This window comes from Streptomyces sp. enrichment culture, from assembly GCF_964272895.1.
In the GTDB taxonomy this organism is placed as follows: Bacteria; Actinomycetota; Actinomycetes; order Streptomycetales; family Streptomycetaceae; genus Streptomyces.
Map to the genome: position 1 here is coordinate 3,684,497 of NZ_OZ186832.1, position 56,177 is coordinate 3,740,673.

51 protein-coding genes and 1 tRNA gene (2 of these 52 running past the window's edge) are annotated in these 56,177 nt (G+C 71.3%); 31 read left to right on the forward strand and 21 right to left on the reverse strand.

The genetic code is table 11. The features are described 5' to 3' along the window. Positions 1–200, reverse strand: the 5' end (the start) of a protein-coding gene (locus ACSU6M_RS16680) for a S1C family serine protease (protein ID WP_437070504.1). 1,333 nt of this gene lie to the left of the window's left edge; only the first 200 of its 1,533 coding nucleotides appear in the window; it begins with the start codon at positions 198–200; its stop codon lies off the left edge, out of view. Positions 201–419: 219 nt separating this feature from the next. Between ACSU6M_RS16680 and ACSU6M_RS16685 the strand changes: the two genes are divergently transcribed. The 3 genes from ACSU6M_RS16685 (at position 420) to ACSU6M_RS16695 (ending at position 3,121) form a co-directional block, all read left to right on the forward strand. Continuing rightward, the gene (locus ACSU6M_RS16685) at positions 420–1,229 is read left to right on the forward strand and encodes a glycerophosphodiester phosphodiesterase (protein WP_437070505.1); all 810 of its coding nucleotides are present in this window, start codon (positions 420–422) and stop codon (positions 1,227–1,229) included. Positions 1,230–1,293: 64 nt separating this feature from the next. Beyond that, positions 1,294–1,932, forward strand: a complete 639-nt coding sequence (locus ACSU6M_RS16690; RefSeq protein WP_437070506.1) for an ATP-binding protein — start codon at positions 1,294–1,296, stop codon at positions 1,930–1,932. 223 nt (positions 1,933–2,155) lie between these two features. Then, complete coding sequence (locus ACSU6M_RS16695) at positions 2,156–3,121, forward strand: DUF5926 family protein (RefSeq protein WP_437070507.1); 966 nt, start codon at positions 2,156–2,158, stop codon at positions 3,119–3,121. A 285-nt stretch (positions 3,122–3,406) separates the two neighbouring features. On the opposite strand, the gene ACSU6M_RS16700 is transcribed toward ACSU6M_RS16695, so the two are convergent. Further along, positions 3,407–3,961, reverse strand: a complete 555-nt coding sequence (locus tag ACSU6M_RS16700) for a hypothetical protein (protein ID WP_437070508.1) — start codon at positions 3,959–3,961, stop codon at positions 3,407–3,409. 56 nt (positions 3,962–4,017) lie between these two features. Further along, complete coding sequence (locus tag ACSU6M_RS16705) at positions 4,018–4,683, reverse strand: bifunctional DNA primase/polymerase (RefSeq protein WP_437070509.1); 666 nt, start codon at positions 4,681–4,683, stop codon at positions 4,018–4,020. Positions 4,684–5,245: 562 nt separating this feature from the next. Between ACSU6M_RS16705 and ACSU6M_RS16710 the strand changes: the two genes are divergently transcribed. Together ACSU6M_RS16710 and ACSU6M_RS16715 are read left to right on the forward strand one after the other, a co-directional pair. Then, positions 5,246–6,760, forward strand: coding sequence for a PP2C family protein-serine/threonine phosphatase (locus ACSU6M_RS16710; protein WP_437070510.1), 1,515 nt, complete (start codon positions 5,246–5,248; stop codon positions 6,758–6,760). A gap of 102 nt (positions 6,761–6,862) precedes the next feature. Continuing rightward, the gene (locus ACSU6M_RS16715; protein ID WP_437070511.1) at positions 6,863–8,329 is read left to right on the forward strand and encodes an aminopeptidase P family protein; all 1,467 of its coding nucleotides are present in this window, start codon (positions 6,863–6,865) and stop codon (positions 8,327–8,329) included. 346 nt (positions 8,330–8,675) lie between these two features. Here the strand turns inward: ACSU6M_RS16715 and ACSU6M_RS16720 are convergent, their stop codons facing one another. Beyond that, entirely contained in the window at positions 8,676–9,128 is a 453-nt protein-coding gene (locus ACSU6M_RS16720) for an ATP-binding protein (protein WP_437070512.1), read from the reverse strand. A 241-nt stretch (positions 9,129–9,369) separates the two neighbouring features. Between ACSU6M_RS16720 and ACSU6M_RS16725 the strand changes: the two genes are divergently transcribed. From ACSU6M_RS16725 to ACSU6M_RS16765, 9 genes are all read left to right on the forward strand, one after another. Continuing rightward, complete coding sequence (locus tag ACSU6M_RS16725; protein WP_437070513.1) at positions 9,370–10,176, forward strand: hypothetical protein; 807 nt, start codon at positions 9,370–9,372, stop codon at positions 10,174–10,176. A gap of 194 nt (positions 10,177–10,370) precedes the next feature. Beyond that, complete coding sequence (locus tag ACSU6M_RS16730; protein ID WP_437070514.1) at positions 10,371–11,123, forward strand: YcnI family copper-binding membrane protein; 753 nt, start codon at positions 10,371–10,373, stop codon at positions 11,121–11,123. A gap of 77 nt (positions 11,124–11,200) precedes the next feature. After that, positions 11,201–11,854, forward strand: coding sequence for an SCO family protein (locus ACSU6M_RS16735; protein WP_437070515.1), 654 nt, complete (start codon positions 11,201–11,203; stop codon positions 11,852–11,854). Then, on the forward strand, positions 11,851–12,294 hold the full coding sequence (locus ACSU6M_RS16740; RefSeq protein WP_437070516.1) for a copper chaperone PCu(A)C: 444 nt from the start codon (positions 11,851–11,853) through the stop codon (positions 12,292–12,294). The genes ACSU6M_RS16735 and ACSU6M_RS16740 overlap by 4 nt, the downstream gene beginning before the upstream one ends. A gap of 13 nt (positions 12,295–12,307) precedes the next feature. Further along, the gene (locus tag ACSU6M_RS16745) at positions 12,308–14,263 is read left to right on the forward strand and encodes a copper resistance CopC/CopD family protein (RefSeq protein ID WP_437070517.1); all 1,956 of its coding nucleotides are present in this window, start codon (positions 12,308–12,310) and stop codon (positions 14,261–14,263) included. A gap of 7 nt (positions 14,264–14,270) precedes the next feature. Beyond that, on the forward strand, positions 14,271–15,581 hold the full coding sequence (efeB, locus tag ACSU6M_RS16750; RefSeq protein WP_437070518.1) for an iron uptake transporter deferrochelatase/peroxidase subunit: 1,311 nt from the start codon (positions 14,271–14,273) through the stop codon (positions 15,579–15,581). 128 nt (positions 15,582–15,709) lie between these two features. Beyond that, positions 15,710–16,642, forward strand: coding sequence for a prephenate dehydratase (gene pheA / locus ACSU6M_RS16755; RefSeq protein WP_437070519.1), 933 nt, complete (start codon positions 15,710–15,712; stop codon positions 16,640–16,642). Between the two features lie 527 nt (positions 16,643–17,169). Next, positions 17,170–18,447, forward strand: coding sequence for a serine--tRNA ligase (gene serS, locus ACSU6M_RS16760; protein ID WP_437070520.1), 1,278 nt, complete (start codon positions 17,170–17,172; stop codon positions 18,445–18,447). Beyond that, positions 18,444–19,247, forward strand: coding sequence for an HAD family hydrolase (locus ACSU6M_RS16765; protein ID WP_437070521.1), 804 nt, complete (start codon positions 18,444–18,446; stop codon positions 19,245–19,247). The genes serS and ACSU6M_RS16765 overlap by 4 nt, the downstream gene beginning before the upstream one ends. A gap of 38 nt (positions 19,248–19,285) precedes the next feature. Here the strand turns inward: ACSU6M_RS16765 and ACSU6M_RS16770 are convergent. The 5 genes from ACSU6M_RS16770 to ACSU6M_RS16790 form a co-directional block, all read right to left on the reverse strand. Continuing rightward, positions 19,286–19,370: transfer RNA gene (locus ACSU6M_RS16770), tRNA-Ser, on the reverse strand. Between the two features lie 131 nt (positions 19,371–19,501). Next, a complete protein-coding gene (locus ACSU6M_RS16775) occupies positions 19,502–20,221 on the reverse strand; it encodes an ABC transporter permease subunit (protein WP_437070522.1) in 720 nt (239 codons plus the stop codon). Positions 20,222–20,231: 10 nt separating this feature from the next. After that, the gene (locus ACSU6M_RS16780; RefSeq protein ID WP_437070523.1) at positions 20,232–21,143 is read right to left on the reverse strand and encodes an ABC transporter ATP-binding protein; all 912 of its coding nucleotides are present in this window, start codon (positions 21,141–21,143) and stop codon (positions 20,232–20,234) included. After that, positions 21,140–22,045, reverse strand: a complete 906-nt coding sequence (locus tag ACSU6M_RS16785) for an ABC transporter permease (protein WP_437070524.1) — start codon at positions 22,043–22,045, stop codon at positions 21,140–21,142. Before ACSU6M_RS16785 ends, ACSU6M_RS16780 begins: the two co-directional genes overlap by 4 nt. Then, positions 22,035–22,997 carry an ABC transporter ATP-binding protein gene (locus ACSU6M_RS16790; protein ID WP_437075182.1) on the reverse strand — a complete coding sequence of 321 codons (963 nt, stop codon included), beginning with the start codon at positions 22,995–22,997 and terminating at the stop codon, positions 22,035–22,037. The genes ACSU6M_RS16785 and ACSU6M_RS16790 overlap by 11 nt, the downstream gene beginning before the upstream one ends. Before the next feature lie 225 nt (positions 22,998–23,222). On the opposite strand from ACSU6M_RS16790, the gene ACSU6M_RS16795 reads away from it, so the two are divergent. From ACSU6M_RS16795 to ACSU6M_RS16815, 5 genes are all read left to right on the forward strand, one after another. Beyond that, a complete protein-coding gene (locus ACSU6M_RS16795) occupies positions 23,223–24,065 on the forward strand; it encodes a M24 family metallopeptidase (protein WP_437070525.1) in 843 nt (280 codons plus the stop codon). 14 nt (positions 24,066–24,079) lie between these two features. Next, a complete protein-coding gene (locus tag ACSU6M_RS16800) occupies positions 24,080–25,831 on the forward strand; it encodes an SDR family oxidoreductase (RefSeq protein WP_437075184.1) in 1,752 nt (583 codons plus the stop codon). A 197-nt stretch (positions 25,832–26,028) separates the two neighbouring features. Next, a complete protein-coding gene (locus ACSU6M_RS16805) occupies positions 26,029–26,577 on the forward strand; it encodes an RNA 2'-phosphotransferase (protein WP_437070526.1) in 549 nt (182 codons plus the stop codon). 312 nt (positions 26,578–26,889) lie between these two features. Then, positions 26,890–27,792, forward strand: coding sequence for an LLM class flavin-dependent oxidoreductase (locus ACSU6M_RS16810; RefSeq protein WP_437070527.1), 903 nt, complete (start codon positions 26,890–26,892; stop codon positions 27,790–27,792). A gap of 70 nt (positions 27,793–27,862) precedes the next feature. Next, positions 27,863–28,768 carry an HAD family hydrolase gene (locus ACSU6M_RS16815; RefSeq protein WP_437070528.1) on the forward strand — a complete coding sequence of 302 codons (906 nt, stop codon included), beginning with the start codon at positions 27,863–27,865 and terminating at the stop codon, positions 28,766–28,768. Positions 28,769–28,822: 54 nt separating this feature from the next. On the opposite strand, the gene ACSU6M_RS16820 is transcribed toward ACSU6M_RS16815, so the two are convergent. The 4 genes from ACSU6M_RS16820 to ACSU6M_RS16835 all read right to left on the reverse strand — a co-directional run bounded on the left by ACSU6M_RS16820 (position 28,823) and on the right by ACSU6M_RS16835 (position 36,237). After that, on the reverse strand, positions 28,823–29,878 hold the full coding sequence (locus tag ACSU6M_RS16820; protein WP_437070529.1) for a peptidoglycan DD-metalloendopeptidase family protein: 1,056 nt from the start codon (positions 29,876–29,878) through the stop codon (positions 28,823–28,825). A 188-nt stretch (positions 29,879–30,066) separates the two neighbouring features. Continuing rightward, positions 30,067–33,642 carry a thiol reductant ABC exporter subunit CydD gene (gene cydD, locus ACSU6M_RS16825; protein ID WP_437070530.1) on the reverse strand — a complete coding sequence of 1,192 codons (3,576 nt, stop codon included), beginning with the start codon at positions 33,640–33,642 and terminating at the stop codon, positions 30,067–30,069. Between the two features lie 61 nt (positions 33,643–33,703). Beyond that, positions 33,704–34,711, reverse strand: coding sequence for a cytochrome d ubiquinol oxidase subunit II (gene cydB / locus ACSU6M_RS16830; RefSeq protein ID WP_437070531.1), 1,008 nt, complete (start codon positions 34,709–34,711; stop codon positions 33,704–33,706). Between the two features lie 20 nt (positions 34,712–34,731). After that, positions 34,732–36,237 (reverse strand): cytochrome ubiquinol oxidase subunit I, encoded by a 1,506-nt coding sequence (locus ACSU6M_RS16835; RefSeq protein WP_437070532.1) that lies wholly within the window; start codon positions 36,235–36,237, stop codon positions 34,732–34,734. Positions 36,238–36,445: 208 nt separating this feature from the next. Here ACSU6M_RS16835 and ACSU6M_RS16840 point away from each other — a divergent pair, with 208 nt between their 5' ends. Next, positions 36,446–36,841 carry a cyclophilin-like fold protein gene (locus tag ACSU6M_RS16840; RefSeq protein ID WP_437070533.1) on the forward strand — a complete coding sequence of 132 codons (396 nt, stop codon included), beginning with the start codon at positions 36,446–36,448 and terminating at the stop codon, positions 36,839–36,841. A 194-nt stretch (positions 36,842–37,035) separates the two neighbouring features. On the opposite strand, the gene hisC is transcribed toward ACSU6M_RS16840, so the two are convergent. Continuing rightward, positions 37,036–38,115, reverse strand: coding sequence for a histidinol-phosphate transaminase (gene hisC, locus ACSU6M_RS16845; protein WP_437070534.1), 1,080 nt, complete (start codon positions 38,113–38,115; stop codon positions 37,036–37,038). A gap of 463 nt (positions 38,116–38,578) precedes the next feature. On the opposite strand from hisC, the gene ACSU6M_RS16850 reads away from it, so the two are divergent. The 3 genes from ACSU6M_RS16850 (at position 38,579) to ACSU6M_RS16860 (ending at position 42,225) form a co-directional block, all read left to right on the forward strand. Continuing rightward, positions 38,579–39,691, forward strand: coding sequence for a LacI family DNA-binding transcriptional regulator (locus ACSU6M_RS16850; RefSeq protein WP_437070535.1), 1,113 nt, complete (start codon positions 38,579–38,581; stop codon positions 39,689–39,691). A 367-nt stretch (positions 39,692–40,058) separates the two neighbouring features. Then, a complete protein-coding gene (locus ACSU6M_RS16855; protein ID WP_437070536.1) occupies positions 40,059–41,165 on the forward strand; it encodes a metallophosphoesterase in 1,107 nt (368 codons plus the stop codon). A gap of 193 nt (positions 41,166–41,358) precedes the next feature. After that, on the forward strand, positions 41,359–42,225 hold the full coding sequence (locus ACSU6M_RS16860; protein WP_437070537.1) for a hypothetical protein: 867 nt from the start codon (positions 41,359–41,361) through the stop codon (positions 42,223–42,225). 111 nt (positions 42,226–42,336) lie between these two features. On the opposite strand, the gene thiC is transcribed toward ACSU6M_RS16860, so the two are convergent. Beyond that, entirely contained in the window at positions 42,337–44,136 is a 1,800-nt protein-coding gene (gene thiC, locus ACSU6M_RS16865) for a phosphomethylpyrimidine synthase ThiC (RefSeq protein WP_437070538.1), read from the reverse strand. 454 nt (positions 44,137–44,590) lie between these two features. Between thiC and ACSU6M_RS16870 the strand changes: the two genes are divergently transcribed. After that, positions 44,591–46,246 (forward strand): YibE/F family protein, encoded by a 1,656-nt coding sequence (locus tag ACSU6M_RS16870; RefSeq protein WP_437070539.1) that lies wholly within the window; start codon positions 44,591–44,593, stop codon positions 46,244–46,246. A 258-nt stretch (positions 46,247–46,504) separates the two neighbouring features. Here the strand turns inward: ACSU6M_RS16870 and ACSU6M_RS16875 are convergent, their stop codons facing one another. The 4 genes from ACSU6M_RS16875 to ACSU6M_RS16890 form a co-directional block, all read right to left on the reverse strand. Beyond that, positions 46,505–46,942 (reverse strand): SsgA family sporulation/cell division regulator, encoded by a 438-nt coding sequence (locus tag ACSU6M_RS16875; protein ID WP_437070540.1) that lies wholly within the window; start codon positions 46,940–46,942, stop codon positions 46,505–46,507. Between the two features lie 98 nt (positions 46,943–47,040). Continuing rightward, positions 47,041–47,901: an IclR family transcriptional regulator gene (locus ACSU6M_RS16880; protein WP_437070541.1), complete on the reverse strand. Its 861-nt coding sequence runs from the start codon at positions 47,899–47,901 to the stop codon at positions 47,041–47,043. A gap of 203 nt (positions 47,902–48,104) precedes the next feature. Beyond that, positions 48,105–48,317, reverse strand: coding sequence for a DUF5326 family protein (locus tag ACSU6M_RS16885; RefSeq protein WP_437070542.1), 213 nt, complete (start codon positions 48,315–48,317; stop codon positions 48,105–48,107). 157 nt (positions 48,318–48,474) lie between these two features. After that, positions 48,475–48,792: a cupin domain-containing protein gene (locus tag ACSU6M_RS16890; protein ID WP_437075186.1), complete on the reverse strand. Its 318-nt coding sequence runs from the start codon at positions 48,790–48,792 to the stop codon at positions 48,475–48,477. A gap of 58 nt (positions 48,793–48,850) precedes the next feature. On the opposite strand from ACSU6M_RS16890, the gene ACSU6M_RS16895 reads away from it, so the two are divergent. The 5 genes from ACSU6M_RS16895 (at position 48,851) to ACSU6M_RS16915 (ending at position 52,849) form a co-directional block, all read left to right on the forward strand. After that, positions 48,851–49,228 carry a phage holin family protein gene (locus ACSU6M_RS16895; protein ID WP_437070543.1) on the forward strand — a complete coding sequence of 126 codons (378 nt, stop codon included), beginning with the start codon at positions 48,851–48,853 and terminating at the stop codon, positions 49,226–49,228. Between the two features lie 6 nt (positions 49,229–49,234). Further along, positions 49,235–49,726 carry a low molecular weight protein-tyrosine-phosphatase gene (locus ACSU6M_RS16900; protein WP_437070544.1) on the forward strand — a complete coding sequence of 164 codons (492 nt, stop codon included), beginning with the start codon at positions 49,235–49,237 and terminating at the stop codon, positions 49,724–49,726. 146 nt (positions 49,727–49,872) lie between these two features. Beyond that, positions 49,873–51,012 (forward strand): cystathionine gamma-lyase, encoded by a 1,140-nt coding sequence (locus ACSU6M_RS16905; protein ID WP_437075188.1) that lies wholly within the window; start codon positions 49,873–49,875, stop codon positions 51,010–51,012. Between the two features lie 290 nt (positions 51,013–51,302). After that, positions 51,303–52,208, forward strand: a complete 906-nt coding sequence (locus tag ACSU6M_RS16910; RefSeq protein ID WP_437070545.1) for a LysR family transcriptional regulator — start codon at positions 51,303–51,305, stop codon at positions 52,206–52,208. Positions 52,209–52,366: 158 nt separating this feature from the next. After that, positions 52,367–52,849 carry an NUDIX domain-containing protein gene (locus ACSU6M_RS16915; protein WP_437070546.1) on the forward strand — a complete coding sequence of 161 codons (483 nt, stop codon included), beginning with the start codon at positions 52,367–52,369 and terminating at the stop codon, positions 52,847–52,849. A gap of 3 nt (positions 52,850–52,852) precedes the next feature. Here ACSU6M_RS16915 and ACSU6M_RS16920 read toward each other — a convergent pair whose 3' ends face one another. Further along, positions 52,853–53,485, reverse strand: coding sequence for an HAD family hydrolase (locus tag ACSU6M_RS16920; RefSeq protein ID WP_437070547.1), 633 nt, complete (start codon positions 53,483–53,485; stop codon positions 52,853–52,855). Between the two features lie 229 nt (positions 53,486–53,714). On the opposite strand from ACSU6M_RS16920, the gene ACSU6M_RS16925 reads away from it, so the two are divergent. Beyond that, complete coding sequence (locus tag ACSU6M_RS16925) at positions 53,715–54,581, forward strand: GNAT family N-acetyltransferase (protein WP_437070548.1); 867 nt, start codon at positions 53,715–53,717, stop codon at positions 54,579–54,581. Between the two features lie 156 nt (positions 54,582–54,737). Here ACSU6M_RS16925 and ACSU6M_RS16930 read toward each other — a convergent pair whose 3' ends face one another. Further along, positions 54,738–55,946: an MFS transporter gene (locus tag ACSU6M_RS16930; protein ID WP_437070549.1), complete on the reverse strand. Its 1,209-nt coding sequence runs from the start codon at positions 55,944–55,946 to the stop codon at positions 54,738–54,740. A 138-nt stretch (positions 55,947–56,084) separates the two neighbouring features. Here ACSU6M_RS16930 and ACSU6M_RS16935 point away from each other — a divergent pair, with 138 nt between their 5' ends. Then, positions 56,085–56,177 carry the 5' end (the start) of a MarR family winged helix-turn-helix transcriptional regulator gene (locus tag ACSU6M_RS16935; RefSeq protein ID WP_437070550.1) on the forward strand. It continues 366 nt past the right edge of the window, so only the first 93 of its 459 coding nucleotides appear in the window; the start codon lies at positions 56,085–56,087; its stop codon lies beyond the right edge, outside the window.

Below are 56,177 nucleotides of genomic sequence, written 5' to 3' on the forward strand. Positions count from 1 at the left end.
CCCGCGGCCGCGGGTGCCGAGGGGGCGGAAGGTGCCGCGGGCGCTTCGGGCGCCGGACCGCCCGCAGGTGACGCGGCCGCGGGCGCTGCCTGCGCCGCGCTCTCCGGCGTCGTCTGCGGGGAGGACGCGGGAGTGGCCACCGGCACGGGAGGTGCGGACGGGGCCGGGGGAACCTCGGTGCCCTCGTTCTCGGTGCTCACAGCTTCTCTCCTCGATCCACGGCTGTCTTCGCTGCGCAGTGCGTTGTTGTTGTATGCGCTCAGCTTTTCCCACGGGCCGTCAGAGCACCATAAGCCGTGCCTGTGCGTCCGAGGCCATCCTTTATATAGGACCTTCTTCGCCAAACGGATACATCACGGAAGTGGTCCGCGGACCACTCGGACGTCACACGTACCCCCGGACGGTGGCACCATGACGCGGTGACCCACGCACGACAGCATCACGTTCAGGTCGTCGCCCACCGCGGGGCCTCCGAGGACGCTCCGGAGCACACCCTGGCCGCGTACAGGAAGGCCATCGAGGACGGCGCGGACGCCCTTGAGTGCGATGTGCGGCTGACCGCGGACGGGCACCTCGTGTGCGTGCACGACCGCCGCGTCAACCGTACGTCCAACGGCCGCGGCGCCGTGTCCGCCCTGGAGCTCGCCGATCTCGCGGCCCTCGACTTCGGCTCCTGGAAGCGGGGCCAGGAGGAGCCCGACTGGGAGACCCGCCCCGAGGATCCCGAGGACACCTCCGTGCTCACCCTGGAACGGCTGCTCGAACTGGTCGCCGACGCCGGACGGCGGGTGGAGCTGGCCATCGAGACCAAGCACCCCACGCGCTGGGCGGGCCAGGTCGAGGAGCGGCTGCTGCACCTGCTGAAGCGGTTCGGACTGGACGCCCCCGCCTCGCCCGAGGAGTCCCAGGTGCGGGTGATGAGCTTCTCGGCACGCTCGCTGCACCGGGTGCGGGCCGCGGCGCCCACCCTGCCGACGGTCTACCTCATGCAGTTCGTCTCGCCGCGGCTGCGCGACGGCCGGCTGCCCGCGGGAGTGCGCATCGCGGGCCCGTCGATCCGGATCGTGCGCAGCCACCCGTCGTACGTGGAGCGGCTCAAGCGGGCCGGACACCAGGTGCACGTGTGGACCGTGAACGAGCCCGAGGACGTCGGACTCTGCCTGGACCTGGGCGTCGACGCCATCATCACCAACCGCCCGCGCGCGGTGGTCGACCTCCTCGGCCGGTGACCGAGCGCCCCCGGTGATCACGGGGTGTGCACCGGCGCATTCGCTGTGTGTCCGGTCGGGACGAATGCGTCACCGGAACGGGATTGGCCGGTTTCCGGTACAGGCCAATGGGGCATCCACACCGTGGCGTGGGGCGAAGGAGGTCTCGGGGGTGGCGTTGGTGGTGGCACAGGAGGTGCCCACGTCGTCGAGCATGGCCGTACCCCATGGCCCTGCGGGCGTGGGGGAAGCGAGACACCGCATGCGCGATCAGCTGCGCAGAGGTGGCGTGACCGAATCGGTCATCGACGATGCCGTACTGATCCTTTCCGAACTGCTGAGCAACGCGTGCAAGCACGGCCGGCCCCTGGGCGACGCCCTGGCCGGCGACGGCGACGTCCGGGCCGCATGGCGCGTGGACCCGGACGGCCGGCTCATGGTGGAGGTCACGGACGGCGGCGGCCCGACCCGCCCGGCCCCGTCCACCCCCTCGGTCACCGCGCACGGCGGCCGGGGGCTGAACATCATCACCGCGCTCGCCGACGACTGGGGCGTACGCGACGACATCCACGGCGAGGTCACCGTCTGGGTCGTGGTCCACGACGCGGTTCATGATCGCGGTGCCGCGCACCGCCGCGACGATTTCGCTACGCGCGTCACAGCGCCCGCCGTCCCGGCCCTGGTGGACCTGGACTTCGCGGACGCCTTCGACGAGTTGGACTAGAGGGGGCGGGACAGGCGGCTGCGCCGTGCGGTCGCTCCAGTCCTCGGTCACCCCAGTCCTCGGGCGCCCCAGCCCTCGGGCGCGCCCCAGCCCTCGCGCGAGCCGCCCCACGGGTCACGGAGGTTTCCACAACCCTCCCGCCGTCCACAGGATCCCGTCGCTCATGGCTCGAACGGCTAGGCTCCCGCCCGTACCAGACGAGCCGTAACCGGGAGACCCCACGATGGCCAAGAAGCGACCCCAGACGAAGGCCAAGCAGCCCCAGCTCACCGAGGGAGAGATCCCGGTCGTCGGTGCCCGCGAGCCGTGCCCCTGCGGCAGCGGCCGCCGCTACAAGGCATGTCACGGCCGCGCCGCCGCGCACGCCGTGACCGAGCTGGTGCACCGCCCGTTCGAGGGCCTGTCCGGTGAGTGCGACTGGGTCGCGCTGCGCGAGCTGGTGCCGGCCGCCACGGCGGAGCTGACCCTCAAGGACGGCCTGCCCGAGGGCGTCCCGTCGGTCACCCTGGCCACCGTGCTGCCCATGGCCTGGCCCGCGCTGCGCCGCGAGGACGGCTCGGTGCTCATCGGCCTGCAGAACGACACCGCGTCCGGCGACATCAGCCGCGACCTCGCCGACACCCTCCAGCGCGCGCTGGAGGCGAAGCCGGGCACGCCCGTCGAGGGCCGCCGCGCACCCGCCGGCGGTCCGCGCCTGCAGGACCTGCTCGACCCCGAGGCCCCGTTCGAGCCGGTCGTGCACAGCGGCTTCGAGTTCTGGGTCCCGGACGCCGAGAACGCCACCCCGGACGTGGCCGCCTCCCTGGAACGGGCCAACGCCGCCGCCATCCCGACCGTGAAGCTCGTGGGCGTGGACGCGGCGTACTGGTGCGAGACGCCCGAGAAGAACCATCTGCGGTGGGTCATGCCGCATCCCGAGGAGCGGCTTCTGGACGCGCTCGCGCGGCTGCACGCCGCCGGGCGCTCCAGCCTGGGCGAGGGCACCCGTCTGGTGGGCTCCTTCCGTGCTCACGGGCTCACGGTCCCGGTCTGGGACCTGCCGAGCGGGGTCGGCGCCGAGGATGTGGAGAAGCCGGCCGCCGAGTTCGGCGAGCGCCTCGCCGCGGCCCTCGCGACGGACGCGCCGCTCACCCCGGACGAGCGCCGGGCCCGCGGCGGCCTGACCAACCGACAGGTCACGCTCAGCTGACGCCCGGCGGACACCCTCGGGGTGGCTGACCGACCGGTCAGCCACCCCGCCCTTCGGACACCGGTGACACCGATCACAACTCCCGCTCGACACAGGCTCGATAGGTGTCCGAATAGCCAAGGGAAAAGCGAGATCGAATTTGCGAACAGCCGATCTCTTGTTACCGTTCCAGTAGCCCGGTTGCTGGTGCATCCCCCGTCGCCAGCAACCGGGTCTTCGCGTCTCTGGCCGCGCGGACGGATCGCGGTCGCGCGCCAACTCCCCGTGATCGCATCGGAGTTGACCCTAGGCGTTGCTCCCCGACCGCAGCAGCAGCGGACCGCCGGGCCGTGCGCCCGCGAATTCCGCGACGGCGGTGTAAAGCCCCGCCTCTCCCCGGCCGCGCTCGCGCGGCGTCTCGCAGGAGGCGGGCTCGTCGCCCGCGTTCACCGCACAGCGCATCTGCACGGTCCGCCCGCCGGGACCCAGAAGACTCAGCCACGCCTGGAGCGGCTCCCCGGTGCCGTTGCGGTAGTAGGTGCGCGCCCAGGTGTCCTCGCCCTGGGTCAGCACACAGGTCTGCGCCTCCACGCCTTCGGGAGAGGCGAGTTCGGGACCGCAGCGGGTGGCGGTGGCCGTGCCGAGGCCCAGCAGCGGCGGGGCGGGGGTGGCCGCGGGCGAGGGCGTCACCGAGGGGGCCTTGGCGTCGGCCGCAGGTGCGGAGGAGGCGGGCCGGCCGGGCGCGGGCAGTCGTACGGTCGTGCGCTCCTCGTCTCCCGCGGGGCCCGCGGACGCCACGGCCAGCGGGAGTGCGATGGCGCACGCCGCGACGCCCGCGAGGGCGAGGAGACGAAGGTTCATGAGGGGGACGATAACGAGCGGAAACGGGCGTCCCGTTCCGCCCGCGCCCGACACCCCTACAACTCGGGCGCGCTCACACCCGTACGAGTGAGGGCGTCGACGACCGCGTCCACCACGGCCTCCACGTCGGGGACCCAGGGGGAGGCCGAGCCGGGCAGCGGTGCGCGCTCCCAGCGCAGGGCGCCCTGGCCGGTGACGGACGGGGGCAGGGTGATGTAGCCGCCCTCGCCGTGGAAGCGCAGCGAGCCGGGGACGAAGTCCTTGGCGTACAGCAGTTCGCCCAACTGCTCCATGCTGTAGGGCCGGACGAGGATCGCCCAGCGGGCGGGCGAGGCGACGACCGGGCCGAGGCGCAGGCCGGCGCGGTCGAGGGCGTCGAGGGCGCGGGCGGCGGCCGGGGCGGGGAGGCTGACCGCGCAGGGGGCGGTGCCGCCGGTCGCGAGCACGATCGGGGCGGTCGGCCGGTTGGTCCACCACCAGCGGACCATGCGCTCGTCGCTGGTGGCCGCGAGCAGGCCGGGGTCGAAGGGGTGGGCTCCGGGCACCGTGCAGTCGGGGTCGGGGCAGGAGCAGCGGGACCGCGCCTGCGGATCGGCCGCCGCTCCGGGGAGCACGGGCCACTGCCACTGGGTCGCGAAGGTCAGGGCCGCGCCGATCAGCTCAGGCATCCTGTCGTCACGCCGGGACAGGAGCCTGCGTCGCCTTCCGAGGATCTCGCGCATGAGCGCTCGTTCCTTTCCGTTGCACGCCTGGCAACACCGTGGGCCACATCACACCATGTGTCGATCTCTGCACTGTGCGTACCTACCGGCGCATCACACCCCTGCGGGAAGCGCGGGGACCATCCTGCCGATCGAGCGTCGGGCTCCGGCCGTGTCGGCGACCGGGGCAACCAGCCGCCCGCTTCGGCCGGGCCGGCCGTTTCGTCCGTACTCGTCGTGCTTGCCGTACGTGTCGATCAAAAGCACGGGCGTGGCGGGGGGTGGCGAAGTCTGGCGTTTGCCGTTGCGCGTATTTCTCTCCGCCTCCGCCACGGGAGGATGGGGCACGGTCGTCGGTGGTTAAGACGCCCGGGTCCGTCACCAGGTTCCGGGCAGCCCCCGACCGCCCCTGGCCTTCACCGAGTACGTACCCAACACGACCGCTGTGACGCTCCGTCGAGCAAGCCCAGTCGACCGCAATAGGGCGTTGCCCGAGGCTGTTTTAAGCCAACTTTGCCTTTCCGTAAGAGGAACGTCCACCCATCCCGGAAACCTCATGGACACCAGGAATCCCAGCAGGACAATGCTGGACATCCCCTCACGAGTGCGTGTACATGTGGAGACACTGCTAGCGGCGCAGAATGACATGGGGGTTTGCGATGCTTTTGAGCAAAACGAACCGGTCGGAAAGCCGGACGCCATGAACGCCCCGCACCCTCCGAAAGTGGCCGGAATCGATTCAACGGTCCCCGCGCCCGCACACACTGTCGCGCCCGCGTCCGCCGCATCCGACGTCCCCCGCGTCACCACCGGCCCCGGCGCCCTCCTCCAGGACCGCCTCGCAGGCTGGGTCTCCGATCTCACCACCCTCCACGAACTCACCGAACGCCTGGTCCGCACCGCCACCCTCGCCGACGCCCTCCAGGAACTGCTGCGCGCCGGAGCCGCCCTGGTCGGCGCCCGCCGCGGCCTGATCGTGCTGGAACCCGGCGACGGCCTGGGCCCCCGCACCACCGTCGGCCTCGGCCTCGCACAGGCCGATCTCGGCCACATCGAGACCGTGCCGCGCGCCTCCCTGCCGTACGGCGAACTCCTCGACACCCCGGCCGGGCTGCCCGGCGGCGTGGCCGAGATCGTGCGCTCCGACCTGCTCGCCGAGGACGGACTCGACCCCCGCCACCGCGAGGTCGCCCGCCGCCTCGGCTTCGCCGCCAGCTACGCCCTGCCCCTGTCCACCGAGACCGCCGGCCGCCTGGGCGCCGCCGTCTGGCTGTACGACGAGCCGGCCGAACCGGTCGAACGCCAGCGTCACCTCGTGGGTCTGTACGCCCGCTCCGCCACCGAGCACCTCGCGCGGCTGCTGGAGGTCGAGCGCACCCGCGCGAGCATGGCCACCATGGCGGAGGAACTGCTGCCCTCCCGGCTGCCCCGCGTCGCCGGGGTCCAGCTCGCCGCCCGGCACCGCACCGGCCCCCGAGGCGGCGGCGACTGGTACGACGCGCTGCCGCTGCCCGACGCCGCGCTGGGCCTGGCCGTCGGCTCGGTCACCGGCTCCGGGCCGAGCGCGGTCGCCGCGATGGGCCGGCTGCGCGCCTCCCTGCGGGCGTACGCGGTGATGGAGGGCGAGGACCCGGTCGCCGTGCTGTCCGACCTGGAGCTGCTGCTGCGGCTGACCGAGCCCGCCCGCTCCGCGACCGCCCTGTTCGCCTACTGCGAGCCCGCCGCCCACAAGCTCACCCTGGCCGGCGCCGGGCACTGCCCGCCGCTGCTGGTCGGCGAGCGCCGCACCGAGTTCGTGGAGACGTCCGTCTCGGCGCCGCTCGGGATGCTCGCCTGCTGGGAGGCGCCCAGCGTGGAGATCCACGCCGAACCGGGAGAGACGGTTCTGCTCTACACGGACGGGCTGCTGCACCGCACCGGCGACCCCGTCGACCGCGCCTTCGCCCGGCTGCACGCGGCCGCCTCGGCGGTGCCGCGGGCACTGCGCCGCGACCCCGAGGCGCTCGCCGATCATGTGCTGCGCACCGTGCTGCCGGACGGGCTGGACACCGCCGACAGCGAGGAGGACGTGGTACTGATGGCGGCCCGCTTCGAGTGACCGCGCGTGAGCGCTTTCGGTAACAGGTCTTTCCGCCCTGGGCCCCCTTCCGTACGACCGTACGATGGAGGGGGTCCAGTGCCGTATCCAAGGAGGAAGACCGTGGCCGAAGAGCTCCCGGAGACCCTGGAGAACTCTGAAGAAGAGCCGATCAAGCAGCGGAAGAACGGCCTCTACCCGGGGGTGTCCGACGAGCTCGCCGAGAACATGAAGAGCGGCTGGGCGGACACCGAGCTGCACGACCTGGAGCCGATCCCGCAGGCCGCCGAGACCACCGCGCGCCGCGCCGCGCTCTCGGCCCGCTTCCCCGGTGAGCGCCTGGTGATCCCCGCGGGCAACCTGAAGACCCGCTCGAACGACACGGAGTACCCCTTCCGGGCCTCCGTGGAGTACGCGTACCTCACCGGCAACCAGACCGAGGACGGCGTGCTCGTCATGGAGCCCGTCTCCGGCGGCCACGAGGCCACGATCTACCTCCTGCCCCGCTCCGACCGGGAGAACGGCGAGTTCTGGCTGTCCGGCCAGGGCGAGCTGTGGGTCGGCCGCCGGCACTCGCTGACCGAGGCGGAGAAGCTGTACGGCATCCCCGCCTCCGATGTGCGCGAGCTGGCCGACAAGCTGCGCGAGGCCACCGGCCCGGTGCGGGTCGTCCGCGGCTACGACGCCGGGATCGAGGCCGCGCTGACCGACAAGGTCACCGCCGAGCGCGACGAGGAGCTGCGGGTCTTCCTCTCCGAGGCCCGTCTGGTCAAGGACGCGTTCGAGATCGGCGAGCTGCAGAAGGCCGTCGACTCGACCGTGCGCGGCTTCGAGGACGTCGTGAAGGTCCTCGACAAGGCCCAGGCCACCTCCGAGCGGTACATCGAGGGCACGTTCTTCCTCCGCGCCCGCGTGGAGGGCAACGACGTCGGCTACGGCACGATCGCCGCGGCCGGCCCGCACGCCTGCACGCTGCACTGGGTGCGCAACGACGGGCCCGTGCGCTCCGGTGACCTGCTGCTGCTGGACGCGGGCGTCGAGACGCACACGTACTACACCGCCGACGTCACGCGGACGCTGCCGGTCAACGGCCGGTTCACCGACATCCAGAAGAAGATCTACGACGCGGTGTACGAGGCCCAGGAGGCCGGGATCGCGGCGGTGCGGCCGGGCGCGAAGTACCGGGACTTCCACGACGCCGCCCAGCGGGTGCTGGCCGAGCGGCTCGTCGAGTGGGGGCTCGTCGAGGGGCCGGTCGAGCGGGTGCTGGAGCTGGGGCTGCAGCGGCGGTGGACGCTGCACGGCACCGGGCACATGCTCGGCATGGACGTCCACGACTGCGCGGCGGCGCGGGTCGAGTCGTACGTCGACGGGACGCTGGAGCCGGGCATGTGCCTGACCGTGGAGCCCGGACTGTACTTCCAGGCCGACGACCTGACCGTGCCCGAGGAGTACCGCGGGATCGGTGTGCGGATCGAGGACGACATCCTGGTGACCGAGGACGGGAACCGGAACCTGTCGGCCGCGCTGCCTCGCCGGTCGGACGAGGTCGAGGCGTGGATGGCGGGCCTGACGGGGTCGCAGGGCTGATCTGCCGGGGGCGGATGTCTGCGGCCGGTCACGCTCACGCGGGCCGGCCGCGGATGCCGCCGCGGGTGTGACGCCCGGCGGCTGCGTCGGTGGGGGCCCGCGTCCGGAAGGCGGGCGGCCCGCCAGACCGGCCAGGAGCCGGCCCGGATGCGGCCCGGAATCGCTGAAGCTCGGTCGAGCCCGGCCCGGAGTCGCTGAAGCTCGGTCGAGCCCGGCCCGGAGTCGCTGAAGCTCGGTCGAGACCGGCTCGGAGTCCGCTGAGGCGAGGTCGAGGCCGGCTCGGGGGTCGCTCGGGGTGGGCTCGGAGTGCGCTCACGGCGGCGGTGAGGCCGTCGGTGGGGGTCCGTCAGGACGCCGTCACCAGAGGCGCGTTGTCACGCCACTTCAGCATCTTGTCGAAGCTCACCACCGCCCCGCCCCGCCCCGGCGCGCTGCCGATGTGGACGTGGTCGGCGAGTTCCTCGATGAGGCACAGGCCCCGGCCGTGCTCGGCGTCCGGGCGGGCGGCGGGCCGCGCCGCGTGGCCGCGGCCGAAGCCCGGGCCCGAGTCGGCGACCTCGATCCGGCACTTCTCGCCGTCGAGGTAGGCCGTGACCCGGTACGCCTCCGAGGAGCCGCCCTCGGCGCCGTCGCCGCCGTGCTCCACGGCGTTGGCGCATGCCTCCGTGAGGGCGACGGACAGGTCGTAGGAGATGTCGGGGTCGACACCCGCGGTCTCCATGGTGCCGAGCAGCAGACGCCGGGCGAGCGGGACGCTCGCGGCCTCGCGCCGCAAATGGAGTGACCACCAGATGCTCATGCTCCAGCCTCCTGGCCGCGGCTCGACATACCGATACCTATTGCCACGAGTGCCCGAACGTAAGCGTTCATTCAGCGTGATGCCGCCCATATGGGGGATGCGCCGAGAGGGCTATTCGGTGTATGTGGGGCGGGAGAGTGCCGGACGGACCAGTCCGGACCGAAGGTGATCTTCGGCTCGTAGGGAATGTTGCGGACCTGCCGTGTGGCGACCGTGCGGCCAGTGCGATGATGAGCCCGCCATGTCTGCCCCCCACGCGCACACGACGCGCACCGGAGTACGGCTCCGGATCCTGCGGGCCGCGGTGTTCGCCGCGGCCTGCGTCGTGCTGTCCGGGGCCGGGCACGTCCTCGCCTCCTGCGCGGCGGTGCCGCTGTGGGCGCTCGGCGCGGGCTTCCTGGCGCTGCTGGCGATCGCGGTGCCGCTCGCCGGGCGGGAGCGCTCGCTGGCGGGCATCGCGGCGCTGCTGGCGGTCGGGCAGACGGTGCTGCACACCCTGTTCGGGCTGGGGCAGCACGGCACGGCGAGCGTGACCCAGGCCACGGGCGACGCGGTACTGGTCGAGCGCGCCGCACGGCTGCTGTGCGGAACCACCGCGGCGGCGCTCAGCCCCACCCAGGCGCACCGGATCCTCACCGACGCGCGGCTGCTGCCGTCGGGCGCCCCGGCGCACACCGCCCACGACCCGGCGGACGCGCTGTCCACCACGGCCGGCTCCTCCGCCTCCCTGCTGCCCTCGCTGCCGATGCTGCTCGGTCACGTCCTCGCGGCGCTGGCCGTCGGCTGGCTGATGCGCCGCGGCGATCTGGCGCTGCTGCGGCTGATCCGGCTGTCGGCGCACGGGGTGGCCGAAGGGGCGCTCGTCCGCTCCCTGCGCGGGGCGCTCGCGCTGGTGCGCGCCCTGTGCGCCGGGCTTCCGGACGCCCCCGGAACGGGACCGCGTGCCCCGCGCCCCGTTCTGCTCGCGCCCCCCGAACTGCGGACCACCGCACTCCAGCACACGGTGATCCGGCGCGGCCCGCCCGCCGCGCTCGCCCTGGCCGCCTGACGCGACCGCACCGCCCCGAGGATCCTCCGCGATCCGGTGGGAGGGGCCGGCCGCCGTCCCGCGGCCCCGCGCGCGCGTGCGCCCGTGCCGCCGCTGTGACGTTTTCTCTCGTGACCGGCGGTCACCTGCGCGCGTCCGTATCCCTCTTCATCACCGGACCACCGGATCTCACTCGAAGTGGAGTGCTTGCTGTCATGAAGGCTTCCCGTATCGCCGCCCTCGGTGCCGTCGCCGGCTGTGCCGTGCTCACGCTGGCCTCGCCCGCGCTCGCGCACGTGTCCGTCCAGCCGGAGGGCACCGCCGCCAAGGGCGGTTACGCGGTCGTCGGCTTCAAGGTGCCCAACGAGCGCGACAACGCCTCGACCACCAAGCTCGAGGTGAACTTCCCCGCCGAGCACCCGCTGTCCTCGGTCATGCCGCAGCCGGTCACCGGCTGGAAGATCGACATCACCAAGTCCAAGCTGGCCAAGCCGCTGGAGGTGCACGGCCGGCAGATCACCGAGGCCGTCACCAAGGTGACCTGGACGGCCACGGGCAAGGGCATCGAGCCCGGCTACTTCCAGAAGTTCCCCGTCAACATCGGCGCCCTGCCCGAGGACGCGGACGAACTGGTCTTCAAGGCGATCCAGACGTACTCCAACAAGGAGGTCGTGCGCTGGATCGAGGTGCCGCAGGGCGAGGAGGAGCCGGAGAACCCGGCGCCGGTGCTCGCGCTGTCCGCCGCCGAGGAGGACCACCACGGCTCGGGCGGCGCCGGCAAGCCGTCGGACGAGCCCTCCTCCGACGCCGGCCAGGCCGCCGCCGAGAAGAGCACCTCGGCCGCCGCCGAGGAGGCGTCCGACGACAGCACCGACACCACCGCCCGCGTCCTCGGCGTCGTGGGCATCGTCGTCGGCGCGGCCGGTGTCGCCTACGGTGTGCTGGCCGGACGCCGGCGCTCCGCCTGACGCAACCACCTCGGTGGGCGCCGGGACCCCGTCCGTCCCGGCGCTCGCCGGAGCACTCACCTCTGGGATACCTCTCCATGCGCACTAAGAAGCTCGCCGTCGCCGCGCTGCTCGCCTCCGCCTCCCTGACCCTGTCCGCGTGCGGCGGCGGTGACGACGACAGCGCCTCGCCCGTCTCCGTGGTCTCCGAGGAGTCCGGCTCGGCCAAGGCCGCCACCGTCCTCGACAAGCCCTTCGAGAAGCCGGACCTGGTCCTGACCGACACCACCGGCAAGCCGTACGACCTCCGCAAGGAGACCGCGGGCAAGCCGACGCTGATCTACTTCGGCTACACCAACTGCCCCGACGTCTGCCCGCTGACGATGAACAACATCGCCGTCGCCAAGAAGTCGCTGTCCAAGGCGCAGCAGGACCGGCTGCGGGTGGTCTTCGTCACCACCGACCCCGAGCGCGACACCCCCGCCGCCCTCGGCAAGTGGCTCAAGGGCATCGACCCCCAGGTCATCGGCCTGAGCGGCGACTTCCCCACCATCCAGGCCGGCGCCCGCACCCTCGGCATCGCCATCGACGCGCCGAAGAAGGAGAAGGGCAAGGTCGTCTCCATGCACGGCACCCAGGTCATCGCCTTCTCCCCGAAGACCGACGCCGGGTACGTGCTCTACGGCGAGGACGCCACCGTCGACGACTACACCAAGGACCTCCCCAAGCTGATCGAGGGGGAGAAGCCGTGAGGCACCTCGCCCTCGTGCTGACCGGCGCGCTGGCCCTCGCCCTGACCGGCTGCGGCGGTGAGGAGTCCGATCCGGCCGACCTGTCCGTCAGCGGCGCCTATATGCCCCAGCCCGTCTCGGACATGGCGGCGGGCTTTCTGACCATCGCCAACAAGGGCGACCGGGACGCCGAGCTGACCGGGGTCACCAGCGATCTCGGCGAGGTCACCGTCCACGAGACCGTCGGGCAGTCCATGCGGGAGGTCTCCTCCCTCGACGTGCCGGCCCACGGCACGCTCGTGCTGGAGAGCGGCGGCAGCCATCTGATGTTCGACAAGCTCCGGCGAAAGCCGAGGGAGGGTCAGACGGTCTCCCTCACCCTGCGCTTCACCGGCCACGACCCGATCGAGGTCGAGCTGCCGGTCAAACCGGCGACCTACCGCCCCACGTCCGGGAATTGAGGGAGGGACCACCTTGACGCAGTCCATCGCCCCCCGCCTGCGCACCCTGGCGCTGCTGCTCCTGGCCGTGACCGGCATGCTCCTCGCCGGGGCCGCGCCGGCCTCCGCGCACGCCGCGCTCACCGGAAGCGACCCCCGGCAGGGGGCGGTGGTCGCCAAGGCCCCGCAGCAGGTCTCGCTCACCTTCTCCGAGGCCGTCTCGCTGTCCGACGACTCGCTGCGCGTGTTCGACCCACGGGGCGAGCGCGCCGACACCGGCAAGCCGGCCGGCAGCGGCGGCACGACCTACTCCGTCAAGCTGCACTCGGGGCTGCCCGACGGCACGTACACGGTGACCTACCAGGTCGTCTCCGCCGACAGCCACCCCGTCTCCGGTGCCTTCACCTTCTCCATCGGCGCGCCCTCGGCGACCACCGTCTCCGTCGCCGACCAGGCCGCGGGCGACGGGGTGGTGGGCCGGCTCTACGGGTTCGCGCGGTTCCTGTCCTACGCCGGGTTCATCGTGCTGGTCGGCGGCTCCGCCTTCGTCCTCCTGTGCTGGCAGCGCGGCGCCGGGGTGCGGCTCGTGCAGCGCACGGTCGTCTCCGGCTGGGTCACGCTGACCGCGGCCACGCTCAGCCTGATGCTGCTGCGCGGCTCGTACACGACCTCGTCCGACCTCGCCGACGTCTTCGACCTGGAGCTGCTCGGGCAGGTGCTGGAGACCAAGACCGGCGCCTCCCTGGCCTCACGGCTGCTGCTGCTCGCGGCGGCGGCGCTGTTCATCGCCGTGCTCTTCGGCGCGTACGACAAGCGGGAGGGCCAGGAGAAGCGGGATCTGGTCTTCGGGCTGGCGATCGGCGGCGGGGTCGTGGCCGCCGGGCTCGCCGCGAGCTGGGCGATGGCCGAGCACGCCTCCACCGGCATCCAGACCGGTATCGCCATGCCGGTCGACATCGTCCACATGCTGGCCGTGGCCCTGTGGCTCGGCGGTCTGGGCACCTTGCTTCTCGCGCTGTTCCGGGCGCCGGTGGAGACCCCGGTGGACACGGCCGCCGTACGCCGCTTCTCGCGTCTCGCCCTCGGCAGCGTGATCACGCTGGCCGCGACCGGGCTCTACCAGTCCTGGCGTCAGGTCGGCTCCTGGTCCGCGCTGACCGGGACCCGGTACGGGCAGCTGCTCCTGATCAAGATCGGGCTCGTCGCCGTGCTGGTCGGCGTCGCCTGGATCTCGCGCCGCTGGACCTCGCGGCTGGGGGAGACGCCGGTGGCCGCGCAGACGCGGGAGACGGTGTCCGTGGGGGCCGTCGCGGCCGAGGGCGACGAGGGCGTTTCCGGTGCCGGGGCCGCGGACGGGGGCAAGGACACGCCCCGTGGCGAGGCTGCCGGGGAGGGCTCCGCAGACGATGTCGATCCCGGTCGGGCCGCGCAGCTCGCCCGGCAGCGGGCCGCCGCGGAGGCCGCTCGGCGCAAGCAGGCGCGGGACGCCGATCCGCAGCGCTTTCGGTTGCGCCGCTCCGTGCTCGCCGAGGCGTCCATCGCCGTCGTGGTGCTGGTCGTGGCCACCATGCTGACGTCCACCGAGCCGGGCCGTACCGAGGAGGAGGCCGAGGCCGCGACGGCTGCGGCCGCGGTGGCCCCGGCGTCCGGCACGCTCACCCTGGACATGCCGTTCGACACCGGTGGCCAGGACGGCAAGGGCCTCGTCCGGGTGGAGCTGGACCCCGCGCGGGTCGGCGGCAACGAGATGCACCTCTACGTCGAGCGGCCCAACGGCCGCGCCTTCGACGTCCCCGAGCTGAAGGTGTCCTTCACCCTCGAGTCCAAGGACGTCGGGCCGCTGCCCGTCGTCCCGGACCGCATCACCACCGGACACTGGGCGGCGAGCGGAGTGCAGCTCCCCATGGCCGGCGACTGGAAGATCGCCGTGACCGTGCGCACCTCCGACATCGACCAGGTGACCGTCGACAAGAACGCGAAGATCGGCTGAACCACCCATGGCTGACCAGTCCCTCCCCGACGCCCGTACCTCCGTCGAGGACCCCGCCGCCCCCACCGCCCCCGCCCCGTTGGCCGCCCCGGCCGGCGGGGGCGTCTCCCGGCGCGCCCTGCTCGCCGGCGCCGGAGCCACCGGTGTCGCGCTCGGCGCGGCGGGCGGCGGCGCCGTCGGCTACGCGGCCGCCCCGGAAGCGACCACCCCGCTCACCTCGGTCGGCAGCGGGCGGGCGATGTTTCACGGGAAACATCAGCCCGGCATCACCGACCCGCTCCAGTCCCGCGGCCACCTCGTCGCCTTCGACCTGGCTCCCGGCGCCGGGCGCAAGGAGGCCGCCGCGCTGCTGCGCCGCTGGTCGGACACGGCACGGCGGCTGATGGCGGGCGAGCCCTCGGCCCACGGCGACACGGACATCGCCCGTGACGCGGGGCCCTCCTCCCTGACGGTCACCTTCGGCTTCGGGCACAGCTTCTTCGGCCGTACGGGGCTGGTGAAGCAGCGGCCGGTGTCCCTGGACCCGCTGCCGGACTTCTCCTCCGACCAGCTGGACAAGGCGCGCAGCAACGGCGATCTGTGGGTGCAGATCGGCGCGAACGACGCGCTGGTCGCCTTCCACGCCCTGCGCGCGATCCAGAAGGACGCCGGTTCCGCGGCGCGGGTGCGCTGGCAGATGAACGGGTTCAACCGGTCGCCGGGTGCCACCGCGCACCCGATGACGGCCCGCAATCTGATGGGCCAGATGGACGGCACCCGCAATCCGAAGCCGTCCGAGCCGGACTTCGACCAGCGGATCTTCGTGCCCGCCTCGGGGGCGAAGGACCCGGAGTGGATGGCGAACGGCTCCTACGCCGTCGTGCGCCGGATCCGGATGCTGCTGGACGACTGGGAGAAGCTGTCGCTCAGGGCGCAGGAGAACGTCATCGGGCGCCGCAAGGCGGACGGGGCGCCGCTGTCGGGGGGTTCGGAGACGACGGAGATGGACCTGGAGAAGGTCGACGCCGAGGGGAACCTGGTCGTGCCGATCGACGCGCACGCGCGGATCAGCCGGCCCGACCAGAACGGGGGCGCGGCGATGCTGCGGCGGCCCTTCTCCTTCCACGACGGCATCGACGCGGACGGGGTGCCGGACGCGGGGCTGCTGTTCATCTGCTGGCAGGCCGATCCGCTGCGCGGCTTCGTGCCGGTGCAGCGCAAGCTGGACCGCGGGGACGCGCTGTCGCGGTTCGTCCGGCACGAGGCGAGCGGGTTGTTCGCGGTGCCGGGCGGGGCGGCGGAGGGGGAGTATGTGGGTCAGCGGCTGCTGGAGGGCTGAGGCGGCGTGTCGCGGGGTGCCGGCAGCATCGGCTCGGCTTCGTGGGCTTTCGCGGTTCAAACCACCCGCACGGGTGGTTGTGGTGAGACGGGCCCGCCGGGCGGGGCTGCGGCCATTAGGGTGAGGACATGCCAGCGAGCTATGCGTATCTCGGCCCCGAGGGCACCTTCACCGAAGTCGCCCTGCGCACGCTCCCGGAGGCGGCGACCCGGGAGCTGGTGCCGTATGTGTCCGTGCAGTCCGCGCTGGACGCGGTGCGCACCGGGGAGGCCGAGGCCGCGTTCGTGCCGATCGAGAACTCCGTCGAGGGCGGCATCACCACCACCCTGGACGAGCTGGTCGCGGGCGCCCCGCTGATGATCTACCGCGAGGTGCTGCTGTCGATCACCTTCGCGCTGCTGGTGCGGCCCGGCACCCAGCTGTCGGAGATCAAGACGGTCTCCGCGCACCCGGCCGCCCAGCCGCAGGTGCGCAACTGGCTGAAGAAGAACCTCCCGGACGCCCACTGGGAGTCCGCCGCCTCCAACGCGGACGCCGCCCGCCTGGTGCAGGAGGGGCGCTACGACGCCGCCTTCGCCGGTGAGTTCGCCGCCGCCCGGTACGGACTGGAGGCCCTGGAGACCGGGATCCATGACGCGGAGAACGCGCAGACGCGGTTCGTGCTGGTGGGGCGGCCCGCCCGGCCCGCCGCGCCGACCGGCGCCGACAAGACGTCCGTGGTGCTGTGGCAGCGCGACGACCACCCCGGTGGGCTGCGCGATCTGCTCGGCGAGTTCGCCGCGCGCGGCATCAACCTGATGCTGCTCCAGTCCCGGCCGACGGGCGCCGGCATCGGCAACTACTGCTTCTGCATCGACGCCGAGGGCCATATCTCCGACCGCCGGGTGGCCGAGGCCCTGATGGGGCTGAAGCGGATCTGCCTGGATGTGCGGTTCCTCGGCTCCTACCCGCGCGCGGACGTGACCGCCGCGGACGTCAGCGCCCCGCGCCAGGGCACGTCGGACAAGGACTTCGTCGAGGCGGCGGACTGGGTGGCGCGCTGCCAGGACGGCCGTTTCTAGTCGGATTTTCGTTATCCACAGAAGTTATCCACAGGCCCACTTCTCGACCTGTGCACAAGTCGACATCGAAGGGGCACGCAGTCGACAAATCGCCCCGGATGGATCAAGTGCGGCCACCGGGGCGTAAGTCACCCTTCGTCCACTCGTTTCCTTTGATCAATCCTTTGGGGCGACGCATTTCCACTCGAAGGTGGGCGTGAAGAAGGTTTGTCCAGGGAATCGCAGGAGGAGTCGACGCTTAGCGGAGTGATCAATTCCGATGTCCACAGATCTTCCGCACAGCCTGTGGATAACTTTCTCGCGGCTGTGGATCCCTGTGGACAAGAGGCGGCCGACGACCCCCAAGTGCCGCTCCCCGCAAGGGAATCCGGTCAACCGGGCACCCCGCGCATGCCCCGCCCCAGGGAGTGAGACACTTTTTATTGACAGCCTCCGACACAGAAGACAATTCCCCCATAACGGTAGGTAAGCCGCGCTTCGGAATAGTGAGTCGTGAGCCGTCACCCGTCACCGGTAGCCTTGAGCACGTGATTGACCTTCGCCTGCTCCGTGAGGACCCCGACCGTGTGCGCGCGTCCCAGCGCGCCCGTGGAGAGGACGTCGCGCTCGTCGACGCTCTCCTGTCTGCCGACGAGCGGCGCAGGTCGTCCGGCGTCCGCTTCGACGAGCTCCGTTCCGAGCAGAAGGCGCTCGGCAAGCTGATCCCCAAGGCCACGCCCGAGGAGCGCGCCGAGCTGCTGCAGAAGGCCGAGCAGCTCAAGGCCGATGTGAAGGCCGCCGAGGCCGCGCAGAACGAGGCCGACGAGGAGACCAAGCGCCTCGCACTGGCCCTCGGCAACCTCGTCCACCCCGACGTCCCGGTCGGCGGCGAGGAGGACTTCGTCGTCCTGGAGACGCACGGAACCATCCGCGACTTCGCCGCCGAGGGCTTCGAGCCCAAGGACCACCTGGAGCTCGGCGAGGCCCTCGGCGCCATCGACGTCGAGCGCGGCGCCAAGGTGTCCGGCTCGCGCTTCTACTACCTGACCGGCGTCGGCGCCCTGCTGGAGCTGGCCCTGGTCAACGCGGCGATCGCCCAGGCCACCGAGGCCGGGTTCATCCCGATGCTGACCCCCGCGCTGGTCCGCCCGCGCGCCATGGAGGGCACCGGCTTCCTCGGCCAGGCCGCGGAGAACGTGTACCACCTGGAGAAGGACGACTACTACCTGGTCGGCACCTCCGAGGTCCCGCTCGCCGCGTACCACATGGACGAGATCCTGGACGCCGACCAGCTGCCGCTGCGCTACGCCGGGTTCTCGCCGTGCTTCCGCCGCGAGGCCGGTACCTACGGCAAGGACACCCGCGGCATCTTCCGCGTGCACCAGTTCGACAAGGTCGAGATGTTCTCCTACGTGGCCCCCGAGGACGCGGAGAACGAGCACAAGCGGCTCCTGGAGTGGGAGAAGCAGTGGCTGACCGGCCTCGAACTGCCCTTCCAGGTGATCGACGTGGCCTCGGCCGACCTGGGCGCGTCCGCCTCGCGCAAGTACGACTGCGAGGCGTGGATCCCGACGCAGGGCAAGTACCGCGAGCTGACCTCGGCCTCCAACTGCGACACCTTCCAGGCCCGCCGCCTGTCCGTGCGCATGCGGGACGGCAAGCAGGTCAAGCCGCTGGCCACGCTCAACGGCACCCTGTGCGCCGTACCGCGCACGATCGTGGCGCTCCTGGAGAACCACCAGCAGGCCGACGGCTCGGTGCGGGTGCCCGAGATGCTGCGGCCCTACCTCGGTGGCCGTGAGGTGCTGGAGCCGGTGGCCAAGTGACCACCGGGTTCCCCTACCGGCTGATCGCCACCGATCTCGACGGAACGCTCCTGCGCTCCGACGAGTCGGTCTCCGAGCGCACCCGTGAGGCGCTCGCCGCGGCCACCGCGGCGGGCGCCGCCCACATCGTGGTGACGGGACGTTCCGTGCCGTGGACCCGGCACATCCTCGACGACCTGGGCTACCAGGGCCTCGCGGTGTGCGGGCAGGGCGCGCAGGTCTATGACGCCGGGGAGAACCGGCTGCTGACGTCCGTGACACTGGACCGGCAGCTGGCCGGGGTCGCCCTCGCCAAGATCGAGGCGGAGGTGGGTCCGCTGTATCTGGCGGCCAGCCGTGACGGTCTGGACGGCGATGTGCTGGTGGGGCCGGGATACGCGCTCACCGGGGAGCTTCCGGCCACGCCGTTCACGGACGCGGCGGACATCTGGTCGGCGCCGCTGAACAAGATCTACCTCCAGCATCCTTCGCTGTCCGACGACGAGCTGGCGGAAGCCTCCCGGCAGGCGGCGGGTGGGTTCGTGTCCGTGGCCATGGCCGGCGCGGGCATCGTGGAGCTGCTGCCGCTGGGGTTGTCGAAGGCGACGGGGCTCTCTCTGGCGGCTCGGCGTCTGGATGTCAAGGCCGCGGAGACGATCGCCTTCGGCGACATGCCGAACGACGTGCCGATGTTCGGGTGGGCGGCTCGGGGTGTGGCCATGGCCAACGCCCATGACGAGCTCAAGGCCGTGGCGGACGAGGTGACGGCCTCCAACGAGGAGGACGGCATCGCCGTCGTCCTGGAGCGTCTGCTGGGCTGAGGTGGTCGTACGACGACCCGCCCCTGGCTTCACATCTGCGGAGGATGCACGGATCGAACGTGCGCGGGGTCTCCCCCGACCGCGGCTTAGCAAGCCGGTGCCTTACCACTCGGCCAATCCTCCGAAAGGGGCGGCCTCACGCGACGTGGGATGCGCGTGCTCGAAGCGGCCGCCCCGGGCGCCCTGTCCCCCACTGTGCCGTTTCGGCGAGGGGGACACCACTGAATAAAACGTACGTACGACGGGTGGGGCGGCTACTCCTCGCCCGCCAGCGTCAGCGAGCGCAGCTTCTGGCCGGCGTACCAGGTGGCGAGGACGGTCACCCCGGTCAGCAGGACGGTCGCCGTGGTCAGGGAGACGTCGGAGGTGACCAGTTCTCCGTCGGCGACCTTCTGGGCGACGGCGAGGGACCACTGCTGGACGCTGAGGGTGCGCGCGCCCGGCACCAGGGAGCCGAACAGGGCCTCCCAGACGAGGGCGTAGACGAGCCCGAAGACCACCGCGTGCCGCGAGACCGTGCCGAGGAGCAGGAAGAGGGCGGCGTAGGCGATGGAGGAGACCAGCGCGGCGATGGTGTAGGCGACGGCGATCTGCTGGCCGTTGCCGTTGAGGATCAGCCCGGCGACGAAGGTCGGCAGGGCGGAGAACACCATGGTCACCGCGATCGCCACGATCAGCTTGGTGAAGATGATCGTCGGTCGTTTCACCGGCTTGGACAGCAGATAGACCACCGAGCCGTCGTCGATCTCGGGGCCGATCGCCCCGGTGCCGGCGATGACGCCGATGATCGGCACCATCGTGGCGAGCGCCAGCCCGCCGAGCAGGTCGGACGCGGTCTGGTCGTCGGCCCCGGCGAGGCCGCGCACCACCAGGGAGATCGCGATGAGCAGCAGGGGCAGCGCGCCCAGGATGAGGGCCCGGCGGCGGCCGAGCAGGGCCCGGTAGGTGAGCCGGGCGACTGTGGGGTCGTACATCTTCGGCCTCCTACGCCGCGACCAGATACGAGAACACGGATTCGAGGGACTCGTCGGACGGCGAGACCGTCAGCAGCCGGATGCCGTGGTCGCGGGCGACCTTCGGCAGCAGGGCCGTGAAGCGGGCGAAGTCGACGGCCTGGATGCGCAGGGCGCCCTCGGCGTGGTCGACCTCGATGCCGGAGGTGGACGGGTCGGCGATCAGCGCGGCCGCGAGGGCGCGGTCGTCGCTGGAGCGCACCAGGTAGCGGTGGGGGCGGTCGGTCATCAGGCGGCGGATCTTGCGGAAGTCGCCGCTGGCCGCGTGCCGTCCGGCGACCACGACCTCGATGTGCCAGGCGAGCTGTTCGACCTCTTCGAGGATGTGGGAGGAGAACAGCACGGTGCGGCCCTCGTCGCCCATGCGGCGCAGCAGGTCCATCAGCTGCATGCGCTGGCGCGGGTCCATGCCGTTGAAGGGCTCGTCGAGCAGGAGCAGCGAGGGGTCGTGGACCAGCGCGGACGCCATCTTCACGCGCTGGCGCATGCCCTTGGAGTACGTCTGGATCTTGCGGTCCTGGGCGTACTCCATCTCGACCGTGGCCAGCGCCTTCTGGGCGGCTTTGGCGCCCAGGCCGTGCAGTTCGGCGTTGGCGAGCACGAACTCGCGGCCGGTGAGGAAGTCGTACATCGCCTCGCGTTCGGGGACGATGCCGATGTGCCGGTAGATGTCCTCGTTGCGCCAGACCGGCTGCCCGTCGAGGGTGACCGTGCCGGTGGAGGGGGCGAGGAAGCCGACCATCATGTTGATGAGGGTGGACTTTCCGGCGCCGTTGGGGCCGAGCAGGCCGGTGACGCCGGGGCCGATGGTCATGGTGATGTCGTTGACGGCGACCACGTTGCCGAACCAGCGGGAGACGTGGTCGATCTGGAGCGTGGTCACAGGCCCACCTTCTTGTAGCGGCGCAGCAGGAGGCCGTAGCTGGCGGCGATCAGGCCCAGGGCGAACAGGACGAACACGACGCCCTCGGCGCTGGAGGGTCCGGCGCCTCCGGGGAAGGAGGACGGGGCGCCCAGGAAGGCCGCTCCCACGCCGTCGATGAGGCTGACCGGCGAGAACAGGCCGATCCAGGCGATCGCGTCGCTGCTGTCCTGGAGCTCGGCGATGCCCTGGAGGGCGGAGACCGCGCCGTAGGAGATGGTGAACACCGCGATGACGGCGGCGATGCCGAAGCCGCGACGCGGGGTGACGGAGGCGATCACCAGGCTGATCCCGGCGAAGAGCAGTGAGAGCAGTGCCACGGACACGAGTCCCTGCGCGAATCCTTCGGTCTGGTCGGCGAAGTCGAGTTCGGCGAGCAGCGCGCCGGCGTAGAGCACCAGCAGCGGGGCCGCGGTGAGGATGAACAGCGCGGAGGCCAGCGCCGCGTACTTGGCGCGGACGTAGTCGGCGGTCTCGATGGGCCGCGAGAAGTACAGCGGGACCGTCTTGAAGCGCAGATCGCGGGAGACGGCCTGGGGTGCCTGGGAGGCGACGTACAGGCTGATGACCGCCTGGAGGAAGATCGCGTACTCCGTGTAGTCCACGGGCAGCTTGCTCGCCTTCGTCGCGACCGCGACGGCGACCATGATGGCCGCGGGGACGCACATCACCACGAACAGCAGCATCGGCAGGACCTTGGACTTCACCGAGCGGCCGAGGCCGTAGGCGCCGCGCAGGGACTGCGAGTACAGGGAGCGGGTGGCGTAGGCGCGGCCGAGGCGGGGGCCGTCGTAGGAGCGGTAGCCGATGTTGTGGATGCGGGTCTGGTCGCCCGCTGCCGCCAGGGGGTGCTCAGCTGCCATGGCCGACGGCCTCCTTTCGTGCGTCGCCGTCGTCGGTGAAGACCTCCGCGATGTGGTGCCTGCGCTGCTCCATGCGCACCAGGCCGAGTCCGAGGTCGGCGACGGTGTCGCGGACCAGGTCGTACGTCTGGTCGCCCTCGGCGGTGAGCAGCAGCAGGTGGCCGGCGCCGGGCAGGCCGCTGCCGTCCTGGACGGCGATCCCGCGCGCGTGCAGCGCCTCGCGCATCGCGCGGGTGCCGTCGGGGTGGGTGTCGGAGTCGGTGACCTCGACGGCGAGGGTGGTGGTGGTCTGGGTGAAGTCGGTGGTGGAGCTGGAGCGCAGCAGCTTGCCGCCGTCGATGACCACGACGTGGTCGCAGGTGCGTTCGAGTTCGCCCAGGAGGTGGGAGGTGACCAGGACCGAGATGCCGAAGTCGGTGTGGATGCGGCGGATCAGGCCGAGCATGTCGTCGCGGCCGACCGGGTCGAGGCCGTTGGTCGGCTCGTCGAGGAAGACCAGCTGCGGGTCGTGCACCAGCGCCTGGGCGAGCTTGACGCGCTGCTTCATGCCGGTGGAGTAGCCGCCGATGGGGCGGTAGCGCTCCTCGTAGAGGCCGACGTGGCGCAGGGTGTCCGCGGTGCGCTCGCGGGCGGCGGTGGGCGGCAGGCCGGACATACGGGCCATGTGCACGACGAACTCGGTGGCCGAGACGTCGGGCGGCAGGCAGTCGTGCTCCGGCATGTAGCCGACCCGCTCGCGGATGGCGGCGCCCTCGGTGGCGACGTCGAGGCCGAGCACGGCGGCGCGGCCCTCGCTCGCGGGGGACAGACCCAGCAGGATCTTGATCAGGGTGGACTTGCCGGCGCCGTTGGCTCCGACGAGTCCGGTCACACCGGCTCCGATGTCCACGGACAGCCGGTCGAGCGCGGTCACCCGGGGGAACCGCTTGCTCAGGCTTTCGGTCGCGATCACAGTCACGAGTAAGACGGTAGTGACGCGGACCACGCCGGTCGTCAGACTCCAGAGCCGTCTTGGGGTCACTCTGGAGTCGTACGGGACCCTAGGGGTCCCCCTGGGGTCGGGGCCGCGGGCTTTCGCCCGCCCTATTGACGCCGACTCTAACAAGGTGCGAGATTCGGCGATGTCAAGTTACGGACACGTACCGCAGTCACAGTGGACCGGGTGGGACGGGGCGGCATGACGACGGCAGTGGCAGACGGGATATCCGCGGAGCTGCGCGGATTCAGGACGGTGCAACGGCTCGCCTACGAGTGCGCGGAGGCGGTGGCGGCTCGGCTGAAGCCGGGCGTCACCGAGCGTGAGGCGGCGCGCATGCAGCGGGAGTGGCTGCGCGAGCGGGGTGTGAAGGACTGGTTCCATCTGCCCTTCGCCTGGTTCGGGGACCGCACGGCCTTCGTGAACTTCCGCATCCCGCTGCAGTTCTTCCCGACCAACCGCGCCCTGGAGCCGGGCATGCCGTTCATCCTCGACATGGCCCCGGTCTACCAGGGCTATGTGGCGGACATCGGCTACTCCGGATCCCTCGGCCTCAACCGCGTGCAGAACCGCCTGATGGACGACCTCCAGGCGCACCGCGAGCTGATCCTGCGCGAGGTCCGCGAGCGCCGCTCGCTGCGCGAGATCTACGAGGACGTGGACCGCCTCATGGTCCGCCAGGGCTACGCCAACCGGCACCGCGCCTATCCGTTCGGGGTGATCGCGCACAAGGTCGACCGGGTGGCCGAGCGCCGGTTCTCCCCGCATGTGTTCGGCTTCGGCACGCAGTCGCTGAAGGGGCTGGCCTCCGACGCCCTGCACGGGCATCGCGACGGCTGGTCGCCGCTGTGGTCGCCGTACCGCTTCTCCGACCATCCGCCGCAGCCGGGCCTGTGGGCGGTCGAGCCCCATCTCGGATTCCGGGGCACCGGCGCGAAGTTCGAGGAGATCCTGGTCGTCACCGACTCACGGGACCCCGAGGAGAGCGCGTTCTGGCTGGACGACGATCTGCCGCACGTGCGGCGCTGGGCGGAGAAGAAGTGACCGGAGGGGTGACCATGCTTCAAGGTGCGCGGGAGCGCTGGGTGCGGACCGGCGGTGTCGAACTGTGCGTCGCCGAGCTCGGGGACCCCGAGCAGCCGACGGTGGTGCTGGTGCACGGCTACCCGGACAGCAAGGAGGTCTGGTCCGAGGTCGCACCGCGCCTGGCCGAGACGTTCCACGTGGTCCTCTACGACGTGCGCGGCCACGGCCGTTCGACGGCTCCGCAGCCGCTGCGGGGCGGGTTCACGCTGGAGAAGCTCACGGACGACTTCCTGGCCGTCGCGGACGCGGTCAGCCCGGACCGGCCGGTGCATCTGGTGGGGCACGACTGGGGCTCGGTGCAGGGCTGGGAGTTCGTCACCGTCCAGCGCACCGAGGGCCGGATCGCGTCCTTCACCTCGATGTCCGGGCCGTCGCTCGACCACTTCGGGCACTGGATCAACAGCCGCCTGCGGAAGCCGACTCCACGCCGGGTCGGTCAACTCCTCGGCCAGGGCGCCAAGTCCTGGTACGTCTACCTCCTGCACACCCCCGTCCTGCCCGAACTGGCCTGGCGCGGCCCCCTCGGCAAGCGCTGGCCCGGCATCCTCCGGCGCGTCGAGAAGGTGCCCGGCGGCGACTACCCGACCTCCTCGCTGCCCCAGGACGCCGCGCACGGCGCCTGGTTGTACCGCGACAACGTGCGCGCCCGGCTGCGCAGGCCGCGCCCCGACGCGTACGCCCACGCCCCCGTACAGCTCGTCACACCGCTGGGCGACGCCTTCCTCTCCGAGCGGCTCTACGACGGACTGGAGCTGTGGGCACCGCAGCTCACCCGTCACACGCTGCCCGCCAAGCACTGGGTTCCGCGCACCCGGCCCGAGCAGCTGGCCGGCTGGATCACCGAGTTCGTGAACGGCATCGAGGGCGGGCGCACCGAGGTCAAAGCCCCCGGCCGCCACTTCGACCGGTTCGGCGGCCAGTTGGTGCTGGTCACCGGTGCGGGCAGCGGCATCGGACGGGCCACCGCGTTCGCGTTCGCCGAGGCGGGCGCGAAAGTGATCGCCGTCGACCTGGACGCCGAAAGCGCCGCCCGTACCGCCGAGTTGTCGCGGCTGATCGGCGCGCCGGACGCCTGGGCCGAGGCGGTCGACGTCTCCGACGCGCAGGCCATGGAGAAGCTCGCCGAGAAGGTCGCGCTGGAGTACGGCGTGGTCGATGTGCTCGTGAACAACGCGGGGATCGGACTGTCCGGCTCGTTCTTCGACACCTCCCCCGAGGACTGGAAGAAGGTCCTCGACGTCAACTTGTGGGGTGTCATCCATGGTTGCCGTCTCTTCGGGCGGCAGATGGCCGAGCGCGGTCAGGGCGGCCACATCGTGAACACGGCGTCCGCGGCCGCGTTCCAGCCGTCGCGCGCACTGCCCGCCTACAGCACCTCCAAGGCGGCGGTGCTGATGCTCAGCGAGTGCCTGCGCGCCGAACTCGCGGGCCAGGGCATCGGGGTGAGCGCCATCTGCCCCGGCCTGGTGAACACCAACATCACCTCCACGGCTCGGTTCGTCGGCGTCGCCGAGGAGGAGGAGCGGCGTCGGCAGAGGAGCTCCGCCCGGCTGTACGGCATGCGCAACTACCCGCCGGAGAAGGTCGCCGACGCGATCCTGCGGGCGGTGCTGCGCAACGAGGCGGTGGTGCCGGTGACGCCGGAGGCGCGGGGTGTACATGCCTTGTCCCGGTTTGCTCCGGGGGTGTTGAGGAGGCTGGCGCGGGTGCAGCCGAAGCTCTGACGGCGAACGACCCTGTGTTCGCGACCTGTTGCTCAACACCGCTGGTTGTTTCGGGCACTTCGCGAATCGGCCTTTCTCGGACGGGAGTTGTCCACAGCTCGACCAAGTCGGCTGTGGATAACCCGAGTTGTTTGTGGATCAAACATGTCCGCCAAAACGAAATGCGTGATCCGTGTCTCGGTCGGCATGCTGAGCGCATGGACGAAAGACGCACCGTGAGGGTGTCGAAGTACCTCTCCAAGCATCTGCGCCATCAGCCGGACCGGATCGGGCTCGTGCTCGACGAGGCCGGCTGGGTGGAGATCGACACCCTGATCGCGGCGGCCGTCGCGCACGGGTTCCGGTTCACCCGTGCGGAACTGGACCATGTGGTGGCCACGAACGACAAGCAGCGGTTCGCGGTGGAGGGGACCCGCATCCGCGCCAGCCAGGGCCACAGCGTCGAGGTCGACCTCGGTCTCGCGCCGGCGACCCCGCCGCCGCACCTCTACCACGGGACCGTGGCCCGGCATCTGGACGCGATCCGCGCGCAGGGGCTGCGGCCCATGAACCGGCATGCCGTGCATCTGTCCGCCGACCGGGAGACCGCCACGCGTGTCGGCGCCCGGCGAGGGCGGCCCGTGGTGCTGACGGTGGACGCGGGGGCGATGCACCGGGACGGGCATGTGTTTCACGTCAGCGCGAACGGGGTGTGGCTGACGCCGGGGGTGCCGCCGGAGTATCTGCGCTTCCCTCAGTCCCACTGACCCCTCGGGCTGGGGAGGGATTGCCGATGGTGCCGAGGTGCCCGTGCTGCCGGGGAGCCGATGGAGCCGGGGAGCCGAAGGAGCCGGGGAGCCGAAGGAGCCGGGGAGCCGATGGAGCCGAGGGGTCGAGGAGCCGATGGAGCCGAGGGGTCGAGGGGCCGAGGAGCTGATGGTGCCGCTGGCGCTGCCGGCGGGCGCGTGCGGGTCGCCGTCGATGCCCCCAGCCGATGTCGGCCGACCACGGAGCGTGACTGTTTCACGTGAAACGGTGACCGTTTCAGCGAATCCGGGCGCGCCACCTACGCTCGATGCATGAGTCTGCGTCTGAGCACTGTGATCCTCCCGTACCGCCGGTGGCACGAAGGCAGTCGTGAGGCGTGGCAGCGGGCCGAGGAGCTCGGTTTCCACACCGCCTACACCTACGACCACCTGTCCTGGCGCAGCTTCCGGGACGGCCCCTGGTTCGGTGCCCTGCCGACGCTCACCGCCGCCGCGGGTGTCACCGAGCGGATGCGGCTGGGCACGCTGGTCACCTCGCCGAACTTCCGGCATCCCGTGACGCTGGCCAAGGAGCTGATCTCGCTCGACGACATCTCCGGCGGCCGGGTCACCCTGGGCATCGGCGCGGGCGGCACCGGCTTCGATGCCACCGCGCTCGGCCAGGAGCCGTGGACCCCGCGGGAGCGTGCCGCCCGGTTCGGCGAGTTCGTGCCGCTGCTGGACCGCCTGCTGACCGAGGACGCGGTGTCGTACGAGGGCGACTTCTACTCGGCGCACGAGGCGCGCAACATCCCCGGCTGTGTGCAGCGGCCCCGGCTGCCCTTCGCGGTGGCGGCCACCGGCCCGCGCGGGCTGAAGCTGGCCGCCCGGTACGGACAGGCATGGGTGACCACCGGTGACCCCAAGCTGTACGAGACGGGCACGCCGGAGCAGTCGGTGCGGGCCCTGCGGGAGCAGACCGAGAAGCTGGCCGACGCCTGCGCAGCGATCGGCCGGGATGTGACCGAGCTCGACAAGATCCTGCTCACCGGTTTCACCCCCGACCGCGGACGTCCCCTGGAGTCGCTGGCCGCGTTCGTCGATTTCGCCGGACGCCACCGGGAGCTGGGCTTCGACGAGATCGTGATCCACTGGCCCATCCCGGACTCGGACTTCGCGGCCGATCAGAAGGTCTTCGAGCAGATCGCCATGGAGGGTGTGGCACAGCTGGCCTGAGCGGGGGTGGGGGGCCTGGCGGGCCGCGCGGGACTCAGATGTGCGGAGTCCCGCACGCCCGTGCAGGCATATGCGCGAGAATGGCAGGGTGACCTCAGCGACGAGAAAGCCCGAGCCCCCCGCCTCCCCCGAGCCCCCCAAGGTCCGCCCGCGGCTGATCGCCACCGATCTCGACGGCACGCTCCTGCGCGACGACAAGTCGGTCTCCCCGCGGACCGTCGCCGCGCTGGCCGCCGCCGAGGAGGCCGGCATCGAGGTCTTCTTCGTCACCGGACGCCCCGCCCGCTGGATGGACGTCGTCAGCGCCCATGTCCACGGCCACGGCCTCGCCATCTGCGGCAACGGTGCCGCCGTGGTCGACCTGCACGGCGGCCCCGGCGCCCATCGGTTCGTGAAGGTGCGCGAGCTGCCCCGCGAGAACGCGCTGGACGCCGTACGGCTGCTGCGGGACGCGGCGCCCGGCACGGTGTACGCGGTGGAGCAGACGTACTGCTTCAACCAGGAGCCGGACTACCCCAAGCTGCACATGGAGGTCCCGGACACCCTGGCGTCGGCCGAGCAGCTCCTGGGACCGGACGCGCCCGGCGCCGGCGAGCCCGTGCTGAAGATCCTCGCCTTCCATCCCACGCTCGACCCCGACGCCTTCCTCACCCTCGGCCGCACCGCCATCGGCGACCGCGCCACCGTCACCCGCTCCAGCCCCAGCGCCCTGCTGGAGATCAGCGGCCCCGGTGTCTCCAAGGCCAGCACGCTCGCCCTGTGCTGCGCCGAGCGCGGGATCTCGCACGAGGAGGTCGTCGCCTTCGGCGACATGCCCAACGACGTCGAGATGCTGACCTGGGCCGGCCGCTCCTACGCCATGGGCAACGCCCACCCGGATGCCATCACCGCGGCTTCCGGGCGTACCGCCGCCAACAACGAGGACGGGGTGGCCGTCGTGATCGAGCGCCTGCTGGCGGAGGCGCGGACGGCGTGACCGGCGCCCGGCCGGCGTGACCGGTGCCCGGACGGCTGCTGCCGGCGCACCTCGCTAGCCGAGGTGCACGCCCCGTTCCGCCAGCCACGGCACCGGGTCCACCCCCGAGCCCAGCTCCGGGGTGACCCGTACCTCGAAGTGCAGGTGGGGCCCGGTGGAGTTGCCGGTGGTGCCGGCCTGGCCGATCCACTGCCCGCTCATCACCCGCTCCCCCTGGTCGACGGCGACCGAGGCGAGATGCGCGTACTGCGTGTAGTAGCCGCCCGGGTGCTCGATGACGATCTGGATGCCGAACGCGCCGCCGCAGGACACGCTCACCACCCGGCCCTCGCCCACCGACCGCACCGGTGTACCGATCGGCACCGCGAAGTCCTGCCCCGTGTGCCGGTTCGCCCAGCGGCTGCCACCGCTGCCGAAGCTCGCCGACAGCTCGTACGCCTCCACGGGCGCCACCCAGCCCTGCGCGAACGACGTGGGCGGCTGTTCCAGCCGCACCGCGCCCCGGCAGCTGCCCGCCAGGGCGGACGCGTCCGCCTCCCCCTGCAACCGCGTGCGCGCCTCCTGGAGCTTGTGCTCGATGGACTGTTTCAGCGCGGCGAGCTCGCCGGTGCGCCGGTCGAGTTCCCGCCACGCCGCCGCGGCCTTCGCCTCGTCGTTCGCGAGCCGTTCCTCCGCCCGGCGTCTCTTGCCGATCGCGTTGTCGAGCGCCAGGTTGGCCCGCGAGAACAGGTGCTGACCGCGCATCAACTCGTCGGGGCCGCCCGCCAGGAACATCTGCGCGGCGCCCGGGAGCCCGCCGCTGTCGCGGTACTGGGCCCGTGCGATCCGGCCCAGGTCGTCCCGCAGCACCGCGATCTCCCGTCGCTGCCGGTCCAGCAGCCCCTCCAGCCGCTGCGCCCGCAACCGCTGGGCGTCGGCCTCGCGGCGGCCCTCCTCGTACTGCCGGGTGGCCTCCGCCGCGTCCGCGTACAGCCGCGCCACCTCCGCCGCCGCTCCACCGTCCGCGCCCTCAGCGCCGGAGTCCGAGGCCGAGGTCGGACGCGCCGCGAGCACGGCGAGCGCGCACAGCAGCACCGGAACCAGGAGGGGGTGACGGCGAGATGAGGGCATGTCAGCGATCGTGGCCCGCGCGGACGCGCCACGTCCTGTTCACGTCGTACGGCTGGGGGAAGGGTTGCTGCGAACGGGTGCCGGGACGTCAACTCCGCGTCACATCCGGGCGAGGGCTGCCACGCCACCTCGCGCTCACCCCGCCGCCCCGGCCGTGCCGGCAGTCGCCGCCGGGCCCTCGGCCCCGCCTATCCCGCCGGCACCAGATCCTCCGCCTCCGCCTCGCGCGCCACCATGTCCCGCAGCGGCCCCTCCACGGCGGCCAGTTCGGCGAAGCCACCCCGCTGCACGACCCGTCCGCGGTCCAGCACGATCACCTCGTCGACGCCGGTCAGTCCGGCCAGCCGGTGCGTGATCAGCAGCGTCGTACGGCCCTCGGTCGCGGCCAGCAGATCGGCGGTGAGCGCGTCGGCCGTGGGCAGGTCCAGATGCTCGGCGGGCTCGTCGAGGACCAGCACCGGGAAGTCGGCGAGCAGCGCGCGGGCCAACGCCAGCCGCTGCCGCTGCCCTCCGGACAGCCGCGCCCCGTGCTCGCCCACGAGCGTGTCGAGGCCGTCGGGCAGGCTCTCCACCCAGTCCAGCAGCCGGACCCGGCCCAGCGCGTCCCGCAGCTCGGTGTCGGTCGCCTCGCGCCGGGCCAGCAGCAGGTTCTCCCGCACGGAGCTGTCGAAGAGGTGCGCGTCCTGCGCGCACAGCCCGACCAGCCGCCGTACGTCGTCCCCGTCCAGGGCGTCGGCGTCCACGCCGCCCAGCGTGTACGCGCCCGCCTCGGCGTCCAGGAAGCGCAGCAGCACCTGCGCCAGCGTGCTCTTGCCCGACCCCGACGGGCCGACGACGGCGACCCGGCGCCCCCGCTCCAGCCGCAGCTCCAGCCCGGCCAGAGCCGCCTCCTCCTGCCCGGCGTAACGGGCGGTGAGGTCCTTGACGACCAGCGGGAACGGCGAAGCGGGCGCCTGCCGCGGCTGCTCCGGCTCGCGCACCGGCTCGGGGGCGTCCAGCACCTCGTACACCCGCTCGGCGCTCTTGCGCACCCGCTGGCGGAACTGCACGGCGAGCGGCAGTCCGAGGACGGCCTCGAAGGCGGCCAGCGGGGTCAGGACGACGGCGGCCAGGGCCACACCGCTCAGCCGTCCGGCGGCCACCGCCTGGGCGCCGACGAGGGCGGCTCCGGCCACCGTCAGCCCGCTGACCAGGGCGGTGAGTCCGTCGCCGAGCGCGGTCGCGGTGGCGGTGCGTGAGGCGATCCGGGTGAGCTCGGCGTCCGCGCTCTGCGCCTGGGCGGTACGGGCGGGCAGGGCGCCGGCGACGGTGAGTTCCGCGGTGCCGGTGAGCAGGTCGGCCACGCGCGTGGCGAGCACACCTCGGGCGGGCGCGAGCCGGCGTTCGGCGCGTCGAGCCACCGCGCCCGTGATCAGCGGGACACCGACGCCGGCCGCCAGCAGCCCGACCGCGAGCACCGCGCCCGCCTCGGGCAGCAGCCACGCCGTGAACGCGACGGACCCGGCCGACACCAGCGCCGCCGCTCCGGCGGGCAGCAGCCAGCGCAGCCAGTAGTCCTGCAACGCGTCCACGTCCGCGACCAGACGGCTGAGCAGATCGCCGCGGCGCGCCTCGCGCAGCCCGGCCGGCGCCAGCCGCTCCAGGCGCCGGTACACCGCCACGCGGGTGTCGGCCAGCATCCGCAGCACGGCGTCATGTCCCACGAGCCGCTCGGCGTAGCGGAACACGGCCCGGCCGATCCCGAACGCCCGCGTCGCCGTCACGGCCACCATCAGATACAGCACCGGCGGCTGCTGCGACGCCCGCGAGATGAGCCACCCGGAGGTCGCCATCAGCCCCACGGCACTGCCCAGCGAGAGGCTGCCCAGCAGCAGGGCCAGCATCAGCCGCCCGCGCCGGGGCGCGGACAGGGCGCGGACGCGGGTGAGGACATCGGCGCGTGCCTGCTCGGGCGCGGTGTCGGAGGCGACGGCCTCCTCGCCGGAGTCGGCGTGGTCCGTGGTGGTGGCGTCCGGGGTCCTCCGCTCGTCCGCCTCCATCGCCGCCGTCTCCCCGGCACGCGACGGATGATCGACATCGCCCGACGGGCGCGTCTGCGGCCCCGCGTCGGCCGCTTGTTCCGTCGCCTCCAGCCGGATCACCCGCTCCGCCACCGTCAGCAGCGCCGGGCGGTGGACGACCAGCAGGACCGTACGCCCGGCCGCCAGCCGCCGGACCGCGGCCACGACCTCGGCCTCGGTCTCTCCGTCCAGCGCGGCCGTCGGCTCGTCGAGGAGCAGCACGGGCCGGTCGGCGAGGAAGGCCCGGGCCAGCGCGAGGCGCTGCCGCTGCCCGGCCGAGAGTCCGGCGCCGTCCTCCCCGAGCGCGGTGTCGGCACCCCGCGGCAGCGCGTCCACAAACTCCAGCGCGCCGGCCTCCCGAAGGGCCTGCCGTACGGCCGTGTCGTCCGCGTCGGGCCGGGCGAGCCGGACGTTCTCCGCGATCGTCCCGGCGAACAGATGCGGCCGCTGCGGTACCCACGCCACTCGCGAGCGCCACTGCTCCAGATCGACGTCGGCGAGATCCGTGCCGCCGATCCGCACCTGCCCGGCGGTCGGCCGGACGAAGCCGAGCAGCACACTGAGCAATGTGGACTTGCCCGCGCCGCTGGGCCCGACGAGCGCGACCGTCTCGCCGGGCTCGACGGTGAAGGAGGTGTCCGTGACGGCGTTCCGGGACCGTCCGGGGTAGCGGACCGTGACGCCGTCGAAGGCGAGCGAGAGCGCCCCGGTGGGCACCGGGCCGGTCCCCGAGGCCGGTACGGGCGTCTCCAGGACCTCGAAGATCTCCTCGGCCGCCGCAAGCCCCTCCGCCGCCGCGTGGTACTGCGCGCCCACCTGCCGCAGCGGCAGATATGCCTCGGGGGCGAGCACCAGGATGACCAGCCCGGTGGAGAGATCCATGTCGCCGTGGACGAGCCGCATCCCGATCGTGACCGCGACCAGGGCGACCGAGATGGTCGCGAGCAGTTCCAGGGCGAAGGAGGAGAGGAAGGCGATGCGCAGGGTCCGCATGGTCGCCCGGCGGTACTCACCGGTGATCCGCCGGATCGACTCGGCCTGAGCCTTGGCCCGCCCGAACACCTTCAGCGTCGGCAGACCCGCGACCACGTCCAGGAAGTGCCCGGAGAGCCGGGACAGCAGCCGCCACTGACGGTCCATCCGCGCCTGTGTGGCCCAGCCGATGAGGATCATGAAGACGGGGATCAGCGGCAGCGTGCCGGCGATGATCGCGGCGGACACCCAGTCCTCGGTGACGATCCGCGCCAGCACCGCCACCGGCACCACCACCGCCAGACCCAGCTGCGGCAGATACCGTGAGAAGTAGTCGTCGAGCGCGTCCACGCCGCGCGTGGCGAGCGCGACCAGCGATCCGGTCCGCTGCCCGCTGAGCCAGCCCGGCCCGAGCCGGCCCGCACGCTCCAGCAGCCGCCCCCGCAGCTCCGACTTCACGGAGGCGCTGGCCCGGTGCGCCGCGAGCTCGGTGAGCCATCCGACCACCGCCCGGCCGACCGCGACCGCCCCGAGCAGCAGCAGGGGAGTGCGCAGCTCACCGACCGACAGCCCGCGCTGGAAGGCACCGACCACGATCTCGGCGATCAGCATCGCCTGGGCGACGACGAGCCCCGCCCCCACGGCGCCCAGGGCGACGACCGCCGCCAGGAACAGCCGGGTGGCACGGGCGTAGCGGAGGAGGCGGGGATCGATCGGTTTCACGTGAAACATGCCCTTCGGTCCAGGGAGGGTGCTCGACGCTGTTTCACGTGAAACACCCTCCCGGTCGGACTCAGTGCGCGGCTTCGACAGCGATGTGCTGCGTGCCGATCCGTTTACGGAACACCCAGTACGTCCACCCCTGGTAGAGCAGAACGACCGGCATGGCGATGACCGCGAGCCACGTCATGATTTTCAGGGTGTACGGGCTCGACGAGGCGTTGGTGACCGTCAGGCTCCAGTCGTCGTCGAGCGAGGACGGCATGACGTTCGGGAAGAGGGACAGGAAGAGCACCGCCACGGCGGCCACGATGGTGACACCGGACAGAGCGAACGACCATCCCTCCCGCCCGGCCCGGATCGCCACGAGCGCGGCGACCAGCGCGGCGACCGCCACGATCACCGCGACCAGGCTCTTGCCGTCGCCGCTGTCGAACTGCGTCCACAGCAGGAAGCCCAGCGCGAGCACAGCGCTCGCGAGACCGACCTTGAAGGCCAGCGCACGGGCCCGCTCACGGATCTCGCCGACGGTCTTCAGCGCCGTGAAGACCGCGCCGTGGAAGGTGAACAGCGTGAGGGTGACGAGGCCGCCGAGGACCGCGTACGGGTTGAGCAGGTCGAGGACGCCGCCGGTGTACTCGAACCCGGCGTCGATCTCCACGCCGCGCGCGATGTTGCCGAAGACGACACCCCACAGGAACGCGGGGATCAGCGAGCACCAGAAGATCGCGGTCTCCCAGTTGCGCTGCCAGTTCTCCTCGGGCCGCTTGACCCGGTACTCGAAGGCCACGCCCCGCACGATCAGGCAGACCAGGACGGTCAGCAGCGGCAGATAGAAGCCGGAGAAGAGGGTGGCGTACCACTCCGGGAAGGCGGCGAAGGTCGCGCCGCCCGCCGTGAGGAGCCAGACCTCGTTGCCGTCCCAGACGGGACCGATCGTGTTGATCAGCACCCGCTTCTCCAGCCGGTTGCGGGCCAGCAGCTTGGTGAGGACGCCGACCCCGAAGTCGAAGCCCTCCAGGAAGAAGTAGCCGGTCCACAGGACGGCGATCAGGACGAACCAGACGTCGTGCAGTTCCATGACTGTGCAGCTCCCTCGGCCTAGTACGAGAAGGCCATCGGCTTGTCGGCGTCACGGGAGTCGCCGCCGATCTTCGTGGGCGGGTTGAGGTCGGCCTCGGTCAGCTCGGGCGGCCCGGCCTTGACGTACTTCGCCAGCAGCCTGACCTCGATCACGGCGAGGGTGGCGTACAGCACGGTGAAGACGATCATCGAGGTGAGCACTTCGCCCGTGGAGACACCGGGGGAGACCGCGTCGCGGGTCTGGAGCACGCCGTAGACGACCCACGGCTGGCGGCCCATCTCGGTGAAGATCCATCCCCAGGCGTTGGCGATCAGCGGGAAGCCCATGGTCCACAGCGCCAGCAGCCAGTACAGCCGGGTGAGCTTCGAGCCGAGCGGCTTCTTCAGCAGCACCAGCCGCGGCACCTCGTCCTCGCCGGTGCGGTGGGCGGCCGGGAGCATGAACTTCTTGCGGGTCAGCCACAGCCCCAGCAGGCCGAGGCCCAGCGAGGCCATGCCGAAGCCGATCATCCAGCGGAAGCCCCAGTAGGCGACCGGGACGATGGGCTTGTAGTCGCCGGGCCCGAACTGCTTCTGCAGGGCCTCGTTGGTGTCGTTGATGCCGGGCACATACGACTCGAAGTCGCTGTGCGCGAGGAAGGACAGCAGGCCGGGGATCTCCAGGGCGACCGTGTTGTGTCCCTTGTCGACGTCCCCGTAGGCGAACACGGAGAACGGCGCCGGCTCCTCGCCGTCCCACAGCGCCTCGGCGGCGGCCATCTTCATCGGCTGCTGCTCGTACATGACCTTGCCGAGGGTGTCGCCGCTGATGGCGGTGAACAGACCGCCGACCGCCAGCGTGACCAGGCCGAGGCGCAGCGAGGTCCGCATCACCGGGATGTGCTTCTTGCGCATCAGGTGGAAGGCGGCGATGCCGACCATGAAGGCGCCACCGGTGAGGAAGGCGGCCGAGAAGCTGTGGAAGACCTGGTTGAGCGTGGTGTTCTGGGTGAGCACCAGCCAGAAGTCGGTGAGCTCGGCCCGGCCCTTCTCCTCGTTGATCCGGTAGCCGACCGGGTGCTGCATCCACGAGTTCGCCGCCAGGATGAAGTACGCCGACAGCAGGGTGCCGATCGAGACCATCCATATGCAGGCCAGGTGGATCTTCTTGGGCAGCTTGTCCCAGCCGAAGATCCACAAGCCGATGAAGGTCGACTCGAAGAAGAAGGCGATCAGCGCCTCGAAGGCGAGGGGGGCGCCGAAGATGTCACCGACGAACCGCGAGTAGTCGGACCAGTTCATGCCGAACTGGAACTCCTGCACGATGCCGGTGACGACACCCATGGCGATGTTGATCAGGAAGAGCTTGCCCCAGAACTTGGTCGCCTTGAGGTACTTCTCCTTCTCCGTACGCACCCACGCCGTCTGCAGGCCGGCGGTGAGCGCGGCGAGCGAGATCGTCAGCGGGACGAACAGAAAGTGATAGACGGTGGTGATGCCGAACTGCCAACGCGCCAAAGTCTCCGGCGCCAAAGCCAATTCCACGTCGTGGTCTCCTTACTCGCCGTGGACCGAGCGGCAGTCTGCCCCTTATGTCCCGCACATCACGGAGCAACCAGGACACGCTTGTGAACGCGTTCACATTCACAAGCAATTATGACGCACTGATTTTCGGCCCGGACAGGGGGGTCCCTCCTTGGCCTCGCCGTCACCCTCTTGGCAGGAACTTCAACGTCTTGTTGAATTGCGCGCCATGCAGACGCAACACTCATCCACGCGCATACGGATCTCCTGGCCCGCGGGTCATCTCACCGCGACCCTCGACCGCACCCCGACCACCCAGGCCCTCGAAAAGGCGCTGCCCTTCACCTCCACCGCCCGCACCTGGGGCGAGGAGGTCTACTTCGACACGGGCGTCTCCGTTTCACGTGAAACCGACGCCCGGCAGGTCGTCGAGCCCGGCACGGTCGCCTTCTGGACCGACGGCGACGCCCTCGCGCTCCCCTACGGGCCGACGCCGATCTCACGCGGTGACGAATGCCGCCTCGCCAGCCCGTGCAACGTCCTCGGCCGTGTGGACGGCGACCCCCGCCTGCTCGCGACGGTGCGCGACGGCGACCCGATCCGGGTGGAACACGCGGAGCCGTGACCGGTCCCCTTCAGCTCGGGGACGGGTGACGGCTCCGCGCACAGCCTTGACCGAGCCCTTCCGGGCTCCTCCTTGAGGTAAAGGTCTCCGACGTGAGGCCCAGGACCTCGCCGACGTGAGGCACAGGGCCTCCGATGCGAGGCTAAGGACCTCCTGAATCCCTACAGGACCCTCAGGACTCTCTTCCGGCCCGCTCAGGACTCCTTGCGGAAGACCTCCGCCGTCTTCAGGAAGATGTCGTTCGCCTCGGTCTCGCCGACCGTGACCCGCACACCCTCGCCGGGGAACGGTCGCACCACGGCCCCCGCCTGCTCACACGCCGCCGCGAACGCCGCCGTACGCTCCCCCAGCCGCAGCCATACGAAGTTGGCCTGGGTGTCGGGCACCGTCCAGCCCTGGGACCGCAGCGTGTCGACCACACGCGTGCGCTCGCACACCAGCGAGCCCACCCGGCCGAGCAGCTCGTCCTCCGCCCGCAGCGAGGCGACGGCCGCGTCCTGCGCGAGCTGGCTGACCCCGAACGGGACGGCCGTCTTGCGCAGCGCCGCGGCGACCGGCTCATGGGCGATCGCGAAACCGACGCGCAGCCCGGCGAGCCCGTACGCCTTGGAGAAGGTCCGCAGCACACAGACGTTCGGCCGGTCGCGGTAGAGCTCCACGCCGTCGGGCACCTCCGCGTCCCGGACGAACTCGCGGTACGCCTCGTCCAGCACCACCAGCACATCGCCCGGCACCCGGTCCAGGAACCGCTCCAGCTCGGCCCGGCGCACGGCTGTGCCGGTCGGGTTGTTGGGGTTGCAGACGAAGATCAGCCGCGTGCGGTCGGTGATGGCGTCGGCCATCGCGTCCAGGTCGTGCACATCGCCCGCGGTCAGCGGCACCTTCACCGAGGTCGCCCCGCTGATCTGGGTGATGATCGGGTACGCCTCGAAGGACCGCCAGGCGTAGATCACCTCGTCGCCCGGACCGGAGGTGGCCTGGAGCAGCTGCTGGGCGACACCGACCGAACCGGTGCCGGTCGCCAGGTGGGAGACCGGCACACCGAAGCGCTCGGCCAGCTCCTCCATCAGCCCCGTGCAGGCCATGTCCGGGTAGCGGTTGAAGGACGCCGCCGCCGCGGTCACGCTCTCCATGACGCCGGGCAGCGGGGGATAGGGGTTCTCGTTGGAGGACAGCTTGTACGCCACCGGCCCCCCGGCCGCGGCGGGCTTGCCCGGCTTGTAGGTGGGGATACCCTCCAGCTCGGCGCGCAGCTTCGGGCTCGTCTCGCTCACCACAGTCCTCCTCGCGATCACCGGCGGGCCGTCAGCACCGCCGGCTTCCAATGCTTCTCACCTTAAGAGGATTCGGCCCGCCTGCGTATGGGTCGGCGCACACCACCTGACCCGGAGCGGCACCTGCGTCGGGCGCGGACGACGATGGTCCCACCAGCCCCACTGACAACAGGGGCATCGCAGCATGAAGGCGCATGAATCGGGGGCGCACCCTACATATATCTATGCGCCGGTGGCACGCGCCGTGGCGCGCGTCCCCCGTGAAGGTGAGTTGAGACCTCTTCGAAACATCGGGCACTTGGCAGGTGCGTGCGCGCCGACAAGCCAGGTACCACAGCAAAGCGCCCCAACTGCCTTGCTTTCCAAGGGAATTAGCCCCTCTCAGCCTTGCAGAAACGTGCCTGTCAACGGGTGCATATGCGTCCGCACTACCCCACTGCCGGAGCCCTACTATCGGCACGCCATGACAGCAGCAGGGAAGCACCAGGTGAGCCGCGCGGAAACCTCACGGCGAGGCAGCCGGCCGGGACGGGCAGGCATCAGAGATGTGGCCGCCGCCGCCGGAGTCTCCATCACAACCGTCTCCGACGCCCTCAACGGCAAGGGCCGGCTCCCGGACGCCACCCGCCGCCATGTCCGCGAGGTCGCCGACCGGCTGGGCTACCGCCCCTCGGCCGCCGCCCGGACCCTCCGTACCGGCAAGTCGGGACTCATCGGCCTGACCGTGACGACGTACGGGGATGAACCTTTCACCTTCACCGAGTTCGCCTACTTCGCCGAGATGGCCCGCGCCGCCACCTCCGCCGCGCTGGCCCGCGGCTACGCCCTGGTCATCCTCCCCGCGACCTCCCGTCACGACGTCTGGTCCAACGTGGCCCTGGACGGCACGGTCGTCATCGACCCCTCCGACCAGGACCCGGTGGTCAGCGAGCTGGTCCGGCAGGGTTTACCGGTCGTGTCCGACGGCCGCCCGGCGGGCTCGCTGCCCGTCACCGCCTGGGTGGACAACGACCACGAGGCCGCCGTCCTCGGCATCCTCGACCACCTCGCCGACGCCGGAGCCCGCCGCATCGGCCTGCTGACCGGCACCACCACGGACACCTACACCCACCTGTCGACCACCGCCTATCTGCGCTGGTGCGAACGCGTCGGGCAGGACCCGGTGTACGAGGCATACCCGGCGCACGACCCGTGCGCGGGCGCCGTCGCCGCCGACCGGCTGCTCGCCCGCCCCGACCGCCCCGACGCGGTCTACGGACTGTTCGACCCCAACGGCACCGACCTGCTCGCCGCCGCCCGCCGCTACGGACTGCGCGTGCCCGAGGACCTGCTCCTGGTCTGCTGCAGCGAGTCCACGGTGTACGCCAACACCGAGCCGCCCATCACCACGCTGTCCCTGAAGCCGCGCCGCATCGGCACGGCCGTGGTCCAGCTCCTCATCGACGCCATCGAGGGCGTCGAGTCGGACCAGCCGGTCGAGCAGGTGATACCGACCGAACTGATCGTGCGCACCTCCTCGCAGCGCCGCCCCGCCCGCCGGACCGTCAGTCCGCCCCGCTCCCCGGAGGAGGGCTGACACCTGCCCGCGCGGGCCGGCCGATGCCGCGAGGCCCGGCTCGGGAAGGGCGAAACCGGTACGGGGGCAGGGCACGGGGGTACGGCAGGACCGGCGCGGGTCCGGGGCTCGGCACGGTGGCGGGGGTTGCTGTCTGCCGGTGACCATGTGAGCGCCGGGCCCGCCATGCCCCCGCGCCCTCCTCTGCCGGTCGGCGGCGGCTCGGGCGAAGCCCGGCCCAATCGGGGCGAAAGCCGCGGTGAACCGGAGTCCTGCTCCGATTCACCACCCCTGGGTCATCACATGGCACGATCCGCATTCCTATGATGGGCCCACGGCACCACGGGCCGCTGCGACCAGGCAGTCCGATCGGTGCAGATGCGGCGCGATGGTGGAGGGGTCGATGACTCAGGGGGCCGGTCAGGGACCCGAGGTGGAGCGGACGGCGACGTTGCGCGACTTCCGGGTGCCCGCTTACGTCCATGAGACCGGCCCGTACGCCGCCCAGGGCGCCCACCCCGTCGAGGCCCCCGGCCCCGTCGCGGAACCGCTCGACTACCCGGAGGGGTACACCCCCACTCAGCGCGATCTGCCTGTCATCAATCGGGGTGACACACTTCAGGTCACGGTCGAACCCACCCCCGCCCCCGCTCCGGTCGAACGGCCCGCCACCGGACCCGGCCCGCTGTTCGTGGTCGGCGACGTGCACGGCTACCTCGATCAACTGGTCGCCGCCCTCCAGGAGAAGGGCCTGATCGACGCCGCCGGTCACTGGTGCGCGGGCACCGCCCGGCTGTGGTTCCTCGGTGACTTCACCGACCGCGGCCCGGACGGCATCGGCGTCATCGACCTCGTGATGCGGCTGTCCGCCGAGGCCGCCGCGGCCGGCGGGTACTGCAAGGCCCTCATGGGCAACCACGAGCTGCTGCTCATCGGCGCCAAGCGGTTCGGCGACACCCCCGTCAACTCCGGCGCGGGCACCGCCACCTTCCAGGCGGCCTGGCTGCTCAACGGCGGCCAGAAGACCGACATGGACCGTCTCCAGGACCACCATCTGCAGTGGATGTCCCGCCTCGACGCCCTTGAGGAGGTCGACGGCCATCTGCTCGTCCACTCCGACACCACCGCCTATCTGGACTACGGCCACTCCATCGAGGAAGTCAACGACACGGTCCGCGAGACCCTCACCCGCAACGACGCCGACGAGGTCTGGGACCTCTTCCGCAAGTTCACCAAGCGGTTCTCCTTCCGCGACGAGGGCGGCGCCGACGCCGTGCGATCCCTTCTCGACACCTACGGCGGCACCCGCATCGTCCACGGCCACAGCCCCATCCCCTACCTCCTCGGCGAGGTCGGCTCCGAGGACGGCGAGGACACCTCCGGCCCCACGGTCGAAGGACCGCACGTCTACGCCGGCGGCCTCGCCATCGCCATGGACGGCGGCGTGACCATGGCCGGAAAGCTGCTGGTGCAGCAACTCCCCCTGGACAAGTGAGCGTTCACCGGGCAGGCGTCCCCCGCCGCCCGCCCGCACGGTGACCGCGCAGGCCAGGGCCCAATTTCTGCAAACCCCCTGTCACCGTGAGCCGTAACCGCTCTACCATCGGCTTATCCGTAGCAGGCTCCCCTCCGTTTCTGCCCGACGGCTCGTCAGCGTGCGAGCCCCAAGCCCTACGGAGCATCGGGGGATGCAGATGAACAGCGTTCCGCAGCACCTGCTGAGCGAGGACCGCCGGGAATTCGAGCGGATCCTCGATGAGGCGCTGCGCTCCGCCCCACACCGTCCGGAACTGGCCGCTGTCGGTCAGCGGCTCAACCCCGAACAACTGCGCACCATGGCGATGGGCGCCACCGCACTCATCGCCGCCGCCGCGGCCACCGAGTACCAGCACTATGTGAAGGTCCGCGAGGAACTGCGCCGCCCCACGCCCGCCACCACGTCGTCCGTACGCGAGTCCGGCTCGGCCGAGCCGGGCACCGGCACGGTGGGGCTCGCCTCCACCATGAGCGAGGTCGGCGAGACCGCCGGGGCGGGGGCCGTCGCCGTCGTCGCCGTCCTCGCACCGGTCCTCGCCGGAACCGCGGCGATCATCTTTCTGCTCGTCGGTTACCTCCTGAAGATGCTGAATCCCGACCGGTCCTTCGCCGACACCCTGCTCACGACCGGCTGGGTGTTCGGCGCGGTGACCGCCGTGGCGATCCTGGTCGCCGCCGTCGGCCTGCTGCTCACCGCACTGCGCAACAAACCCTCACGGGAACCGGGCCCGTACGGCGCACCGGGCGGCGAGCTGGACCAGGCCAGGCAGGCATGGCAGGAAGCCCTGCTGGAGCGCGGCATCCTGCCCTTCCTACGCGACGCGCTCGCCGCGTCCAGCCCGGTCACCCTGCCCAGCACGACCCCACCCGCACCGACGAACCGGATCCCCCACCTCGGCTACGACCGCCCCGGCTTCACCAGCCCCGGCGAGGGACCAGCAGCCGGCCCCCGCCCGAGCTACACCAGCCCGGACTTCAGCAGCCCCGACTTCGGCGGCCCCGACCACCAACCGGACTGACCCACCACCAGACCGCCCCGGCCCCCCCGTCAGAGAGCACACGAACCCCACGTCCCCGCCCCACGGCCTGCGCCCCCACCAGGGGAGCGCAAGCCGGACGGCCGGACGGGGTCAGTCCGCGATCGGCAGATAGACCCGGTTGCCCGCGGCCGCGAACTCCTTGGACTTCTCGGCCATGCCCTCCTCGATCTCCGCCTTGGTGCTTCCGTGCTCACGGCGGATGTCCTGGGAGATCTTCATCGAGCAGAACTTCGGCCCGCACATGGAGCAGAAGTGCGCCGTCTTGGCGGGCTCGGCCGGGAGGGTCTCGTCGTGGAACTCCCGGGCTGTGTCCGGGTCGAGGGCCAGGTTGAACTGGTCCTCCCAGCGGAACTCGAAGCGGGCGTCGGACAGGGCGTCGTCCCACTCCTGGGCGCCGGGGTGACCCTTGGCGAGGTCGGCGGCGTGAGCGGCGATCTTGTAGGTGATGACGCCGGTCTTCACATCGTCCCGGTTGGGCAGGCCCAGGTGCTCCTTGGGCGTGACGTAGCAGAGCATGGCCGTGCCCCACCAGGCGATCATCGCGGCGCCGATGCCGGAGGTGATGTGGTCGTACGCCGGAGCGATGTCCGTCGTCAGCGGGCCGAGCGTATAGAACGGAGCTTCATCACAGATCTCCTGCTGAAGGTCGATGTTCTCCTTGATCTTGTGCATCGGGACGTGACCGGGGCCCTCGATCATCGTCTGCACGTTGAAACGCTTGGCGATCCGGTTGAGTTCACCGAGCGTCCTCAACTCCGCGAACTGCGCCTCGTCGTTGGCGTCCGCGATCGAACCCGGCCGCAGGCCGTCGCCGAGGGAGTACGTGATGTCGTAGGCCGCGAGGATCTCGCAGAGCTCCTCGAAGTTCTCGTAGAGGAAGCTCTCCTTGTGGTGCGCCAGGCACCACGCGGCCATGATCGAGCCGCCGCGCGAGACGATGCCCGTCTTGCGGTTGGCGGTCAGCGGCACGTACGGCAGCCGGACGCCCGCGTGGACCGTCATGTAGTCCACGCCCTGCTCGGCCTGCTCGATGACCGTGTCCTTGTAGATCTCCCAGGTCAGTTCCTCGGCCTTGCCGTCGACCTTCTCCAGCGCCTGGTAGAGCGGCACCGTGCCGATGGGGACGGGGGAGTTGCGCAGCACCCACTCGCGGGTGGTGTGGATGTTGCGGCCGGTGGACAGGTCCATGACCGTGTCGGCGCCCCAGCGGGTCGCCCAGGTCATCTTCTCGACCTCCTCCTCGATGGAGGAGGTCACCGCGGAGTTGCCGATGTTGGCGTTGACCTTCACCAGGAACCGCTTGCCGATGATCATCGGCTCGATCTCCGGGTGGTTGACGTTGGCCGGCAGCACGGCGCGGCCCGCCGCGATCTCCTCGCGGACCACCTCAGGAGAAACGTTCTCCCTGATGGCCACGAACTCCATCTCCGGCGTGATCTCGCCCCGGCGCGCATACGCGAGCTGCGTGACCGCCTGCCCTCCACGCCCCCGGCGCGGCTGCCGGGGGCGGCCCGGGAAGACCGCGTCCAGGTTGCGCAGACCGCCGCGCGGCGAGGTGTGCTTGAGCCCGTCGTCCTCGGGACGGACCGGTCGGCCCGCGTACTCCTCGGTGTCGCCCCGAGCGATGATCCAGTTCTCCCGCAACGGCGGCAGTCCCCTGCGGACGTCCGTCTCCTGCGCTGGATCGGTGTACGGGCCTGATGTGTCGTACAAGGTGACCGACTGGCCATTGGTGAGATGCACCTGACGGACCGGCACCCGCATGTCGGGGCGAGAGCCCGCGACATACGCCTTGTGCCATCCGATGGACTTCCCGCTCTCGCTGCTGTCCGAGACCGCGGAGGTCTGCGGCTGCGTGGAGGCAGGCGTGCGTGCGTCCTTGCTGGTCATGAGACCTACTCCCTACGCCGGCATTACCCGGTAACAGGTTCGGCGGTCGACGCAGCGGTCACCGTCTTCCGGCGTTTCGTGGGGAACGACACGTGTTCCACGTGAAACATCGCGAAGACGGAGGTCAGCGCCCTCTCAGCCCGGTGCTCCGAGCTCCCGCGTGTACAAACGTGCCTCCACGCTAGCGTCAATTCGGGCGCGGTGAACAGGGGGGCCCTGCCGTTCTTGCGATGATCGGTCGGTGACCACGACACAACAGCCCCCGTTCCCGCCGCACGAACCGCGCCCCGACGGGGCCCCTTCGGGCCCCGGAAACGGCCTCCGCGCGGGTGCCTCCGGCGGTGGATACGGCGGCGGGCCCGGACGGGGATACCCCGCCGATGACGCCGGCTACGGCAGCGGGGGTGGCGCGGCCCGTGGTGGCGGGCAAGGGTCCGGGGCCGGTGGGGGGCGTGTGTTCAGCGGCCGGCATGGGGGTGGCTCCGGAGGCTCCGACCAGGGGCACGGTGGTGGCCGGGGTGGTGGGACCGGTGGCGGGTTCGGCAGCGGGTCCGGCGGGCACGACGGTGGGGGTGGCAGCGGGCCCGGCGGGCACGGCAGCGGGCCCGGTGGACATGGCGGCGGGCACGGTGGCTGGCCCGGTGGGCACGGCAGCGGATCCGGTGGACCCGGCGGCGGGTCCGGCGGGCATGACCGCGGGTCCGGCGGGCACGATGGCGGGTCCGGTGGACATGGCGGCGGACACGGCAGTGGAGCCGGCGGACACGACGGTGGTTCCGGGGGGCACGACGGTGGTTCCGGGGGGCACGGGCACAGCCACAGTCATGGCCCGGCCACGCCGGTCTCCCGGCACCTGCGCAGGGTGATCGCGGCGATTCTCGTCCCGTTCGCCGCCGCGGTCGTCGTGGGCCTCGCCGTGCTGTGGCCGGGCGGCGCGCCGCCGCACGAGCGCACCGGTGTGGGTTTCGACCGGCAGACGGAACAGGCGACGGTCACCAGGATCGAGCGGCTGAGCTGCAAGTCGGTCAACGCCTCGGGGGTCCCCCCGACCGGCGACACGTCCACCGCCGAGGGCTCCTCCGCGGTGCAGCAGGAGACCGGCGACTGCAAGCGGGCCACGATCCGGGTCGACTCCGGCAAGGACAAGGGGCGGACGTTCACCGAGATCGTCCAGCCCGACCAGTCGCGGCAGCTGCACGAGGGCCAGGAGGTCGTGGTCGCCTACGAGCCCTCGGCCCCGCGGGATCTGCAGTACTCGGTAGCCGATGTGAACCGGCGTCTGCCGCTGGGCGTGCTCGCCGGGATCTTCGCGCTGGCCGTCGTGCTCGTGGGCCGGATGCGCGGCGTGATGGCGCTGGTGGCGCTGGCCATCAGTTTCCTGGTGCTCAACTTCTTCATCCTGCCCGCGATCCTGCAAGGCTCCAATCCGCTGGTCGTCGCGGTCATCGGGGCGAGCGCCATCATGCTGATCGCGCTGTACGCCTGTCATGGTCTGTCCGCACGGACATCGGTGGCCGTACTCGGCACACTGATCTCGCTGTTGCTGATCGGGGTGCTCGGCTCGTGGTTCATCGACTGGGCCGCCCTGACCGGCAACACCGATGACAACACCGGGCTGATCCATGGGCTCTACCCGTCGATCGACATGAGCGGTCTGCTGCTGGCAGGCGTCATCATCGGCTCGCTCGGTGTGCTGGACGACGTGACGGTCACCCAGACCTCGGCGGTCTGGGAGCTGCACGACGCCAACCCCACGATGGGCTGGCGCGGCCTGTACCGCGCCGGCATCCGTATCGGCCGCGACCACATCGCGTCCGTCGTCAACACGCTCGTGCTCGCCTACGCGGGCGCCGCCCTGCCGCTGCTGCTGCTCTTCTCGATCGCGCAGAGCAGTGTGGGGGCGGTCGCCAACAGCGAGCTGGTGGCCGAGGAGATCGTGCGCACCCTGGTGGGCTCGATCGGCCTCGTGGCGTCGGTTCCCGTCACGACCGCGCTGGCCGCACTGATGGTCTCCGCCGACCGCCCGGCGCTGTCCTCCGCGTCCCCGGCCCAGAGCGGCCCGTCACCCGTCGCCGCCCGCTCCGGGCGGGGCCGCCGCCGCAAGCGCTGAGCCACCACCGCCACAAGGCGCTAACGCGCTGAGGCGCTGAGGCGCTGAGGCGCTGAGGCGCTGAGGCGCTGAGGCGCTGAGCCACTGCGGCGCTGAGACGCTCAGGCGCTGCAGCCTCGTCGCCTCAAGCGCTGAGGCCCGTCCAGCCAGCACTGACGCGCAGCTCACCGTGCCCCCGAGCCACCGCCCTCCCCTAGGGACGCGCACGCCGCAGCCACGCCTGGTGAAGCGTTACGGCACTGCATCCACGGCAGCCCCTCAGCCCGCGCTCTGCTCCTCGGCCAGGATGCGGTCCAGGGCCTCGTCGAGGTGGGCGTCGAAGTCGGCGAGCGCGGTCTCCTGGCCGAGCGGCACCAGTTTGTCGGTGCGGTCGAGGAAGGCCACCAGAGGCGCCGTGGAGGAGCGGAACAGCGCTTGGTCGCTGCCGACCTGAAGCCGGATCAGCACCTCGCCGAGCGACTCGGGCTCGACCGGCGCGACCCGCACGTCCCCCTCGCCGCTCGGCCGGCCCACGCCGTCGATGAGCAGCTCCCGTCCGAAGGCCCAGGTGACGGGCGCGTCGCCGGGCAAATGGAAGGTCAGCCGGACGGCGTAGGGATCACAGGTCTCGTAGCGCAGTTCCACCGGGATCCGGAAGGAGAGCTCCTCGGAGACGAGAAAGCTCATCATGACTTCTGCCTGCACCGACTCGCGCATCGCCTACCCCGTCTTTGCCGTCGATTGGCCGGGAACGAACCCCTGAATCCTGGTGGCATCTTGCTCAACGTGCACACCAGATCACAAGGAGTGAGTTTTCAGATACTGATAGAGATCGCCAGCGACCCCAGCAGGCGCCCGATCTCCCCTTGCAATTGCCGGGCCGCAGGGAGCAGTCGGCTCTGCTGCTGGGCGGGCAGAGAGATCGCCATGGTGGCTGCGGTGCTACCCACCGTGATCGGGATCGCCGCGCAGACCGTGCCCAGCGCGTACTCCTGACGCTCGACCACCGGGGCCATGCGCTGCACGCGGTCGAGGCGGCGCAGCAATGTCCCCTCGTCACGCACGGTGTAGGGGGTGATGGCCTGGACCGGGTAGCGCTCAAGGTGATCGCGGCGGGTGTCCGGATCCAGCTGGGAGAGCAGGCACTGCCCGATCGCATGGGCGTGCCCGGTCTCACGGAAGTCGGCCCACTCCTCCACGGCGGGATTGCCCGGGGTGTCCGAGACGCAGACGACTTCGATCTCGCCGTCGCGGTACTGCGCGTAGTACACCGGCACACCGATCGAATCACGCCATTGCGCGAGGGCGTCGATGACCGTGCTGCGACGTTTCTGCTGTGCTGCGCTGCTACTCAGTCGTTCCGCCGCCTCGCCCAGGAAGAACAGCCCCTTGTCCCGGCGCAGATAGCCCTCGTGGACCAGCGTGCGCAGCAGGTGGTAGGCGGTGGGCAGGGCCAGGCCCGTCTCTCGGGCCAGTTGTTTGGCGGGGGCTCCGTGCTCGTGGCCTGCGGCGCACTCCAGCAGGCGCATCGCCCGCTGCACGGAGCTGATGAGGGTCGTCGCCGGGTGCGCGGGGCGCGCTCCGGCCGGGGTCGGCTGCTCGGGGGGCCTGGTGAGGATCCCGGCAGAGGCGGGGGGTGCGTGGGGTTCAGCGGGGGTGGTGTCAACCGTGGCCAAGGGGCACTCCCGAAGCGAGGGTGCGGCCCGTGCGGGGAAACACGGGAGAGGGTGTGCGGGGGGTGTTCGCGGTCGCGGGGGTGTCCCCGCGTGAGTTCCGGACTTTAACGGTCCGTCACCGCCCCTGGCCGGGCTGCCCGGAAAACTTCCCTCCCCCGAGGGAACCGGTGGTTCCTATTGCCGCCCCCGGTCTCCCGTACGGGTCACCAGTCGCCGCGCGCCGATGAACTCGACGTGAACTTCCGCACGACGTAGATGAGTCCGCCGACCAGGGCCACGAAGACCAGCACCTTGAAGAGCAGGCTGATCACGAAGTGGACGATGCCCGCTATCAGCCCGCCGAACACGACCAGGGCGATGACCGGCACCGCGACCCACTTCACCCACCACGGCAGTCCCGCGAAGATCTCTCGCATCGCCTCGCCCTTCTCTCCTGTCCCGCGGGGCGGCGCTCGCCCTGCGGTCGTTCCTGATGTCCTGCCCTCGATGCTAGGGCGGCAAGGGGGCCCGGCGGGGGCTTCGCACCCCTTGTCCTCCCCTGACCGATCCCCTAGGGAATCGGGGGTCCGCGGCTCAGCTCTCGGGCGGAGAGAACACCACCAGGACCCGCAGGTCCTCGCTGATGTGGTGGAACTTGTGGGGCACTCCGGCCGGCACATAGACGACGCTGCCGCGCGCCACCTGGGTGGTCTCCGTGCCGACGGTGATCGAGGCGCGGCCGCTGACGACGAAGTACACCTCGTCCTGGTGGTGCGGCTGCTGGGGGTCGTGTTCGCCGGCGTTGAGCGCGTACAGACCGACCGACATGTTCCGCTCCCGCAGGAACTGCAGGTAGGCGCCTTCGTTGGCGGCGCGCTCCGCCTCCAGTTCGTCCAACCGGAATGCCTTCATCGCGTTGTTGCCCTCGCGCCCCTGCTCGTAGCGGATCTCGTCTGCCACGATCAGACACATGATGAATTTCCTAGTCAAGACGCTCGCCAACGCGGGCGCTCTGGCGGTCGCCGTATGGCTGCTGGACAAGATCACGCTGACCGGTGAGAGCACCGGCAAGAAGGCCGGCACGCTGCTGCTCGTGGCGCTGCTCTTCGGCCTGGTGAACTTCCTGGTCAAGCCGGTGGTGAAGCTGCTGAGCCTGCCGCTGCTGATCCTCACGCTCGGGCTGTTCACCCTGGTGGTGAACGCGCTGATGCTGCTGCTGACCTCGTGGCTGGCCGACAAGCTCGACCTGAGCTTCCACGTCGAGGGCTTCTGGACGGCCGTCGTGGGCGGTCTGATCATCTCCATCGTCTCCTGGGCGCTCAACGTCGTCCTGCCCGACAAGGACTGAGCGGCCATGACCTACCGCGTCTGCTTCGTGTGCACCGGCAACATCTGCCGCTCGCCCATGGCCGAGTCCGTCTTCCGCGCGCGGGTGGCGGAGGCCGGGCTGGACAGCGAGGTCGAGATCGACAGCGCCGGCACGGGCGGCTGGCACGAGGGTGATCCGGCCGACCCGCGCACAGTGGCGATCCTGGAGGAGCACGGCTACGACGGTGAGCACACGGCCCGGCAGTTCCAGCCCTCCTGGTTCTCCCGGCTCGACCTGGTGATCGCCCTGGACGCCGGCCACCTCAAGGCCCTGCGACGACTCGCCCCCAGCGAGCAGGACGCGGCGAAGGTGCGGCTGCTGCGCTCCTACGATCCAACGGCCGGCGACGACCTCGACGTGCCCGACCCGTACTACGGGGGCATGGACGGGTTCGAGGAGTGCCTGGAGATGGTGGAGGCCGCGAGCACCGGCCTGCTCGACGCGGTCCGTGAGCATCTGGGGGGACGGGCGGCATGAAGGACGCGGGGCAGGTGCCGGAGGACGCGGGGCGGGTGCCGGAGGGCGAGGGCTCGGACGCCGGTCAGGCGGGTGGGCTCACGCGGGCGGAGCGGTCACGCGGGGGCGAGGACACGCGGGCGGAGCGGTCACGCGGGGGCGAGGACATGCGGGCGGAGCGGCCACGCAGAGGCGAGGGCACGCGGGCCGTGCGGGCCGGTCTGCCCGAGCCGGTGAAGTACGAGCCCACCCTGCCGGGGCCGGTGTTCGCCGCGCACTTCCATCTGCCGGGCGAGCCGACGGGCCCGTACACCTACGGCCGGGACGAGAACCCGACCTGGACGCATCTGGAGCGAGCCGTCGGCGAACTGGAGGCGCCCGGCCAGGACGGCGTCGAGACGCTGGTGTTCGCCTCCGGGATGGCCGCCGTCTCTGCGGTGCTCTTCTCCCAGCTGCGCGCCGGGGACGCGGTCGTGCTGCCCAGCGACGGCTACCAGGCGCTGCCGCTGGTGCGGGCGCAGTTGGAGGCGTACGGCGTCGAGGTGCGCACCGCGCCGACCGGCGGGGACGCCCAGCTCGACGTGCTGGACGGGGCCCGGCTGCTGTGGCTGGAGACGCCGTCCAACCCGGGGCTCGATGTGTGCGACATCCGTCGGCTCGTCGAGGCGGCACACGCGCGTGGCGCCCTGGTGGCCGTCGACAACACCCTCGCCACGCCGCTCGGGCAGCGCCCGCTGGAGCTGGGCGCCGACTTCGCCGTGGCCAGCGGCACCAAGCAGCTGACCGGGCACGGAGACATCCTGCTGGGATATGTGGCCGGCCGCGCGGACGAGACGATGGCCGCCGTACGACGCTGGCGGAAGATCGTCGGGGCGATCCCGGGGCCGATGGAGGCATGGCTGGCGCATCGCTCGCTCGCCACGCTCCAGCTGCGGGTCGACCGGCAGAACGCCACCGCCCTCGCGGTGGCCGAGGCGCTGCGTGACTGGCCCGAGGAGCTGGGGGTGCGCTATCCGGGGCTGCCGGGCGACGCCTCGCACGAGACGGCCGCGCGGCAGATGCGCCGCTTTGGGTGCGTGGTGTCGTTCGCGCTGCCCACGCGCGCGCGTGCGGAGCGTTTCCTGGAGGCGCTGCGGCTGGTGGACGACGCGACGAGCTTCGGCGGCGTGCGGTCCACGGCGGAGCGGCGCGGGCGCTGGGGCGGGGACGCGGTGCCGGAGGGCTTCGTCCGGCTGTCGGTGGGCGCCGAGGATCCCGAGGACCTGGTGGCGGACGTGGTGCGGGCGTTGGAGGAGTCGGCGAGGTGACGGGCCGGTACGCGGCGCGTCCGACCGCGCCGAGCCGTAGCGGGCCGGCCATGCCGGGCCACGGCGGCCCGACCACGACCGTCCGTGGGGCCGCCGGCTCGAAGGGGCGGTCCGAGCCTCCCCCCTCGTGGCTCGGACCGCCCTCGGTTCCGCGCGCGAAGAACCGTGCGGACAAGGCTAGTTGACTCTCTGTCAGTGTCCAATCACCGTAGCGACAGAGACCTATCGACATATTTATAGTTGGGCCCTGCCCGAGGCCGCAGGAGGGCGGAGAAGGGAGGGCGCGCGCCATGGATCTGGCCTTGCTGCGCACGTTCGTGACCGTGCACCGGGCCGGCTCCTTCACCCGCGCCGCCGCCCTGCTGGGCCTGTCCCAGCCCGCCGTCACCTCCCAGATACGTACGCTGGAGCGTCAGCTGGGCCGCCCGCTGTTCCTGCGCCGGGCCCGTGGGGTGACACCGACGACCATCGGCGACGAACTCGCCCACAAGGCCGCGCCGCATCTGGACGCCCTGGTCGAGATCGCCGAGAGCGGGCTCGACGACGAGTCGGCCGAGAGGACGCTGCATCTGGCCGGGCCGCCCGAGTTCACCGCGGAACGGGCGCTGCCCGCCCTGGTGGAGCCGGCGGGGGAGGACGGTCAGGGATTCGCCCTGCGCGTCTCCTTCGGGAACGCCGACGACATCCTGGACGGCCTGGCCGCCGGGCATCACGACCTCGCCATCAGCACGGCCCGGCCGCGCGGGGCGCTGCTCACCGCGACTCCCCTGTGCGACGAGGAACATGTCCTGGTAGCCGCCCCGCGCTGGGCGGAGTGGATCGGCTCCGAGGCACTGCACGGCAAGGACGCGTCCGCTCTGGAGCACCTCCCCGTCGTCGAGGTCCATGAGTCGCTGCCCTTCGTCTCGCGCTACTGGGCCGCGGTCTTCGACCGCCGTCCGGCCGCCTCGGGCACGGTCGTCGTCCCCGACCTGCGCGCGGTGCTCGCCTGTGCCACCGCGGGCGCCGGGCTCGCGGTGCTGCCGCGCTATCTGTGCGCGTCCGCCCTGGATCAGGGGGACGTCGTCGCACTGCACGAACCGGCTGTCCCACCGATCCGCACATACTTCCTGGTCGTGCGCACCGGCACGCTGGCCATGCCGCATATCGTCCGCGCGTACGAAGGGCTGCTCCTCGCGGCCGCCGAATGGTCCTGATCAGGGCAGGAGCCCTCCGGGACGGACCCCGGCGGTCCGGCGCCGAGTGCCGTCCGGCAGTACCTTCACGGCCCGGCGTTCGCGCCCGTCACCGCACGAGCTCGGTTGATGACGTTTCGCGATGTTTCACGTGGAACAAGCGGGGCCACATTTCTCCCATGACCGTCCGACCTGTGGTCAAGCGCACCGCACGTGCCGTTCTGCTGGACGGCGACGACCTGATCCTGATCAAGCGCACCAAGCCCGGCATGGATCCCTACTGGCTCACCCCCGGCGGGGGTGTCGAGCCGGAGGATCCGACCGTCGTCGACGCCCTGCACCGCGAAGTGCACGAGGAACTCGGCGCCAAGATCACCGACGTGGTGCCCTGCTTCGTCGACACCGTCGAGCACATCGGAGAGGACGGGGGCGCGACCGGCGTGAAGGTGCAGCACTTCTTCGTCTGCCGCCTGGAGTCCATGGACCCCACCCTGCGCCACGGACCCGAGGTCGACGAACCCTCCGGCGAGTACGAGATCGTCCGGGTGCCCTTCACCCGCGTCGGCATCGCCTCCGTCCACCTCGTACCGCTGTCGCTGCGCCACTATCTGGACGGCAACATCGAGGGGGTGCGCGCGATGCACGCACCCGATCTGGGATGACCCCTAGCGTGGGTCCCGGACCAGGTCATAGGCGTCCCAGAGGTCTCTGCCCGTGTACGCGTGCGTCGCGAGTCCTGCCAGGTGATCGTCCGCGTTGACCGCGACGGACGTCGGCACGACCGCGAACAGGTCCTTGTCCGACAGCGAGTCCCCGTACGCCACGCACGCCGACCGGCTCACCCCGAACTCCGCGCACAGCCGGTCGGCGATCACCACCTTGGCCGCCGCGCTGAGCACTCCGCTCGGGTCCACGGGCTCGGTGAAGGGCACAGCGGGGAACCGAGAACCGTAGGCGGCGTGCGCGCCCCACCCCGTGAGCCGTTCCACGAAGAACGACGGCGACAGCGATATGACCGCGCAGTACTCGCCCCTCGCACTGATCTCGGCCCACACCTCACGGATCCGGGCGAGCCACGGCGCCCCCTCGAAGGCCGCGGTCACATGATCTTCGGTCAGATTCGCCCAGAGCTCATGGACCCGTACCGCGAACTCGGGGGGTTCTATGAGCCCCGCGGAGATCGCCCGGTCCAGGGCCACCGTCTCGGCCTCCAGGCCGAGCTGACGAGAGATCTCCCGCGGCGCACTCGTGCCGTGCAGCAGAGTGCCGTCGAGATCGAAGAGATGAAGGCGTGCCATGAGCCCCGAGGCTAACGGGCCCCCGCTCGGCCGGTCCGGCCGTCCGGCTATTGGCGATGCGCTCCCCGTCGGCGGTGCGTTCCCGTCGCCCGGTGTTCGCCGCTGTTTCACGTGAAACACCGCATATCCGCCGCCCGGCCGTGCCGTCCGCCACAACGTGGCCAAAAGCGCCTACGTCTGAGGCGAAACGGGTGGACGGCGAGGGTCCCCTTCGGACAGCCTGACCTGCGTGCCGACACCTTCCCTCTCCGCTCTGCCCATCCGCCGTCTGACGCTTCGCGATCTCCATGCCTGCGCCGACTTGTCCGAGAACAGGGGGTGGCCGCGCGAGGAGCACAAGTGGGGCCTGCTCCTGACGGCCGGAAGGGGGTACGGCATCGACGCCCCCGACGGAGGGCTGCTGACCGCCTGTGTCGTCACCGAGTACGGGCCGCAGGACCGCCCCGACCTCGCGGCGATCGGCATGGTCCTGGTGTCGGAGCGGTACGCCCGTCAGGGCGTCGGACGCCGTCTGATGCGGCACGTCATCGCAGCCATGGGCACCACGCCCCTGACCCTGCACGCGACGCCCAACGGACGTCCGCTGTACGAGGAGCTGGGCTTCAAGGTCACCGGGCAGGCGGAGATGCTGCGCGGCCGCTTCAGCCCCGAGCCCGCCGCTCCCGGAATCTCGACGCGTGCGGCCACCGCCGAGGACGTCACCTCGCTGCTCCGGCTGGACGAGCCGGTGTTCGGCGCCGACCGCACCCATATGATCACCCGGCTGCCCGCCTTCGCCGACCTGCTGCATGTCGCCGAGGAGGACGGCCGGATCATCGGCTACGCCGCCGCGTGGCCCAACATGGAGACCCATGTCGTGGGGCCGCTGATCGCCCGTGACACGGACACCGCCAAGGCCCTCATCACCTCCCTCGCCGCCCGCACCGACCGGCCGCTGCGTACGGACATCGACGTACGGCACACCGAGCTGATCCGCTGGGCCAAGGAGCGCGGTCTGGCGTCCGTGGCCTTCAACGCGGTCATGACGTACGGGATCGGGGACCTGCCCGGCGACTGGAGCCGTAGGTTCGCCCCGCTGACGGTGGCCGCCGGCTGATCCCCCACACGCGCTGAGCGCCGGTCCCCTTGCCGGGACCGGCGCTCAGATGTTGTCGGGGCGGTTCAGTGCTCCAGGGGGCAGCGCTCCCTGAGGTGGGTCAGGGCACTGGGTTGGTTCAGCGCTCCGGGGGTGGGTCAGAGCCCTGGGACCGGTTCAGCTGCCCGCGGCGACCCGCTGCTTCTCGGGCAGGGACCCGGCGACGACGGTGCTCGGGGTGCTGCTCCGGCGCTCCAGCGCGGCGGAGAGCACGGCGAGGACCAGCGCCCCCGCGGCGAGGGCGGCGCCCACCCAGTTCGGGGCGGTGTACCCGAGACCGGCGCCGATCACCAGGCCGCCGAGCCAGGCGGCCAGGGCATTGCCCAGGTTGAAGGCACCGATGTTCACGGCCGAGGCCAGCGTGGGCGCCCCGTGTGCCTGGTCCAGCACGCGCTTCTGCAGCGGCGGCACCGTGGCGAAGCCCAGGGCACCGATCAGGGCGATGGAGACGGCCGAAAGGATCTTGTCGTGCGCGGTGAGCGTGAACAGGGCGAGCACCACGGCGAGGGCGCCCAGCGAGACGTACAGCATGGGCATCAGGGCGCGGTCGGCGAACTTGCCGCCCACCAGGTTGCCGCCGACCATGCCGAGTCCGAAGAGGACCAGCAGCCAGGTCACCGATCCCTCGGCGAAGCCGGCGACATGGGTCATCATCGGCGCGATGTAGGTGATGGCCGCGAAGACCCCGCCGAAACCGAGGACGGTCATCGCCATGGCGAGCAGCACCTGCACGTTCTTGAAGGCGGCCAGCTCATGACGCAGCCGCACGCCCTCCGGCTTGGGCATGTCGGGGACCAGCCGGGCGATACCGGCGAGGCCGAGCACCCCGAGCGCCGCGACGACGGCGAAGGTGACGCGCCAGCCGACGGACTGCCCGACAAGGGTGCCGAGGGGGACACCGACGACATTGGCGACGGTCAGGCCGGTGAACATCATCGCGATGGCGCCGGCCTTCTTGTCCGGCGCGACCAGTTCGGCGGCCACGACCGCGCCGATGCCGAAGAAGGCACCGTGCGCCAGCGAGGCGACGACGCGGCCCGCCAGCATCACGGAGAAGGCCGGGGCGAGGGCGGAGAGCAGGTTGCCGACGATGAACAGGCCCATCAGCACCATCAGCATCCGCTTGCGGGAGACCTTGGTGCCCAGGACCGTCATCAGCGGGGCGCCGAACATCACGCCCAGCGCGTAACCGGTCACGAGGAATCCGGCGGTGGGGATGGAGACGCCGAAGTCGTCCGCGACCTCGGGCAGCAAGCCCATGATCACGAACTCCGTCGTGCCGATTCCGAAGGCCCCGATCGCCAGGGCCAGCAGCGCGAGAGGCATGGGGAGAACCTTCCCAGACGTTTGCAGGTGCGCCTTACGTGTTCCCACAATAATTGCAGACGCTCGTTAATTGCAAGAGCCGGATATTGCGGCCGTGCTCTACCCTGGATGCAGCCGCTCCTGGAGGAGGAAACGCCAATGACAGCGACGGACCCCGCACTCACCGCCCTGTCCCAGGGCTGGTGCGCCCTGTCCCTGCTGCACGGGAGGATCGAGGCGCACATCGAGCGC

Excerpts from the sequence above, each read along its gene's own strand:
- ACSU6M_RS16690 (WP_437070506.1), top strand. The coding sequence starts at position 1,294 with ATGCGTCACCGGAACGGGATTGGCCGGTTTCCGGTACAGGCCAATGGG.
- ACSU6M_RS16695 (WP_437070507.1), top strand. The coding sequence starts at position 2,156 with ATGGCCAAGAAGCGACCCCAGACGAAGGCCAAGCAGCCCCAGCTCACC.
- ACSU6M_RS16700 (WP_437070508.1), bottom strand. The coding sequence starts at position 3,961 with ATGAACCTTCGTCTCCTCGCCCTCGCGGGCGTCGCGGCGTGCGCCATC.
- ACSU6M_RS16705 (WP_437070509.1), bottom strand. The coding sequence starts at position 4,683 with ATGCGCGAGATCCTCGGAAGGCGACGCAGGCTCCTGTCCCGGCGTGAC.
- ACSU6M_RS16710 (WP_437070510.1), top strand. The coding sequence starts at position 5,246 with ATGCTGGACATCCCCTCACGAGTGCGTGTACATGTGGAGACACTGCTA.
- ACSU6M_RS16720 (WP_437070512.1), bottom strand. The coding sequence starts at position 9,128 with ATGAGCATCTGGTGGTCACTCCATTTGCGGCGCGAGGCCGCGAGCGTC.
- ACSU6M_RS16725 (WP_437070513.1), top strand. The coding sequence starts at position 9,370 with ATGTCTGCCCCCCACGCGCACACGACGCGCACCGGAGTACGGCTCCGG.
- ACSU6M_RS16730 (WP_437070514.1), top strand. The coding sequence starts at position 10,371 with ATGAAGGCTTCCCGTATCGCCGCCCTCGGTGCCGTCGCCGGCTGTGCC.
- ACSU6M_RS16735 (WP_437070515.1), top strand. The coding sequence starts at position 11,201 with ATGCGCACTAAGAAGCTCGCCGTCGCCGCGCTGCTCGCCTCCGCCTCC.
- efeB (WP_437070518.1), top strand. The coding sequence starts at position 14,271 with ATGGCTGACCAGTCCCTCCCCGACGCCCGTACCTCCGTCGAGGACCCC.
- pheA (WP_437070519.1), top strand. The coding sequence starts at position 15,710 with ATGCCAGCGAGCTATGCGTATCTCGGCCCCGAGGGCACCTTCACCGAA.
- ACSU6M_RS16775 (WP_437070522.1), bottom strand. The coding sequence starts at position 20,221 with ATGTACGACCCCACAGTCGCCCGGCTCACCTACCGGGCCCTGCTCGGC.
- ACSU6M_RS16785 (WP_437070524.1), bottom strand. The coding sequence starts at position 22,045 with ATGGCAGCTGAGCACCCCCTGGCGGCAGCGGGCGACCAGACCCGCATC.
- ACSU6M_RS16795 (WP_437070525.1), top strand. The coding sequence starts at position 23,223 with ATGACGACGGCAGTGGCAGACGGGATATCCGCGGAGCTGCGCGGATTC.
- ACSU6M_RS16800 (WP_437075184.1), top strand. The coding sequence starts at position 24,080 with ATGCTTCAAGGTGCGCGGGAGCGCTGGGTGCGGACCGGCGGTGTCGAA.
- ACSU6M_RS16805 (WP_437070526.1), top strand. The coding sequence starts at position 26,029 with ATGGACGAAAGACGCACCGTGAGGGTGTCGAAGTACCTCTCCAAGCAT.
- ACSU6M_RS16810 (WP_437070527.1), top strand. The coding sequence starts at position 26,890 with ATGAGTCTGCGTCTGAGCACTGTGATCCTCCCGTACCGCCGGTGGCAC.
- ACSU6M_RS16815 (WP_437070528.1), top strand. The coding sequence starts at position 27,863 with ATGCGCGAGAATGGCAGGGTGACCTCAGCGACGAGAAAGCCCGAGCCC.
- ACSU6M_RS16820 (WP_437070529.1), bottom strand. The coding sequence starts at position 29,878 with ATGCCCTCATCTCGCCGTCACCCCCTCCTGGTTCCGGTGCTGCTGTGC.
- cydD (WP_437070530.1), bottom strand. The coding sequence starts at position 33,642 with ATGTTTCACGTGAAACCGATCGATCCCCGCCTCCTCCGCTACGCCCGT.
- cydB (WP_437070531.1), bottom strand. The coding sequence starts at position 34,711 with ATGGAACTGCACGACGTCTGGTTCGTCCTGATCGCCGTCCTGTGGACC.
- ACSU6M_RS16840 (WP_437070533.1), top strand. The coding sequence starts at position 36,446 with ATGCAGACGCAACACTCATCCACGCGCATACGGATCTCCTGGCCCGCG.
- ACSU6M_RS16850 (WP_437070535.1), top strand. The coding sequence starts at position 38,579 with ATGACAGCAGCAGGGAAGCACCAGGTGAGCCGCGCGGAAACCTCACGG.
- ACSU6M_RS16855 (WP_437070536.1), top strand. The coding sequence starts at position 40,059 with ATGGTGGAGGGGTCGATGACTCAGGGGGCCGGTCAGGGACCCGAGGTG.
- ACSU6M_RS16860 (WP_437070537.1), top strand. The coding sequence starts at position 41,359 with ATGCAGATGAACAGCGTTCCGCAGCACCTGCTGAGCGAGGACCGCCGG.
- thiC (WP_437070538.1), bottom strand. The coding sequence starts at position 44,136 with ATGACCAGCAAGGACGCACGCACGCCTGCCTCCACGCAGCCGCAGACC.
- ACSU6M_RS16875 (WP_437070540.1), bottom strand. The coding sequence starts at position 46,942 with ATGCGCGAGTCGGTGCAGGCAGAAGTCATGATGAGCTTTCTCGTCTCC.
- ACSU6M_RS16885 (WP_437070542.1), bottom strand. The coding sequence starts at position 48,317 with ATGCGAGAGATCTTCGCGGGACTGCCGTGGTGGGTGAAGTGGGTCGCG.
- ACSU6M_RS16890 (WP_437075186.1), bottom strand. The coding sequence starts at position 48,792 with ATGAAGGCATTCCGGTTGGACGAACTGGAGGCGGAGCGCGCCGCCAAC.
- ACSU6M_RS16895 (WP_437070543.1), top strand. The coding sequence starts at position 48,851 with ATGATGAATTTCCTAGTCAAGACGCTCGCCAACGCGGGCGCTCTGGCG.
- ACSU6M_RS16900 (WP_437070544.1), top strand. The coding sequence starts at position 49,235 with ATGACCTACCGCGTCTGCTTCGTGTGCACCGGCAACATCTGCCGCTCG.
- ACSU6M_RS16905 (WP_437075188.1), top strand. The coding sequence starts at position 49,873 with ATGCGGGCGGAGCGGCCACGCAGAGGCGAGGGCACGCGGGCCGTGCGG.
- ACSU6M_RS16910 (WP_437070545.1), top strand. The coding sequence starts at position 51,303 with ATGGATCTGGCCTTGCTGCGCACGTTCGTGACCGTGCACCGGGCCGGC.
- ACSU6M_RS16915 (WP_437070546.1), top strand. The coding sequence starts at position 52,367 with ATGACCGTCCGACCTGTGGTCAAGCGCACCGCACGTGCCGTTCTGCTG.
- ACSU6M_RS16920 (WP_437070547.1), bottom strand. The coding sequence starts at position 53,485 with ATGGCACGCCTTCATCTCTTCGATCTCGACGGCACTCTGCTGCACGGC.
- ACSU6M_RS16930 (WP_437070549.1), bottom strand. The coding sequence starts at position 55,946 with ATGCCTCTCGCGCTGCTGGCCCTGGCGATCGGGGCCTTCGGAATCGGC.